57 protein-coding genes (1 of these 57 running past the window's edge) are annotated in these 57,671 nt (G+C 37.0%); 24 read left to right on the forward strand and 33 right to left on the reverse strand.

The window, feature by feature from the left end:
• Window positions 1-155: 155 nt before the first annotated feature.
• The 9 genes from AC59HC_RS18070 to AC59HC_RS18110 form a co-directional block, all read right to left on the reverse strand.
• Window positions 156-602 (reverse strand): KTSC domain-containing protein, encoded by a 447-nt coding sequence (locus tag AC59HC_RS18070; protein ID WP_089692357.1) that lies wholly within the window; start codon window positions 600-602, stop codon window positions 156-158.
• Window positions 603-854: 252 nt separating this feature from the next.
• Entirely contained in the window at window positions 855-1,619 is a 765-nt protein-coding gene (locus tag AC59HC_RS18075) for a hypothetical protein (protein WP_110010946.1), read from the reverse strand.
• 548 nt (window positions 1,620-2,167) lie between these two features.
• Complete coding sequence (locus AC59HC_RS18080; RefSeq protein WP_343640562.1) at window positions 2,168-2,851, reverse strand: DUF2306 domain-containing protein; 684 nt, start codon at window positions 2,849-2,851, stop codon at window positions 2,168-2,170.
• 104 nt (window positions 2,852-2,955) lie between these two features.
• Window positions 2,956-3,537 (reverse strand): GDP-mannose pyrophosphatase NudK, encoded by a 582-nt coding sequence (nudK, locus tag AC59HC_RS18085; protein WP_343640560.1) that lies wholly within the window; start codon window positions 3,535-3,537, stop codon window positions 2,956-2,958.
• On the reverse strand, window positions 3,524-3,883 hold the full coding sequence (locus tag AC59HC_RS18090) for a DUF4406 domain-containing protein (protein ID WP_202840771.1): 360 nt from the start codon (window positions 3,881-3,883) through the stop codon (window positions 3,524-3,526). The genes nudK and AC59HC_RS18090 overlap by 14 nt, the downstream gene beginning before the upstream one ends.
• A gap of 51 nt (window positions 3,884-3,934) precedes the next feature.
• The gene (locus AC59HC_RS18095) at window positions 3,935-4,525 is read right to left on the reverse strand and encodes a Crp/Fnr family transcriptional regulator (protein ID WP_343640558.1); all 591 of its coding nucleotides are present in this window, start codon (window positions 4,523-4,525) and stop codon (window positions 3,935-3,937) included.
• 4 nt (window positions 4,526-4,529) lie between these two features.
• Window positions 4,530-5,438 carry a TIGR01777 family oxidoreductase gene (locus AC59HC_RS18100; protein WP_496559110.1) on the reverse strand — a complete coding sequence of 303 codons (909 nt, stop codon included), beginning with the start codon at window positions 5,436-5,438 and terminating at the stop codon, window positions 4,530-4,532.
• Between the two features lie 25 nt (window positions 5,439-5,463).
• A complete protein-coding gene (locus AC59HC_RS18105) occupies window positions 5,464-5,808 on the reverse strand; it encodes a hypothetical protein (RefSeq protein ID WP_110010942.1) in 345 nt (114 codons plus the stop codon).
• A gap of 5 nt (window positions 5,809-5,813) precedes the next feature.
• On the reverse strand, window positions 5,814-6,407 hold the full coding sequence (locus tag AC59HC_RS18110) for an HPP family protein (RefSeq protein WP_227943751.1): 594 nt from the start codon (window positions 6,405-6,407) through the stop codon (window positions 5,814-5,816).
• A 461-nt stretch (window positions 6,408-6,868) separates the two neighbouring features.
• On the opposite strand from AC59HC_RS18110, the gene AC59HC_RS18115 reads away from it, so the two are divergent.
• Together AC59HC_RS18115 and AC59HC_RS18120 are read left to right on the forward strand one after the other, a co-directional pair.
• The gene (locus AC59HC_RS18115; RefSeq protein WP_343640551.1) at window positions 6,869-7,660 is read left to right on the forward strand and encodes a phage tail-like protein; all 792 of its coding nucleotides are present in this window, start codon (window positions 6,869-6,871) and stop codon (window positions 7,658-7,660) included.
• Window positions 7,661-7,775: 115 nt separating this feature from the next.
• Window positions 7,776-8,801, forward strand: coding sequence for a methyltransferase (locus AC59HC_RS18120; RefSeq protein WP_202840759.1), 1,026 nt, complete (start codon window positions 7,776-7,778; stop codon window positions 8,799-8,801).
• Window positions 8,802-8,997: 196 nt separating this feature from the next.
• On the opposite strand, the gene AC59HC_RS18125 is transcribed toward AC59HC_RS18120, so the two are convergent.
• Window positions 8,998-9,360, reverse strand: a complete 363-nt coding sequence (locus tag AC59HC_RS18125) for a helix-turn-helix domain-containing protein (RefSeq protein ID WP_496559111.1) — start codon at window positions 9,358-9,360, stop codon at window positions 8,998-9,000.
• Between the two features lie 348 nt (window positions 9,361-9,708).
• Between AC59HC_RS18125 and AC59HC_RS18130 the strand changes: the two genes are divergently transcribed.
• From AC59HC_RS18130 to AC59HC_RS18160, 7 genes are all read left to right on the forward strand, one after another.
• Entirely contained in the window at window positions 9,709-10,041 is a 333-nt protein-coding gene (locus AC59HC_RS18130) for a single-stranded DNA-binding protein (RefSeq protein WP_395973807.1), read from the forward strand.
• 14 nt (window positions 10,042-10,055) lie between these two features.
• Window positions 10,056-10,511, forward strand: a complete 456-nt coding sequence (locus AC59HC_RS18135; RefSeq protein ID WP_228436683.1) for an HRDC domain-containing protein — start codon at window positions 10,056-10,058, stop codon at window positions 10,509-10,511.
• 122 nt (window positions 10,512-10,633) lie between these two features.
• Window positions 10,634-12,004 carry a histidine--tRNA ligase gene (gene hisS, locus AC59HC_RS18140; RefSeq protein ID WP_496559112.1) on the forward strand — a complete coding sequence of 457 codons (1,371 nt, stop codon included), beginning with the start codon at window positions 10,634-10,636 and terminating at the stop codon, window positions 12,002-12,004.
• Window positions 12,005-12,107: 103 nt separating this feature from the next.
• Complete coding sequence (locus tag AC59HC_RS18145; protein ID WP_496559113.1) at window positions 12,108-12,956, forward strand: PH domain-containing protein; 849 nt, start codon at window positions 12,108-12,110, stop codon at window positions 12,954-12,956.
• A gap of 17 nt (window positions 12,957-12,973) precedes the next feature.
• Window positions 12,974-13,621, forward strand: coding sequence for a GNAT family N-acetyltransferase (locus tag AC59HC_RS18150; protein ID WP_496559114.1), 648 nt, complete (start codon window positions 12,974-12,976; stop codon window positions 13,619-13,621).
• Window positions 13,622-13,673: 52 nt separating this feature from the next.
• Window positions 13,674-14,210 (forward strand): PH domain-containing protein, encoded by a 537-nt coding sequence (locus AC59HC_RS18155; RefSeq protein WP_202840749.1) that lies wholly within the window; start codon window positions 13,674-13,676, stop codon window positions 14,208-14,210.
• A 60-nt stretch (window positions 14,211-14,270) separates the two neighbouring features.
• Window positions 14,271-15,062 carry a class I SAM-dependent methyltransferase gene (locus AC59HC_RS18160; RefSeq protein WP_202840747.1) on the forward strand — a complete coding sequence of 264 codons (792 nt, stop codon included), beginning with the start codon at window positions 14,271-14,273 and terminating at the stop codon, window positions 15,060-15,062.
• Between the two features lie 93 nt (window positions 15,063-15,155).
• Here the strand turns inward: AC59HC_RS18160 and AC59HC_RS18165 are convergent, their stop codons facing one another.
• The 3 genes from AC59HC_RS18165 to AC59HC_RS18175 form a co-directional block, all read right to left on the reverse strand.
• Window positions 15,156-15,392: a YtxH domain-containing protein gene (locus AC59HC_RS18165; protein WP_110010931.1), complete on the reverse strand. Its 237-nt coding sequence runs from the start codon at window positions 15,390-15,392 to the stop codon at window positions 15,156-15,158.
• A 99-nt stretch (window positions 15,393-15,491) separates the two neighbouring features.
• A complete protein-coding gene (locus AC59HC_RS18170; RefSeq protein WP_202840745.1) occupies window positions 15,492-16,334 on the reverse strand; it encodes an isoaspartyl peptidase/L-asparaginase in 843 nt (280 codons plus the stop codon).
• Window positions 16,335-16,611: 277 nt separating this feature from the next.
• Window positions 16,612-17,499, reverse strand: coding sequence for a cyanophycinase (locus AC59HC_RS18175; RefSeq protein ID WP_002979057.1), 888 nt, complete (start codon window positions 17,497-17,499; stop codon window positions 16,612-16,614).
• 200 nt (window positions 17,500-17,699) lie between these two features.
• On the opposite strand from AC59HC_RS18175, the gene cphA reads away from it, so the two are divergent.
• The 3 genes from cphA to AC59HC_RS18190 all read left to right on the forward strand — a co-directional run bounded on the left by cphA (window position 17,700) and on the right by AC59HC_RS18190 (window position 21,346).
• Complete coding sequence (cphA, locus tag AC59HC_RS18180; RefSeq protein WP_496559115.1) at window positions 17,700-20,330, forward strand: cyanophycin synthetase; 2,631 nt, start codon at window positions 17,700-17,702, stop codon at window positions 20,328-20,330.
• Between the two features lie 173 nt (window positions 20,331-20,503).
• Window positions 20,504-20,653, forward strand: coding sequence for a bacteriocin-like protein (locus tag AC59HC_RS18185; RefSeq protein ID WP_181397966.1), 150 nt, complete (start codon window positions 20,504-20,506; stop codon window positions 20,651-20,653).
• Window positions 20,654-20,926: 273 nt separating this feature from the next.
• A complete protein-coding gene (locus AC59HC_RS18190; RefSeq protein ID WP_496559116.1) occupies window positions 20,927-21,346 on the forward strand; it encodes an N-acetylmuramoyl-L-alanine amidase in 420 nt (139 codons plus the stop codon).
• 188 nt (window positions 21,347-21,534) lie between these two features.
• Here AC59HC_RS18190 and AC59HC_RS18195 read toward each other — a convergent pair whose 3' ends face one another.
• From AC59HC_RS18195 to AC59HC_RS18235, 9 genes are all read right to left on the reverse strand, one after another.
• A complete protein-coding gene (locus tag AC59HC_RS18195) occupies window positions 21,535-21,993 on the reverse strand; it encodes a hypothetical protein (RefSeq protein WP_496559117.1) in 459 nt (152 codons plus the stop codon).
• Window positions 21,994-22,016: 23 nt separating this feature from the next.
• Complete coding sequence (locus tag AC59HC_RS18200; RefSeq protein WP_202840738.1) at window positions 22,017-23,195, reverse strand: hypothetical protein; 1,179 nt, start codon at window positions 23,193-23,195, stop codon at window positions 22,017-22,019.
• A gap of 224 nt (window positions 23,196-23,419) precedes the next feature.
• Window positions 23,420-24,253, reverse strand: coding sequence for a type 1 glutamine amidotransferase (locus tag AC59HC_RS18205; RefSeq protein WP_496559118.1), 834 nt, complete (start codon window positions 24,251-24,253; stop codon window positions 23,420-23,422).
• 32 nt (window positions 24,254-24,285) lie between these two features.
• Window positions 24,286-25,407 carry a carboxylate-amine ligase gene (locus AC59HC_RS18210; protein WP_202840733.1) on the reverse strand — a complete coding sequence of 374 codons (1,122 nt, stop codon included), beginning with the start codon at window positions 25,405-25,407 and terminating at the stop codon, window positions 24,286-24,288.
• A gap of 32 nt (window positions 25,408-25,439) precedes the next feature.
• Window positions 25,440-26,393, reverse strand: coding sequence for an ATP-grasp domain-containing protein (locus AC59HC_RS18215; RefSeq protein ID WP_496559119.1), 954 nt, complete (start codon window positions 26,391-26,393; stop codon window positions 25,440-25,442).
• Between the two features lie 53 nt (window positions 26,394-26,446).
• Complete coding sequence (locus tag AC59HC_RS18220; protein ID WP_120231385.1) at window positions 26,447-27,160, reverse strand: alpha/beta hydrolase-fold protein; 714 nt, start codon at window positions 27,158-27,160, stop codon at window positions 26,447-26,449.
• A 110-nt stretch (window positions 27,161-27,270) separates the two neighbouring features.
• Entirely contained in the window at window positions 27,271-28,485 is a 1,215-nt protein-coding gene (locus tag AC59HC_RS18225) for an ATP-grasp domain-containing protein (protein WP_496559120.1), read from the reverse strand.
• 141 nt (window positions 28,486-28,626) lie between these two features.
• Window positions 28,627-30,042 carry a M17 family metallopeptidase gene (locus AC59HC_RS18230; RefSeq protein WP_202840729.1) on the reverse strand — a complete coding sequence of 472 codons (1,416 nt, stop codon included), beginning with the start codon at window positions 30,040-30,042 and terminating at the stop codon, window positions 28,627-28,629.
• A 91-nt stretch (window positions 30,043-30,133) separates the two neighbouring features.
• On the reverse strand, window positions 30,134-31,255 hold the full coding sequence (locus tag AC59HC_RS18235; protein ID WP_429817354.1) for an alpha/beta hydrolase: 1,122 nt from the start codon (window positions 31,253-31,255) through the stop codon (window positions 30,134-30,136).
• Between the two features lie 199 nt (window positions 31,256-31,454).
• Between AC59HC_RS18235 and glgB the strand changes: the two genes are divergently transcribed.
• The 8 genes from glgB to apaG all read left to right on the forward strand — a co-directional run bounded on the left by glgB (window position 31,455) and on the right by apaG (window position 42,624).
• A complete protein-coding gene (gene glgB / locus AC59HC_RS18240; protein WP_496559121.1) occupies window positions 31,455-33,401 on the forward strand; it encodes a 1,4-alpha-glucan branching protein GlgB in 1,947 nt (648 codons plus the stop codon).
• A gap of 3 nt (window positions 33,402-33,404) precedes the next feature.
• Window positions 33,405-34,811 carry a glycogen synthase gene (locus AC59HC_RS18245; protein WP_227944333.1) on the forward strand — a complete coding sequence of 469 codons (1,407 nt, stop codon included), beginning with the start codon at window positions 33,405-33,407 and terminating at the stop codon, window positions 34,809-34,811.
• Between the two features lie 4 nt (window positions 34,812-34,815).
• The gene (locus tag AC59HC_RS18250) at window positions 34,816-35,352 is read left to right on the forward strand and encodes an FEKKY domain-containing protein (protein ID WP_202840724.1); all 537 of its coding nucleotides are present in this window, start codon (window positions 34,816-34,818) and stop codon (window positions 35,350-35,352) included.
• A gap of 14 nt (window positions 35,353-35,366) precedes the next feature.
• Entirely contained in the window at window positions 35,367-36,635 is a 1,269-nt protein-coding gene (locus AC59HC_RS18255; protein WP_110010295.1) for a glucose-1-phosphate adenylyltransferase, read from the forward strand.
• Between the two features lie 244 nt (window positions 36,636-36,879).
• The gene (locus AC59HC_RS18260; RefSeq protein ID WP_343640496.1) at window positions 36,880-37,920 is read left to right on the forward strand and encodes an SRPBCC domain-containing protein; all 1,041 of its coding nucleotides are present in this window, start codon (window positions 36,880-36,882) and stop codon (window positions 37,918-37,920) included.
• Between the two features lie 125 nt (window positions 37,921-38,045).
• Entirely contained in the window at window positions 38,046-40,862 is a 2,817-nt protein-coding gene (locus AC59HC_RS18265) for a 2-oxoglutarate dehydrogenase E1 component (protein WP_137905963.1), read from the forward strand.
• A 39-nt stretch (window positions 40,863-40,901) separates the two neighbouring features.
• Window positions 40,902-42,155: a 2-oxoglutarate dehydrogenase complex dihydrolipoyllysine-residue succinyltransferase gene (odhB, locus tag AC59HC_RS18270; protein ID WP_110010291.1), complete on the forward strand. Its 1,254-nt coding sequence runs from the start codon at window positions 40,902-40,904 to the stop codon at window positions 42,153-42,155.
• Window positions 42,156-42,234: 79 nt separating this feature from the next.
• Complete coding sequence (gene apaG / locus AC59HC_RS18275) at window positions 42,235-42,624, forward strand: Co2+/Mg2+ efflux facilitator ApaG/CorD (RefSeq protein WP_062675055.1); 390 nt, start codon at window positions 42,235-42,237, stop codon at window positions 42,622-42,624.
• Between the two features lie 66 nt (window positions 42,625-42,690).
• On the opposite strand, the gene AC59HC_RS18280 is transcribed toward apaG, so the two are convergent.
• From AC59HC_RS18280 to AC59HC_RS18290, 3 genes are all read right to left on the reverse strand, one after another.
• The gene (locus AC59HC_RS18280) at window positions 42,691-43,245 is read right to left on the reverse strand and encodes a 3'-5' exonuclease (protein ID WP_202840719.1); all 555 of its coding nucleotides are present in this window, start codon (window positions 43,243-43,245) and stop codon (window positions 42,691-42,693) included.
• Window positions 43,246-43,440: 195 nt separating this feature from the next.
• A complete protein-coding gene (locus AC59HC_RS18285; protein ID WP_496559122.1) occupies window positions 43,441-44,418 on the reverse strand; it encodes a glycosyltransferase family 2 protein in 978 nt (325 codons plus the stop codon).
• 6 nt (window positions 44,419-44,424) lie between these two features.
• A complete protein-coding gene (locus tag AC59HC_RS18290) occupies window positions 44,425-45,309 on the reverse strand; it encodes a lysophospholipid acyltransferase family protein (protein ID WP_202840717.1) in 885 nt (294 codons plus the stop codon).
• 81 nt (window positions 45,310-45,390) lie between these two features.
• On the opposite strand from AC59HC_RS18290, the gene AC59HC_RS18295 reads away from it, so the two are divergent.
• Window positions 45,391-45,963, forward strand: a complete 573-nt coding sequence (locus AC59HC_RS18295; protein ID WP_202840716.1) for a thioredoxin family protein — start codon at window positions 45,391-45,393, stop codon at window positions 45,961-45,963.
• A gap of 106 nt (window positions 45,964-46,069) precedes the next feature.
• Here AC59HC_RS18295 and AC59HC_RS18300 read toward each other — a convergent pair whose 3' ends face one another.
• Window positions 46,070-47,431 carry an aldehyde dehydrogenase gene (locus AC59HC_RS18300; protein WP_343643508.1) on the reverse strand — a complete coding sequence of 454 codons (1,362 nt, stop codon included), beginning with the start codon at window positions 47,429-47,431 and terminating at the stop codon, window positions 46,070-46,072.
• A gap of 190 nt (window positions 47,432-47,621) precedes the next feature.
• On the opposite strand from AC59HC_RS18300, the gene AC59HC_RS18305 reads away from it, so the two are divergent.
• Window positions 47,622-49,301 carry a phage tail-like protein gene (locus AC59HC_RS18305; protein ID WP_343643509.1) on the forward strand — a complete coding sequence of 560 codons (1,680 nt, stop codon included), beginning with the start codon at window positions 47,622-47,624 and terminating at the stop codon, window positions 49,299-49,301.
• 17 nt (window positions 49,302-49,318) lie between these two features.
• Window positions 49,319-49,828 carry a phage tail-like protein gene (locus AC59HC_RS18310; RefSeq protein WP_496559123.1) on the forward strand — a complete coding sequence of 170 codons (510 nt, stop codon included), beginning with the start codon at window positions 49,319-49,321 and terminating at the stop codon, window positions 49,826-49,828.
• 2 nt (window positions 49,829-49,830) lie between these two features.
• Here AC59HC_RS18310 and AC59HC_RS18315 read toward each other — a convergent pair whose 3' ends face one another.
• The 3 genes from AC59HC_RS18315 to AC59HC_RS18325 all read right to left on the reverse strand — a co-directional run bounded on the left by AC59HC_RS18315 (window position 49,831) and on the right by AC59HC_RS18325 (window position 54,061).
• Window positions 49,831-51,393: an MFS transporter gene (locus tag AC59HC_RS18315; protein WP_496559124.1), complete on the reverse strand. Its 1,563-nt coding sequence runs from the start codon at window positions 51,391-51,393 to the stop codon at window positions 49,831-49,833.
• 281 nt (window positions 51,394-51,674) lie between these two features.
• On the reverse strand, window positions 51,675-52,721 hold the full coding sequence (locus AC59HC_RS18320; protein WP_343643514.1) for an HlyD family secretion protein: 1,047 nt from the start codon (window positions 52,719-52,721) through the stop codon (window positions 51,675-51,677).
• A 5-nt stretch (window positions 52,722-52,726) separates the two neighbouring features.
• Complete coding sequence (locus AC59HC_RS18325) at window positions 52,727-54,061, reverse strand: TolC family protein (RefSeq protein WP_496559125.1); 1,335 nt, start codon at window positions 54,059-54,061, stop codon at window positions 52,727-52,729.
• A 136-nt stretch (window positions 54,062-54,197) separates the two neighbouring features.
• On the opposite strand from AC59HC_RS18325, the gene AC59HC_RS18330 reads away from it, so the two are divergent.
• Complete coding sequence (locus tag AC59HC_RS18330) at window positions 54,198-55,001, forward strand: helix-turn-helix domain-containing protein (protein WP_202840707.1); 804 nt, start codon at window positions 54,198-54,200, stop codon at window positions 54,999-55,001.
• 267 nt (window positions 55,002-55,268) lie between these two features.
• Here the strand turns inward: AC59HC_RS18330 and rplI are convergent, their stop codons facing one another.
• From rplI to AC59HC_RS18350, 4 genes are all read right to left on the reverse strand, one after another.
• Entirely contained in the window at window positions 55,269-55,766 is a 498-nt protein-coding gene (gene rplI / locus AC59HC_RS18335; RefSeq protein WP_047429787.1) for a 50S ribosomal protein L9, read from the reverse strand.
• A 111-nt stretch (window positions 55,767-55,877) separates the two neighbouring features.
• Complete coding sequence (gene rpsR / locus AC59HC_RS18340; protein WP_002979091.1) at window positions 55,878-56,180, reverse strand: 30S ribosomal protein S18; 303 nt, start codon at window positions 56,178-56,180, stop codon at window positions 55,878-55,880.
• 32 nt (window positions 56,181-56,212) lie between these two features.
• Window positions 56,213-56,554 (reverse strand): 30S ribosomal protein S6, encoded by a 342-nt coding sequence (rpsF, locus tag AC59HC_RS18345; RefSeq protein ID WP_034695444.1) that lies wholly within the window; start codon window positions 56,552-56,554, stop codon window positions 56,213-56,215.
• A 102-nt stretch (window positions 56,555-56,656) separates the two neighbouring features.
• Window positions 56,657-57,671, reverse strand: the 3' portion of a protein-coding gene (locus AC59HC_RS18350; protein ID WP_411413086.1) for a chloride channel protein. It continues 371 nt past the right edge of the window; 1,015 of the gene's 1,386 nt are visible here — the last part of the coding sequence; the start codon falls outside the window, past its right edge — the gene reads right to left on this strand; its stop codon occupies window positions 56,657-56,659.

A 57,671-nucleotide genomic window follows, 5' to 3' on the forward strand; every position in this document is an offset into this window, starting at 1 on the left:
TGAGTTATTTAGCCAAAACTGTTCTCTCACCCCTTTTGCTTTGTATGTAAATTTATTCTTTTGCAAACATAGGAGCCAAAACATAAAGCCATGTTTTGGCAACAAAAAAAACTCCCAGCAAAACTGGAAGCTTTGTATATTATAATAGGAAAAGATTAATCTGCCATAGCCTCTCCAGACTTTCTGTAAACGAAGTTTCCGTAGATGTGTCTTCTTGCAAAACGGCTTGGTGAATCAGCATTGATCATTTTGATATACGTATTTTTTGGAACGCCCATATATTCATACATATTCCCGTTCAGATGCTGAACCGTTAAAATTGATTTCTCCAAATAAAAATCCTGAATATTGGATTTTGTAATGGTTTCAGTATATTCTTCCTTATATTTTTCCTGCGTTTCCGGATTGATACTTACCAAAAAGTGGTAGGCTTCAATCACAGATTTGCTCTTTTCTTCAGCTTCCTGCTTTCCTGCTTCATCATTAATGAATTTATCAGGATGGGTATCTTTCATCACATTTCTGTAAATCGTCTTTAATTCTTTTAAAGTAACATTTTTATCGACTCCAAGAAGTGTTCTGTGCTCACCAATTTTTTTCATATTTCTAATCCTTATTTTCGGGGTGCAAAATTACGGATTTAAATCTGATAAACCATAACTTATTCATTATTAATTTATTTAGCTGTTTTTAAAGCATTAAATTAGGATGATTAAGTGCTGTAGAATGTATATAGTTAACTTTCACAGCCGATTAAACTCTGATCATAATTTTTATTCAATCTGGGAATACATAAAAAAACAGCACCCAATCTGAGTGCTGCTATATTTAATCTTTCAGGTTTTACATCAATCCTAAGGTTCATCACAAGTTCTTTTCAGCTTGGTGAAAATCTTATCAAAATCCTTGTAAGAACTCTCTTCATTATCACGCTTTTGTCTGAAACTGCTGTTGGCACAGTTATGAAAACCTAAACCAATCATATCGATTAAAGCATAATCTTCTTTTTGAGGATCATTCATTTTGGCCTCAAATCTTGCCATTACACCTTTTGGGTCAGCATTATTTTTGCTTTTAAGTTCAGTATACGCTCGCCATGCGGCAAACATCTTTTCTCTGTCGGGAGAGGAGATGGCGTCAATCTGTTCTCTACAGGTATTGTAATATTTACTGTTTCTCAATGTGGTAGGATCAGAATAGGCAAGGATTTCTTCTTTATTAAGCTGGTATTCATTTTCAAAAGAATCAATTGTTTCTTCCATTAATTTTTTCCATTTCGGAAGATCAATTACTTTAAGGCTGTACAATTCTTTTTTCTTTTCTTCATACTGTTTTTCCAGTTCCTGTAAATACGTTTCTCTGTTTTTACGGATTTCTTCAAGCTGGGCAATTTTAAAAACAGGCTGGGTATCAAATACAACCCCATTGAACTGATACAAAAGTTTATTGACACCGTCTATTTCTTCCTTTTTATATTTAGCCGGGTCAAAATACCCTTTATTGTCACAGTTAAAGGTCTGATAGCTGTAAGGGGTCAGACTGTTTGCTTTTGCAGGAGTTTTTTGCCCCCAAATAGTAATGGATAAGGCCAAAGCAAGCCCGATCATCATTTTTTTCATGTACATAACCTGTTGAAAGAATCCGAATTTTCTGAATTTCAGTGCAAAATTAAAGCTTTAAATTCAAAATATAAAGGATTAAATAGATTTTCTCAATTGATTTTGCAAATTTTATATGGATTTTATACTTGCGTTTTTGTATTTTCAGAATTCAGGTGTTTTAAATTCTGAAAAATAGACGGTTATAAACTGATACAGAGGTGTTTTTGTTAATGATAATTGCTTACTCCAATAAGACTGTAATCCGGTTACGAAAATAAAAAGGATTAGATTTTTCCTACAGATCCGTTTATAATTTTAACCTTGCTGGAATTATGAATTTTGTCTCAAATAAAGTTAGTTGGGATCAGTTCTCCAGTTTGGTTGTTTTTCTAAATTTAAAATAATAGATTTACATCAATTAACACAAAACCATGATCTATTATTTTTTTCTTCTTTTTATTATCGCTGTTTTTGGAGGCATTTCTTACCTCATCATGCGTTTTTTCGGTAAATGGACCAGGCAAAGCAAATATGAACTTATTTTTAACACCTTCATATTTATTGCTTCATTTTTTCTGGTGTCGTTTCTCAGTCTGTATATTTTCTTTTCTACCCTTGATTTCTCCCGTTAACCAAGAGTTTTTTCTAAGAATTAAATAAGCAAGGAAAAGGTTGATAAAAAGGGAAGCCCAGACATTCAGACCATAAAAAAGCCCGTAGTCATGATAAGCTTCGTTATAAAACAGATTTTTAACAATTCTGAAAGTAATCGCTGTAGTGGTGACGGCATAGCTGAAGACCATATACATTCTGTGTCTGTTCACATTTCCTTTTTTGATAGAAAATACGGCAGCAAAAGTGAAATAAGCCCAAAGTACGTCCTGTACCAGAAAACCTGTAATTCCGATAAGCCCTCCATTTGAAAAAAGTCCCAGTACAAAACACGCGGGAACATTGATGATCAGAATATTGTACACATATATTTTTCCGATAAGCTTGTGAAGGTTTCTGTTTTCTGCTAAAAACCAGTTCGAAAACTGTGTCAAGCCAGCGAGCAGACAAAGTGTTATTGAAAAAATATGAATGTAGAAAAAAGTCATCCAGTACGGATTATCAACTACCTGTTGTTTGAAAGCCAGAAATCCGGTGTTTTTATCCAAAGAAGTATATTGGGAAATCACTTTCAGCATCAGGATACTGAAAAGGAGGACTAAAAATAAAGCACTAACTTTAATTATCTGTATTCCCAAAGACTTCATATCATATAAACTACCGGAGTTAATTTATTGCTTTTATTCAAATAGACGTTTTTTTGTATCAATCATCATTAATCAATCATCACTCATATTCTATTTTACAAGATTCCTTTGATCCTCAGATGCTGCAAAAGCATAATGGTTTTTGCATCTTTGATTTCTCCTGTTTCGATCATTTTCAGGCTTTCTTCAAAAGATAATTCAAGAACTTCTATATTTTCACCTTCTTCTTCCAGTCCGCCTCCATCATTGATTTTCATTTCATGAGAATATTCTGCAATGAAGAAATAAATAATCTCCGTCACAGATCCGGGTGACATATAGGCTTCAAAAACCTTTTCAACCCTGGAAATTTTATATCCGGTTTCTTCTTCGGTTTCCCTTTTTATACAGTCTTCAGGATTATCATTATCCAGAAGTCCGGCACAGGCTTCTATGAGCATTCCTGTAGCATTTCCGTTGATATAGGTCGGTAATCTGAATTGTCTTGTGAGAATAACGGTGTTGGAGACTTTATTGTAAAGAAGGATTACGGCTCCGTTTCCGCGGTCATAAGCTTCTCTGCTCTGGGTTTCTGTAGTTCCGTCCTTTTTTAAAACAGAGTAGGTGACTTTGTTTAAAGTATACCAGTTATCTGAAAGGATTTCTGTCTGAAGGATAGTTATATCAGGATTTTGCATAAGGAATATCTTCTAGGTTATAATAAATGGTAAGACCTCTTTCTTTAGCTATTCTTACATCTTCATCAGCTCCCTTTGATGCTCCTTCTATACGCAGCACGGCATCACATTTTTCAAGTAGGGCATGGGCTACTGGATACTGTATTTCCTGCCATGCTTCATCACCTATTTGAGCAGAACCGGCAAGGTTGATCAAGGGTAATGCAACCCATTCTCCGATAATTGGGATATGTCCCTTTCTGAAAATAGGAAGAGCGACAGATTCAAGATTGTGAAGATTCTGCTGAATAAGCAGCGGATCATCATTTGTTCCACTGCGATAAGGGCCTGCAATAAGTATAAACATAATTTTTTGAGTAAAATAACAGAACTTTCAGAATAAAAAAAATAATATAGCTTAAGAGAAACTGTTTTTTTGTTTGGATTTTATAAGGCTTAAAAATTCAGGAGTAATACCTAAATAAGAAGCAATTTGTTTTTGCCTGATCCGTTTTACCGCTTCAGGATATTTCTGTAGAAAATTATAATAGCGTACCTCTGCCGGTAGAGAAAGATTTTCAATCGTTCTGAGCTGTTCTCTGATGTAAGCATTCTGCATCATGATCCGGAAAAAGCGTTCAAATTTTGGGACTTTGTGATAAAGCGCATCCAGATGATCTTTTTGAAGCTGCAAAATACAACTTTCTTCTAATGCTTCAATATTCAGCATGGCGGGTTTCTGATTGATGAAACAATACATATCAGTGATCCACCAGTCGGAAACAGCAAACATGATGGTGGATTCTTTTCCTGTGGTATCCATATGAAAAGCTCTCAAAATTCCTGTCTGAACAAAATTGATCTCTTTACACACTTGTTGCTGCTGTAAAATCAATTCTTTTTTGGCAACCTTTTTTTCTTTTAATAGAGAGATAAAATAAGATTTCTCCTGATTGGTAAGTGAAATATGCCTGGAAATGTTTTTTAGGATTAAAAGTTCTTCCTCCATTCTGTTATTGTTTTTGTAAGAGATTTTCCAAAGCCTTATTCAAGTCCGGAAATTTAAAATGGAAACCTGCATCCTGAAGTTTCTTTGAAGAAGCTCTGGAACCTTCCAGAATAGCATTTGCCAGTTCTCCGAATAGCAGTTTCAGAACAAATCCGGGAATATTGGGCATCAATAAAGGTCTTCCAAGTACTTTGGCAATTTTTTTTGTCAGATCTTTATTGGTGGCATGTTGTGGAGAAACAGCATTATATGCACCATCCATTGTTGGATTTTTTAATGCAAATTCATAAATAGAACAGATATCCTCAATATGAATCCATGGCATATATTGTTGGCCGCTTCCCAGTGGAGAACCGATATAGTACTGAATAGGAGGGGTCATTTTCTTTAAAGCTCCATCTTTTTCAGAAAGAACTACGGCAGTTCTTATTTTGACAACCCTTTCTGCCAGATCCTGTTCCTTGAAATCGTCAGCAGCTCTTTCCCATAAAACTACCACTTCACTTAGAAAATCATTACCCGGAGGATCGTTTTCTGTGTAAATCTTTTCTGAGGTTTTTGTACCGTAAAAATTAATTCCTGAAGCTGAAATAAAAGACTTTAGCTTAATCCTGTTTTTTCTTAAAGTGGTTCGAAGTAATTTTGCGGAATCTACACGGCTGGAAATCAATTCTCTTTTCCTTTCCGGGGTCCACCGCTTTTCTGAAATATTAGCACCTGCCAGGTGAATGATGTGTGAAACATTGTTAAAGGCTGTTTCATCTATACTTCCTTTTTTGATGTCCCATTCATACTCATCATCATGTTTTTTTTTCCGGGTCAGAAATCTGATCTCGTATTCGCTCCCTATTTTTTTTGCCAGTTCTTTAGCGATCATGCCGCTGGCGCCGGTGATCAGGACAACTTCTTTCATAATTCTATATTTGTGGTGGGTGGGTTTATGCCTGATTTTTTACAATCAGTACAAAATCATCTTCCAGAAGTTTATAACCGTAATCATAAATGAACTTGTATTCAGAACCATTTTTATAAACTTTCAGATTGGTAAAATAATCGAAATCAAAACCCAAGCCATCCAGTCTGGATCTGGGGACTTTTGTTTTACCATCGGTATTGATTTCCATCAGAATACGGTAATTTTTACGGAGTTTGTTATTAACATTCCGCATCAGATTGTTAGAATCTTTATTCTGCTTATTATTATAGGCGTTCCGGCAGGCATCGTTGCAGAATTTTTTATCAGACCTTCCGATGATTTTCTCGCCGCATTCCAGACAATTCATAATCTTTATTTTAAGTGATGGTGGTGTCTTTTTTTCAACAGCTTTTTGAACATGCTGTGAGCAGGATAACTTCTGTTGGGTGTAATATTATTAAAAAACAGAGCAACAATCAAAAGAATAATGCATCCGGATAGAACAGGGGAGAGAACATACCAATATCCCAATTCAGGAATTTTTCCTGTAGAACTTACCGCGATCAGCGCTGTAGCGCCACCTGGTGGATGTAATGTTTTCGTATACTGCATCAATACAATGGAAAATGCTACTGCCAAAGGTGCCGAAAGCCAGATGATATCCGGAACAAACTGATATACAGTTACCCCTACCAATGCCGAAAGCACATGTCCGCCTATAAGGTTTCGGGGTTGGGCCAAAGGACTCTGGATAGCACCATAAATAAGGACACTGGATGCTCCAAAAGAACCGATCAGGAATATATTCTCAGTTTCTGCCAGTGAATGGGACTGAATAAATGCAATAATGCCGATTCCAAAAAATGCACCTAAAAATGACCAGAAATGCTCTTTATAATCAACAAGCGTTTCCTTATAGATTACGTACTTTGAAACTCTGAATGTTCTTTTTATGCTCTTCTTCATTTACTCTTCGGTATTTTTTTATCTTCCTTTTAGTATGCCTCAATTGAGAGGAAACTCAAAAATATTGATATTCCTTTTCATAAAAGACTTTTCACAAAGATACAGAAATATCCGTTTGTAAATGGATAACTGTCAGATTGCTAATTATTATAGTGAAATGCACTTCTCTGTAGAACGGAGTGAATTTTAATAACTGAAAAACAATGGTTTATATATGATATGTCATTACGTTTGAGAAAAATCTAAATTTATTTAGACTAATTTTTTTTTGAATATAGACATGTGTTTTGTGTAATTCACTTTATTTTGAAAAATTTAGTATTTATCGATATTTAGAATGGATTTTTAATTAATAAATATTTATTGTTATGTATAACAGTCTAGTTTTCAATAAAAAAAATGAATTTTTATTTCACTGTATTGTGTTTTTTTGTAATTTTAATGCATCAAAAAAACAAACCATGAAAAAATCCAATTTATTACTCAGTATTCTGTGTTCTTCACTTATTTTTGGACAGGTAGGGATTAATACTACATCTCCACAAGGAGTTCTGGATGTTACTTCTGCAAATTCTGCAGTCATACTTTCCAGAAATGCCAATCCTCCGGCCAATGTGACAACACCCACAGCAGGAATGATTATCTACGATACCACCAATAAAACCTTGAGGTATTATAATGGAACCCAGTGGAGTACTGTAATTTCTTCAGTAACATTAACAACAGCCAATGAAGGAGTTGTTAAGTTAAATAGCGGGGCAGGAGTGAAACCTTCATTTGCATTCAGAGCTTCCGGAGGAGTTCCCTTAATGACGTATCAAAACATTGTTTATCAAACTCCTATGAATATTGTGACAGATTTTGCATCATCTCCAACAACCACATGGCCGGAAAATATTATCAACCCGGTACCCGGAGATATATATGATCCGGCAACAGGACGGTTTTTGGAAAATCCTATTGCCGGACAGGTTCATATGTGGAGGGTTATTGTAAGTTATGCCAACAAGAATAATGGTTCTGTAGCCTTCGTGACAGTAAACCTTTCCAATCCTGTTCCGCCTTCAACATTCTCCATAGATCAGACCGCTGTTGCTCCCAATGGGGTAACCTCCGGAGATCTTGTTTTTTACCTGGTGAGTGTTGCCGATCCTTTGTCTATAGGCAGCGGATATCTTATTAAAATAAAATCTGATACCGCATTGGATGCTACTATCAGTAGTGTAACAAGAGTTTCTCAGGCAAAAGATTAATCTCATTATTAAAACTTAATTTCAAATTTGACACATGTCAGACAAGAACAAACTAATCAGTTGGTTCTTGTTTTCAGACTCAATATATAATGATATTAATCAATTAAATAATACTATGGAAAAACAACCCATTAAGCCGGAGTTTACTTTTAAAATGTTCGAAATACTAGGTGGTTTATGGCTAACCGGATGTGTAAAAACAGCTGCTGAGCTCAATATTGCAGATTTACTGACCTCTGGTCCTCAAACTATTTCTTTCCTTGCAGAAGAAACACAATCGCATGAAGCCCAACTGTACCGGGTAATGAGAGCGTTGTGTGGTGCAGGAATCTTTGAAGAATTAGAAAACAAAACGTTTGCTTTGAATGATTTCGGAGCTGCCCTGCAAACCGATGTTCCCGGAACAGCAAAAAATTTTGTTCTGACCATTATGAATGAACATTTCCCGTGCTATGGAGAACTAACATATGCCGTTCAGACAGGAAAAGTTCCTTTTGAACACATTCATGGGAAAGATCTTTGGGGATTTTATAAAGAATTTCCTGAAACAGGTGAAAACTTTGGAAAGGGAATGACGGGAATGTCCGGTATGGAGCTGAAAGGAATTATAGAGAACTATGATTTTAAACCTTATAAAAAAATTGTTGATATAGGAGGAGGCAATGGGGTTATGATCCATACTATTCTGAAAAATGCTCCGCAAAGCTCCGGAATTATCTTTGATGAAGCCAATGTAATTGAAAAAACTATCAAAATGATTCCTGAAAATCTTAGTGAAAGGTGTTCTGTAGCTATAGGAAGCTTTTTTAATGAAGTTCCGCAGGGTGCGGATTTATATACCATGAAATGGATTCTGCATGACTGGAATGATGATAAATGTATACAGATTCTTAAAAACTGCTATGGTGCAATGCCTAAAGGAGCCAAACTGTTGATTATAGACGCAGTTATCCCGGACGATTCTTTAAATAAGCCCCATATCGCCAAACTGCTGGACATTGTTATGCTGGCCTGCCTTACGGGAAAAGAAAGAACTTTAAACGAATTTAAATTGATCATTGAAAAAGCAGGATTACAATTTACTCAGATTATTCACATCGGAACAGATGCAAAAAGCATTATTGAATGTGAAAAAATATAAGTTTCAATTTTATTTTTAGTTGCATGATTAAGTAGGAGGCGCTCAACAATTTTGTTGAGCGCTTTTTTAATTTGTTTACTTGTAAAAAAGAAAAATTAAAAATTTGTGGTTGATATTGTTAAAAAAAACTATCGCTGAAAAAATATAAATTTATTTTTTTAGCGATAGCCCCTATTCGTAATTAATATTTGTATTGTTACTTTTTCAATCTGTTGATTTCTTCTTTCAGCAGACCAATATATTCCTGCATCGTCTTGATGATTTCTATGCTTAATTCATTGCTAATATTTGCTGTAGCATTATTATTACCTACATTGACTCCATTATTATCATTAAAAACAGGATTTTCAATAACAATTTTAGCTTCCTCTTCTTCGTAAATCTCTTCGATAGGAACTTCTAAAAACTGGGCAAGTTTGTTCCACTCTGTCTGTGTTATAGATACAGTACCGTTTTCTTTTCTGCTATAGTTGGAGACGTCGGTAGGGATCACTTCAGCCATTTGCTGTTGAGTGAAACCTTTCATCTTTCTTACTGTACGGAGTTTTTCTTTTTGCATATCAGACATTTTTACAAATTTGCAAAAAAAAATTAAATTAAAAAGAAAAAAAATCCTTGTCATACATCTATTTTTCAATGTTTTTTAAAGAAGAATTTTATTTTAGGATAAGGCTTTCATTGTTTAATTTTTACTTTAAAAGTGAAGATTATTGTTTTTAAGCTTGATAAATATTGTTTTATAAAGAATTCTATTTAGTTTCCTATCCGTTTACAAACGACTACAAACGGATTTAAATAGTTTATAACCGACTGTCTTACCGGAACATCGCAATCTTTGCAACAGAGATTTGAGAAAAACAGTGAACGTCTCTTATCTGAATTTATTAATCTTTAAAATCTAAAAGTTATGTCACTAAGAAACAAAGTAACATTAATTGGTTACACAGGTAAAGAAGTTGAAATGGTAAACTTCGACAATGGAAACGTAAAAGCAAGTGTATCTTTAGCTACCAGCGATCATTACACGAATGCGAAAGGAGAAAAAGTAGAAGAAACACAATGGCACAATCTGATTGCCTTTGGGAAAACAGCAGAAATCTTTGAAAAGTATGTATCGAAAGGAAAAGAAATTGCCATAGAAGGCAAAATCATCTACAGATCCTATGATGATAAAGATGGGGTTAAACGGTATATCACAGAAATTCGGGTAGACGAGATTCTTTTATTAGGAGGTAAATAATTCTAAAAACACAAATGATGAAAGTAAAAGTTTTTAAAATCAGGCTTCCGGAAGAATTTCTCTACAAAGATCAGAAAATGCTGGATGATTTCCTGGACGCCAATGAGATTATGAAAGTAGAAACAGCTTTTGTGAACGAAGAACGTTATTGGTCTGTCATATTGTATTTTGAGGAATTAAAGCCCATAAAAAGTACAGTAAAAGAACCAAAGGCAGTAAAATATTCTGCAGATACTGATCTTTTGAATATCGATGAAGAAAAAATTCTGGATGCTCTGAAATTCTGGAGATCGGAAAAAGCCAGAGAACAGAACCTGCCCACTTACTTCATCGCGAGCAATAAAGAACTGATATCTGTAGCCAAGTATAAGCCTGCTAAGAAAGAAGAATTGCTCGAGATCAAAGGGTTTGGAAAGCATAAGATTGAAAACTATGGTGAAGAGATCCTTGAGATTCTTGAAAGCGTATGATTTTTTTGAATAATTGATGCTGCAATAAGAAAAGCTGAAGAGAGACTTTCTTCAGCTTTTTATACTATGTAAAATTCCTTTCAATTCCTTACTTTTGCATTTATCAAAATGACATACAACAAATGAAGCCAAGTTTAGCAAAAGGGACGAGAGATTTTACGGCACAGGAAGTTTCCAGAAGAAAATATATCATCAATATTTTACAGAATAATTTTGAATTATTCGGGTTTCAGCCTTTGGAAACACCTAGTTTTGAAAATCTTTCTACTTTGACAGGAAAATACGGAGAAGAAGGTGACCGCTTGATTTTTAAAATTTTAAATTCAAGCATCAACGAAGCGAAAGAAGAGAAAAAAACTCAGATGCTTCATGACTTTCAAAAAGCATTGGAAAAACCATTCAGTGCAGAGAGCCTTACAGATAAAGCTCTTCGTTATGACCTTACCGTACCTTTTGCAAGATTCGTAGCGATGAATCATGGTAAACTGACGTTTCCGTTCAAACGTTATCAGATCCAGCCGGTTTGGAGAGCAGACAGACCTCAGAAAGGAAGATTCAGAGAATTTTATCAGTGTGATGCCGATGTGGTAGGAAGCGAAAGTCTGCTGCAGGAAGTGGAGCTGATTCAGTTGTATCTGAAATCTTTTGCCGATCTTAAAGTTCCTGTAACCATTCATATGAACAACAGGAAGATTCTGTCCGGATTGGCAGAATATGCAGGAATTACAGATAAACTGATTGATTTCACTGTTGCTCTTGATAAACTGGATAAAATCGGAAAAGATGGAGTTGTAAAAGAACTGTTGGAAAGAGAAATTTCTCAGGAATCTATTGATAAGCTGGATTTCCTGTTCAGCCAGTCGGATGATGCTCTGGAAAATCTTCTTCAGTTAAAAGAAAAATTTGCAGGGAACGAAATCGGACTAAAAGGGGTAGAAGAGCTGGAATTTGTTCTTACCCAATCTCTGAACCTTGGTGTGGATATTCAAAACCTGGTCTTCAATATTACCTTGGCAAGAGGACTGGATTATTATACGGGTGCTATTTTCGAAGTGAAAGCAGATGAAGTTGCTATGGGATCCATCGGAGGTGGCGGTAGATATGACAATCTTACTGAAGTTTTTGGCGTTAAAAATATTCCCGGAATAGGAATCTCATTCGGATTAGACAGAATTTATCTTGTCATGGAAGAACTCAACCTTTTCCCTGAAGAAGCATCAGCCAAAATAGAATATCTGTTTGCTAATTTTGGAGGTGAAGGCATCACAGAGGCATTAAAGCTGATCATGAAGCTAAGAGCTAAAGGGATTTCTGCAGAACTATACCCTGAAAATGCAAAGATCAACAAGCAGTTTACCTATGCAGAAAAGAAAGGCATAAAGAATCTGGTTTTCCTGGGTGAAGAAGAAATTAAAAATAATACCGTTACTTTTAAAGATCTTGAAGCCGGAGTACAGAAAACGGTTTCTTTAGAAGAGTTTTTAGGAGAATAATTTTTAATTATATATAAAAAAACAGAACAACTGCAAAATTACTTTTGTGGTTGTTTTTTTTGATGGATGTTGAGAAATTTAAATACTTTTGAATAAAAAAGGAATGACTAATAATTGTGCGTTGTGTAATACAGAATTAACATCCATGGATACGCTTCTGGGAGCGAATTCGCTTTTGGATGGTAATGTTTTATGCAATAAATGTTTGAATAAAGTAAGTGATATCAATGAAGAATTGCTTTACAATCTTAATAAATTCAGCATTAAGGATATCAATAAGATGCTGAGTGCAGAAAAAGCTGAAGACGTTCAGACTGTGATGACTACAGCGCAGAATCTTCCTGCAATAGTACTCTATGATTCTCATCAAATCTCAAAAGAGGTTTATAAGCGAAGACATCAGAAAATAAAGAACGAACTGGAAATGCTTCATGCTAATCTGTCCATGTTTACCAAAGGAGAAATCAAAGAGCTTCCTTATCTGATTTCAGAAGATGAGCAAATCACAGCGATTACTGATGCTCAGTTTGTTAATACATTGGATGCCGGAGTATTGGTAGCAACGCCCAAAAGGATGATTTCTGTATCAAAAGGAATGTTTGGTGCCGCAAAGATCAATATTTATCCTAATGAAAACATACAGTCGGTAAGCTTTGTAACCCATCCGAGATCTCCGATTATTAAACTGCATCTGGAAGAAAGAATAGTGGAGTTTGAATGCTATATGGATAAGGAAGATGCAGAGAAGTTCTATGATACAATAAAAACCATTTATAATAATTCTAAGGATCAATCTCCAAAACAAATGGGTACAGCAGGAAAAAGTATTGCAGTCTCATCAGACGAAATTTTGAATCAGCTTGAAAAACTGGGTAGGCTGAGGGAAAACGGAATTTTAACCGATGCCGAATTTGCGGAACAAAAAAAGAAACTGCTGGAGCAATTACCATAAAAATTTTATACCCAATCATGAAAGATAAAGTATCTGCAAAAATAGTAGAAAGCTGGCTTAAAGGCTGGTGCTTATCAAGAGAAGTACCTTTTGCCGTTCCCTATAAATCCGGATTTCATGTTGTTGTAGGAGATGAAAAACAAAAAGAACGTTTTGTGTTTCCTGAGCTTAATGATGATTTTTTTCAGCTTGCCAATTCAATTACCGAGCCCTGGATTTATCTGAAAGCATCTGTTCCCCCTGATCAAATTACAGATCAAATTCCTGAAAGATGGAAACTGCAGCCGCAGGGATATATGATGACCTGTTTTCATCCAATGGAATTTCCGGACACAAGTCTTGCAGAAGGATACCATCTGGAATTTTCTGAGTACAATACAACCTTTGTTATCACGATTGTGGCGGAGAATGGTGAGCAGGCTTCTATAGGACGTATCTCTCTTATAGATGATGTTGCTGTGTATGACAGGATTATTACTGAAAAAAGTCATCAAAGGAAAGGGCTTGCCCGTTTTTTATTGAAAGAACTGGAGAAGATCGCTTTATCCAAAGGTTTTTACAAGAATATTTTAGTGGCAACAGAAGAAGGAAAGCTGTTGTATGAAACCTTAGGCTGGAAGCTATACTGTTTGCATACTTCCATTGTAATACCATCAGAAGACTAATATTTTCATTTAATTACTTATAAAGAGTAATTTAGACCCAAAAATTAACGCTATGAGTGAAAAATCAAGACTTGACGAAATAAAAGAAGAACTTAAAAAACTGGATATCAGCCCTACCATATTTGCCCGGAAAGAAATTCGTGAATTACCGGATATCCTTTCACTGGACGAACGAATTGTCTATCTCGTAGAAGGCAGAAATAAACTGAACAACCATCATATCATCCTGGTAGCCACAGACAGAAGACTGATTTTTGTAGATAAGGAGTTCATGTACGGATTGAAAGTAGAAGACTTTTCTTACAGCAAAATAAGCTCAATACAATATGAAACAGAATTTTTATTAGCTTCCATAGATATTCAGGTGACTGATGACGTGGTAGAAATTGATGGAGTAGGAAAGTACCATGCTGAACTGTTTTGTGAAAAAGTAAGAGATTTCATGTCCCATCCGGAACAACATTTTCAGAGTAAATCCGAACCTAGTATTTTAGATCAGCTGGAACAATTGGGAAGATTAAAGGAATCCGGAGTTCTAAGTGAGGAGGAATTTCTGGATCAAAAGAAAAAATTAATGGAGAAATTGTAATCATTGTGTTGAATAATGAAATTACTTGATGGGTGGAACTCCCATTTTTAAACTAAAGCAATGGAAAATTATTTAGAAATTAATAAAAAATCATGGAATGCAAAAGTAGAACCTCATCTGAAATCGGATTTTTACTTTGTAGATGAGTTCTTAAAAGGCAGAACTTCGCTGAACTCCATAGAGCTGGAGCTTCTTGGAGATATAAAAGGAAAAAGTATTCTGCATTTGCAGTGCCATTTCGGACAGGATTCTATTTCCCTGTCAAGAATGGGAGCAAAGGTGACCGGCATTGACCTTTCTGACAAAGCGATTGATACCGCCAGAGAACTTGCACAAAAATGCGGTACAGACACAGAATTTATCTGTTCAGATGTATATGAGCTGCCCAATGTTCTGGATCATAAGTTTGACATCGTTTATACAAGTTACGGTACCATTGGCTGGCTTCCTGATCTTGAGAAATGGGCGGAAATTATCAATCATTTTCTGAAGCCGGGAGGGCAGTTTATTATGGCAGAGTTTCATCCTGTTGTCTGGATGTTTGATGACGACTTTACAAAAGTTGCTTATAATTACTTCAATGAAAAACCGATTGTTGAAACCTATGAAGGCACTTATGCAGATCAGTCTGCACCTATTGTACAGGAGTATGTCATGTGGAACCACTCCTTAGCAGAAGTGCTTGACAATTTAATGAAAAAAGGGTTGAAGCTGGAAACTTTTCAGGAATTTGACTGGTCACCTTATCCGTGCTTCAGACATGTAGATGAATTTGAAAAAGGAAAATGGAGAATTCCACAGTTCGGAAATAAAATACCGTTGGTGTTCGCTTTGATTGCAGAGAAAATATAAGATTTATTTTAATCCTAATAAAAAGTCATCGCAATTACTATTACGATGACTTTTTCCTATATATGAATGTTAAAAAAAACTGCTCTGTGTTGGTTAGCTAAGGGAGTCCTCAGCCTTTGTTTTTGCTTCGTCCACTTTATTCTGAACCTGGGAAGCAACATCATTGGCTTTGCTCTTAAGGTCATTTCCCCATTTGTTAAGATTATCTTTAGCTGTATTGATCTTATCTTTTACCGCTTGTTGATCTTCAGGGCTTGAATTCTTATATTTCCAGTAAGCTAATGCACCTAATCCTAGTAAAGCTAATAAGCCTTTTGTCTTGTTTCCCATGATTTCTATTTTTTTAAGTATTAATATTAAAATTTGTTGTTATCAATAATGTAAAATACGTGCCAAAAAAATAAATGGACTTATAAATAAATGTTAAATTTAGGAAAAGACTTCAAGTTTTTTACCATCAAAACTGGCGAAAACCATAGTAGGATACGAATCCTGATGATGTACATTTCCATCTTTATCAATGGCGATGGCGCCTGCAAACCCATCAATGGTTTTAAGCTCCTCAAATGTTTTATCGAAAGCCTGCTGAAGGCTCATTCCATCCGTAACTCTTGTTACAATTTTTGCAGCCGTAGCATTGCTGACAATATCTTCACCAACCCCGGTACAACTTACCGCACAGAAAGCATTGGCATAATTTCCGGCCACTGTGGCAGAATCTGAAATTCTTCCGGGAATCTCGAAACCTTTACCTCCGGTAGATGTGGCAACAGCCAGTTTTCCTTCATGATCAATTGCAACACAGCCTACAGTTCCTTTTCCTCCATTGGCTAGTTTAGCTTCATATTCTTTTCTTCTCTGGGGAATTTCTGTAGAAAAATTTTCAAAACCATTTTCCGTAGCATAAATTTTGGCACCATTTCCTCCTAATACTCTGTCATCTTCACCTATAAGATCTTTAGCAACAAAAATCGGGTTTTGTACATTCTCAATGTTAATTACGCCGCTTAGCTTCTGGGTATTTCCGTTCATAATGGCAGCACTCATACGAATAACACCATCACTCTGGATTTGAGAACCTGTTCCTGCATTGTATAACGGATCATCTTCCAGCAAGGAAACAGCATAAGCAACCGTATCAAAAGCCGAATGGGTCTTAAGATAATCGAATGCCTTTTGAGCAATTTGTTTTAATGACTCCTGTTTTGCTGTTTTTACTTCATGGCTTTGATCGCTTTCAGAGAAAAAACCGCCGTGGATAATTACTTTCATAAAATTATAGATGATGGTTGATAAATGATTTCTTTTACGAAGTTAATTAATAAAAGATAAAAGATAAAAGATAAAAGATAAAAGATAATGTTTTTAAGCGACTATTATACATCTGGATATCAACATCAATAGAGGTGGGCTATAATTCTGAGCGGAGACGAAGAAAGCCCGCCTTATAATAAATATTTTAAATCCAATGGCTTTAGCCAACTTAAAATGTGTATGCTAAATAAAAAAACGGAACCGAGGTTCCGTTTGTATAGCTGTATTTGTTGTTCTATTTATCCTGTGGAATAGGATTAAACTGCGAATTCTCAATCGTCAGCGTTTTTGTCGTAAGATCATAATGATCATTCATAGACATTACATGTACTGTTAAATTATCAATAGAAATCGGCTCTCCAAGGTTGATATTGGTAAGGTTGGTATCTTTGATAAACCTTCCGTCTACCAGAATAACAAGACCTGAACCTACAGCAGTCATTACATCATTATGAATGAAAAGTCCTGTATCTTCACCCAATCCGATTCCCAGCGTTCTAGGATTGTTCACTACCGCCTGGAAAAGGCGCCCGATTCTTCCCCGCTGTACAAAATGAGTGTCGATAATGACATTATCGATTAGCCCCAATCCCTGAGTGGTTTTGATTTCTCCTTTCAATAAAGCTTCAGAACTGCTTCCCTGATAGATCATATTTTCAGAAGCTGCTGCAGCACCTGCAGAAGTTCCGGAATAAATAAAATCCTGTTCCTGGTATTTTAATAAAACCGTATCATGAAATCTTGTTCCTCCAAGAATAGAGGTCAGTCTCAGCTGATCTCCTCCGGTGAACATCATTACATCGGCAGCGTTGGCTCTTGCGACCATTGCATCAGAATTGGCTTCCTCACGGTTGTGGATGTCCAGCACATTTACATTTTTAGCTCCAAGAAATTCGAATGCTTTTTTGTACTCGGAACCTACGATCTGAGGGATTTGAGAGGCAGTGGTAACAATTTCAATGACAGAATTTTCCTTTAGTTTTGATTCGTTGATGATCTTTCGCAGGATCCCACGCTCAAAAAAATTAAGATTCTTCTCTATATTCTGATCATAATCGGTTTCAGCAAAACTTCCTTTGTTTACAGCGCCTCCGATAACTATTAATTTTCCAACAGGTTTCATCATTGTGCAAAATTAAAAAATAATTCACATTCTTTGGCCAATTTCATGCCATCTTTAGTTGATTTTTAATGTTTTAGGAATGTTAATTAAAATTAATTTTTTTTAATGAATCTTTAAATGTGGTATAGTTTCGTTTAGGGTTTTACATTATCTTTGGCTATGAAAGGAGTTATTGTTAACTGTTAAAATGCCAATAGACTATGAAAATCGAAAAGATTCAGGCACTAAGAGGTCCTAACATCTGGAGCATCAGAAGAAAGAAGCTGATACAGATGAGGTTGGATTTAGAAGAAATGGAGAATTATCCTACCAACAAAATTGAGGGATTCCGGGAAAGGATTGAAAAATTAATCCCATCATTGATGACGCACCGATGCTCGGAAGGAGTGGAGGGAGGTTTTTTCCATAGAGTGGAAACAGGAACCTGGATGGGACATGTCATTGAGCATATCGCTTTGGAAATACAGACCCTGGCAGGAATGGATGTGGGGTTTGGAAGAACCCGTGAAACAAAAACTCCGGGAGTATATAATGTAGTATTCAATTATATCGAAGAAAATGCAGGGATCTTTGCTGCAGAAGAATCTGTAAAAATTGCAGAAGCACTGATTGAAGGCAAAGACTATGATTTGAATGCTTGTATCCATAGATTAAAAGAAATCAGGGAGCGCGTCCGTTTAGGACCTTCCACAGGAAGTATTGTAGAAGAAGCGGCATCCAGAAGAATTCCATGGATCAGACTGGGGACAAACTCACTGGTACAGCTTGGTTATGGCGTGAACCAGCAAAGATTTCAGGCTACCATTACCGGGAACACAAGTTCTATTGCTGTTGATATCGCCTGTAATAAAGAATTAACAAAGAGAATGCTTCATGATGCAGCTATTCCCGTACCGATTGGAGATTTGGTAACAGATGAAGAAGATTTAAATGCAGTCATCAGAAAAATTGGGTATCCCATTGTTTTAAAACCTTTGGATGGAAACCATGGAAAAGGCTCTTCCATTAATGTCAACGATTGGGATGCTGCTAAAATAGGCCTTGAACATGCTCAGAAATATTCAAGAAAAGTAATTGTTGAGAAATATATCACAGGCTACGACTTCCGTATACTGGTGATCAATAATAAAATGGTGGCTGCAGCCAGAAGAGTTCCAGCCCATGTTGTGGGAGACGGAGAACTGAATCTTCAGCAGCTTATTGAAAAAGAAAATAAAGACCCTAGAAGAGGCTATGGCCATGAAAATGTCCTTACCGAAATTGAAGTTGATAAAGACACTTTAGAATTACTTGATAAACTTCAATATACTTTGGAAACAATTCCTCAAAGAGGAGAAGTGGTTTATCTTAAATCAACGGCCAATCTTTCAACCGGAGGAACTTCCATTGATGTAACAGATATGGTGCATCCGGAAAATATCACAATGGCTGAAAGAATTTCTAAAATTATCGGATTGGATGTTTGCGGTATTGATGTGATGGCAGAGAACCTTACCCAGCCTTTAAAGGAAAGTGGCGGAGCAATTATTGAAGTTAATGCTGCACCAGGGTTCAGAATGCATCTTGCTCCAAGTGAAGGACTGCCAAGAAACGTTGCTGCGCCAGTGGTTGACATGCTCTATCCTCAGGGGAAACCATTTACCATTCCCATCATTGCAGTAACAGGAACCAATGGAAAAACAACAACGACAAGACTTATTTCCCATATTGTAAAAAGCAATGGGTACAGAGTAGGATTTACGACTTCGGATGGAATTTATATTCAAAATACCATGCTGTCAAAAGGAGATACAACTGGACCACTTTCCGCAGAGTTTATCTTAAAAGACCCTACCGTAGAATTTGCCGTTCTGGAGACAGCCAGAGGAGGAATTTTACGTTCCGGACTTGGTTTTTCTCAATGCGATATCGGGGTTCTGACCAATATTGAAGAAGATCATTTGGGAATGAATGATATTCACAGTCTGAAGGATCTTACCAAAGTAAAGCGTGTAGTACTGGATAGCGTGAAAAAGAGCGGCTGGAGTGTTTTGAATGCCGACAATGAATATTCCATGAAGATTGTGAGTGATCTCGATTCTAATGTGGCTATTTTCAGTATGGATGAAAACAATCCTCATATTGTAAAATTTGCTAAAGAAGGAAAGATAACCTGTGTATATGAAGAAGGTTTTGTAACCATCAAAAAAGGAGACTGGAAAATCAGAATAGGAAAAGCCAAAGACTTCCCGATAACGATGGAAGGGAAAGCCAGATTTATGATTGAAAACGTATTGGCAGCCAGTTTGGCGAGTTACCTTTACGGATTCGGGATTGAGGATATTTCCAATTCTTTGAGAACCTTTATTCCAAGTGCCCAGCTGACACCGGGAAGACTGAATGTTTTTAAATTCAAAAACTTTAAAGTTCTGATCGACTTTGCCCATAATCCTTCAGGATACGAAGCCATTGAAGATTATCTGAAAAACGTAGAATCTACAAAGAAAATCGGTATTATATCCGGTGTCGGAGACCGAAGAGACAATGATATCAGAGAATGTGGAAAAATTGCCGGAAGAATGTTTGATTATATTATCATCCGAAATGAGAAACATCTTCGTGGAAGAACCGAAGATGAAATCAACGGATTGATTATCGATGGTATTAATTCTGCAGGAAGAGATGTCAGTTATGAGATCATTCCTAAAGAAATTGAAGCCTTAAAACATGCGATAGGAATGGCAGAAGAAGGAACATTTATCACAGCTTTAAGTGATGTGATTTCCAATGCTATTGATCTGGTTCAGGAATATCAGGCCAAGGAGCTTTTGGAAGACGATAAAAACATATAAATACACCCTTATAAAACTTATTACAATTGCAATACGAAATGGAAAACGTATTGCAATTTTTTTATCTATTGTTATTTTTTTGCTTACAGGAATCAATAACGATTATTTTTTTATGTTAAATCTCTTATTGGAGAATAATTTTTATATTTGATTTCTAAACTTAAATCAAAACCATGAAAAATTTAAAGAAAATCTCTAAAGAGAAATTAAGAAGTATCAACGGAAAAGGAGGATGCCCTCCAGGCTTTCATGATTGTCCGGTGCCATGGAATGAAAAGGTATGTATTCCCCATGACAATCAGATGGCATGTCCGGATTTATAAAAATTATCCCTCACTATGAGGGATTTTTTGTTACTGTATTTCAGGCTTTTTGAGTTTTCTTTTCACAATTATACTTTTTAATATAAAAGATCAATTCATAGAATATAACACAAGAATAAAAAAACAAACCTCCGAAGAAATGTCGGAGGTTTGTTTTTTTATTTTATAAACGTTTAAAAAGGTATTGATCACAACAATGTAAATAGGGTGTTTTTCCTTCACTATTTTGGGAGTTACAAGTTTAATTTTGCTCAAAATAATAAAATGAAATCCATGAGAACAATCAATTACATCGTTATACATTGTACAGCCACACAACCAGATGTTACAATAGAGAGCATTAAAAGGTATTGGAAGGAAAACCTGAAATGGAAAAATCCAGGATATCACTATATGATAAAAGCTGATGGAAAAATAGTCAACACGTTGCCCATTGATCAGGTATCCAATGGCGTTGCAGGGTGGAATTCCCAAATAATCAATATATCATACATTGGCGGCATTGATAAAAGCAACCATCCAAAAGATACAAGAACGGAAGAGCAAAAAAAATCTATTGTAAAGCTGTTAAGAGAATTAAAATCAAAATTTCCTAAAGCTAGAATTCAGGGACATAGAGATTTTCCAAATGTTCATAAAGCCTGCCCTAGTTTTGATGCTAAGAAAGAGTATTCTGGGTTATTAATAAGTTGAAGAATTAAAAGTCAATCATTACGGTTTCCTGTAGACTATGCCAACAACATATCCGTATATTTACAATGTTTGTAAAAAACACAGCGTACATGTCAATTTTTTTATCCTCCTTTGCTGGGGGATTTTTTATGATGGGAGAGGTCTTCGGGAATAAAAAATAAAACCTCCGAAATTTCGGAGGTTTGTTTCTATAAGTTTTCCCAGGTTGTCTTTATACTCTGCATTTTTTTAAGATAAAAATACAAAGGAATAAGTTCTAATCTGAGGGTAAAGCTGATTGATGGGTACATAAACGGAATAATGGCCATCATAATAAGGCAAACAGCAATCCCGATAATGGCATCAACTATGGCAGCCTGTGGTGCCCATTTTTGTTCAAACCAAAGTCCGTAGGCTACAATGCCTTTGAACAGGAACAAAGAACAGATCAAAAGTCCTGTCATTGAATACGGATGATTGGCATTCATCCCGTATAATGATAAAGAGACATGAGTCATCAGAGAGCCTGCCAATAAAAAGATAGCAGCCAGTGCTCCTCCGATTAAAAAGATCCATAAGAAAATTTTAATCCAGACAGGTAATAAATCTCTTCTCCGTGTTAAAGTGTGGTTTTCAAATTCTGCAAAAGCGGTTGGCTTTTCTTCCATGTTGTATTAGTTTTATCAGTTTTTTATCCGAAAAAAGCATTCGAACTTCCGATCCAGATGGCATCTTTTTTATTGAAGTCTACATTCACCATGGCGGCTTTAGTCATTCTTCCCAGATTTTCCAATAGGATAGGGCGTTCGTCATTTTCCCGCCAAATATACAACAAACGGATCTCTGCTTTTGAAAAATCTCCGTTGATATCTTCAAAAATGGGTTCATAATAGACTTTTCTCTGCAAAATATAGTTTTCCTTATCCTGAATAGAGTCTGTAACTTCTTTTGTCGGATTCAGATTAACTCCACTTCCGGCGAACGAAAATAATGGTTTCAATACAAAATCATCCAGATTTTCATTTTCCGGAAATTCATGCAGAAAATAACTTTTCGGAACAAACTGATGTTGTAATAAAGGCAAAAGGAATTTTGAAATTTTAAAGAACCAGTTTGGGTGGGTAATCCATTTTACATCCACTTCCTCGCGGAAATCAAATTCTGTATGCAGATCCGGAATATTGTCCAGTTCATCAAATATAACCCGGTTGTAGATTCTCTTAATTTCGGTAAGCTTACCATTATTTTCATAATACAGTTTTCGACCCTGTTTTTTTACTTTTGTCAGGCATACTGTTTTGATGCCTAGCAGTTTCTCGGTCAGAGCAAAATCAATAGCCGTTTTTTGTTTTTCCGGAAAGATTTCAAGCAGAATTACATTTTCAGGATGTTCATCACTTACAATCAGTTCCTTCAAATAGTTTTTAAAGGTTTCATGGGGCATAGGATTTCTGATCTCCGAAAGAAAAGGGTAGACTTCACAATACGTTTCCTCATATACTTTCTGGAAAGCATACAAAGAAGGAAATGCCTGAAGTTCTATCAGCTGAGGTTCTATTGCTCCGTCTTCGCTTTTGCAGACTCCAAAATCTATGGTGAAAAAATGAGGCTGTTGGGTGTCATTGGGAACCCTGCAGTTTTCAGGAATGGCTTTTTGAAGGAGTTCTGCCGGCATTGCTTGAATCTGGCTGATGATACTTTCACTGGCGTCTATGAGTTTTTTCTCAAATTCTTTAGTCAGAAAAATAGGACTTTCTGAAACTCTGAAACCAGGTGCTGTTCCTCCTTTTTCAGTCAGTATATTTTTGAGTTGATGGTATTTTTCATCTGAAAACTCCTGATTGAACTGTTTTCTGTATTCTGGGATCATATTTTTTTTCTTTTGTGGTGTTAAAAAACCGGACGTTTATGCCCGATTTGATTTTACCACAAAAGGCACAAAAGTTTTAGAATATAAAAGTTTAATACACTTTTATAAAAATACCTATTTAATTGGGAAATCTTTGATTTTCAAGAAAGCTTATGTGTTCTTCTCAACAGCTTTTATGATTGTAATACCCAAATCCCTTTTGTGACTTTTGTGGTTTGTATTGATTAAGCCAAAGATTCAGCTTCTTTCAAAATGTTTTTTTTTGCAAACTGCAGGAATCTCGGAAGGATCTGATGTCTGGTCAGAACGATTTTATCTTCATCGTCTATTCTGTCTATCGTTTCAAGATATTTTTCCATCCCGAAATTTTCGATCATGGCTTCTCTGTTTTTTTCATCTTTCAGATTTTCGATCAGAGATTCAGGATTGGCTTCAGGGTGAAACTGTGTTCCGAATATCTCCTCCGAAAAACGAACGGCCATTACCGCTCTTTCCAGGTTGATATGAGGACGGAATTTTTCAATGGCCATGATGGTCATACCCAGTTCTTCAAAACGCTCATGATCCGGTTCAATAAACTGGTAGGCCCTCGAATCTACCGCATAAAAAGGATCCTGAAGATTTTTGAATAAGAATTCTTCTTTACCTTCCTCTGTTTTATGAACAGGCATTACCCCGAAGGAATAAGACCTTCTTTTGCAGATATTCCCCAGATTCCAGTGGATACTTGCCAGCTGGAATGAATGGCAGATCAGGAAAAGGTACTTTTTATCTTCATGGTATTGATTATGCTCGAAAACAGCATCTAGGAAATGGGCAAATCTGTCTTCCCAGGCCAGACCTTCACGATGTGGATTGCCAGGCCCGCCTGAAGAAATGAAAATATCAAAGTCACCTATTTCAGGCATTTCATCTTTATATCTTACATCAAACGTTTTGATCACCACATTTTCTTCAGAGTTCTGCTGAAAAGTTTCGGAAATTTCTTTAATATTTCTAAAACCTTGATTCACATGATTGTTGTTCATGTCCAGCAGAGCAATTCGAATATCTTTCATTACATCATATTTTTTGCAAAGTTACCAAAATATTATGAAGCAGGTTCACCATGGGTGATGCCATACTCCGTTTCAGAGATCATATAATCAACTACTTTCGTCAGATCACCCGTTTCCTTGAAGATCTGAAGCTGCCGGTCTGCACCGGTTCCGTTTTCAAGGATTTTCCAGGCATATTCCACTTCCTGGCGGCATCCCAGATCATCTACCACATCATCAATAAACTCTAAAAGTTCTTTCAACAAATGAGGATAAGGAACAGATTCTTCTTTTCCAAAATCTATGAGATGGGCTTCAATACCACTTTTCGAGGCACGCCATTTATTTTCGTTCAGCAGTAATCTTCTATAGCTTCTGAAGCTGAGATTTTGCTGGTGCAGTTTATATATTTTGGCAACAAGACTTTGCATTATGGCAGCAAGACAAACGGTTTCGTCAATTCTTAACGGCATGTCACAGATTCTGAATTCGATAGTTGGATAAAACGGATGTACCCGTAAATCCCACCAGATTTTCTTGGCATTGTCGATGGTTCCTGTTTTTACAAGAAGATCCACATAACTGTCGAATTCTGCCAGAGAGTTGAAATAACTTGGAATCCCGGTTCTTGGGAATTTCACGAAAATTTCCTGTCTGTACGATTTAAAACCTGTATATCTTCCAATCCAGAAAGGTGAATTGGTAGAAAGGGCGTATACGTGAGGAAGGAAATATCTCATCACATTCTGAATTCTTACGCCTTCTTCACGATTAGGAATTCCAATATGAACATGCAGTCCGAAAATAAGATTTTCACGGGCTACATCTCCCATATCATCAACAATTTTAATGTATCTTTCTCCCTGAGTGATATTGTTTTCAGACCAGTGAGAGAATGGGTGAGTGCCACCTCCGGAAACACGAAGTCCCTGTTCATGGGCGATATTGATAAGATGACGCCTTAAATTCGTTAATTCAGCTCTGGCTTCCTGAATATTCTGGCAGATTCCCGTTTCCATTTCAATCATGGATTCGTGCATTTCGTGCTTTAAGTTTTCACTTAAAACCGCTTTGCCGCCTTCAATGATTTTTGAAACGTGAGAAACCAGATCTCTGCTTTCCACATCGATGATCTGATATTCTTCTTCAATCCCAATAGTAAACTGATGATGCATTTATTTTGTGTTTTTTAATTTCTTTTTCAATGTTATTTAATGGAATCCTTCACGAATGTTCCCCAGGCAATGTTAGGTTTCCCCGGAACATATTCTTTAGCTTTTTCAATAGCCAGTTTGGTAGCATGTTCTATGATCCATGCAAAGTTTTCTTCTCCTACAGAATTGCGGTCTGCATCAGGAGCCGGGTTGCAGAAATCAATCGCATAAGGAATACCGTCTCTTACAGCAAATTCCACGGTGTTGAAATCATATCCCAACGCTTGATTCATTTTAATCGTGTAATCATGAATGGTTTTCAATAGCTTTTCAAGTTCTTCACCTTGGGTCTGATGAGTGGTGGCATATCTTAAATGAGGCGCATTTCTCGGCTCATAAGGCATAATGTGGACATATTTTTGGCCCAGACAGTACACTCTGTAATAATCGTCAAAGATAATTTCTTCCTGTACCATCATCACCAGCTGCTCGGTTTCTCCCAGTTTGTTCCAAAGATCATCCGGGTTTTCCACTCTGTATACATTTTTCCAGCCGCCGCCATCATGAGGCTTCATATAGGCAGGAAACCCTACATAATTGAAGATATATTCCCAGTCATGAGGAAATTTCAGGTTTCTGAATGAAGTTTCTGAAGTATTGTCCGGTCTTTCGTGTGATGGAAGCAAAACCGTTTTAGGAAGTGGAATTCCCAGTTTTGACATCAGGGCATTGTTGAAAAACTTCTCATCAGCACTCCACCAGAATGGATTGTTGATGACATAAGTGCCGTTAAGGGCAGCATTTTTTAAATAAGCTCTGTAAAAGGGAACGTCCTGTGAAATTCTGTCGATGATCACTGCATAACCATAATCTGCACCCTGTTCCAGTTTATCAATAGTAACGGGTTCAGCGATGATATCGCCACCTCCCATTTCATTTACTTTTTCTATAAATGCCCAGGGAAACGTGTCTTCCATACCGAAAAGAATTCCTACTTTTTTTGTCATAATTTTTGTTTTTAAGGTGGGTATATTTTTTCTATTTGTCTTTTTTATTGTTTTTAAGAGAAAAATGCTCCTATGAAGGTAGGGAAGACCATTCTCCATAGCGGCCAGTCGTGGCCTATCCATTTTCTTTCATCGTACCAGAAATCTATGCCTTTTATCCTGAGGATTTCAGCCATTTCAACATTTTTATCCCTGCAGATATCCTGATCGGAAGTGCTCAGTACAATATGCATGTGTTTATATTTCCAGGCTTCATCATTTCTTACAAACTCTCTCGGACAGTTGAAGTATACCAGATCATCAGAGTAGCCATCCATAAAATTCCTTATACTGAAGGCGCCGGAAAGACAAAACAGATGAGAAACCAAATCCGGAAATCTGAAAGCAAAATTAGCGGCATGATAGCCCCCGAAACTTGCTCCTGCAACGGCAACGCGGTGGGTTTTGTGAAGTTTTTGGATATAAGGAACGAATTCCTGGACCAGAAACTGTACATACCGTTCATAATTTCTTATTCTTTGCTGAGGCGAGATTTTTTCATCATAAAAACTCCAGCTGTCGATGGTCTGTACATTGTAAAGCTTTACCTTTCCCTGTTCTATAAACCAGTTGATACTTCCGTTAAGATGAAAATCATGATTCTGGGTATATTGTCCCTGGGAAGTTGGGAACATAATGATAGGATGGCCGTAATGCCCGGTCACTTCTACTTTGAGACTTGTTCCCAATATATTTGAATAATACTCTGTATGTTCTATGTGAGGCATTTTCCTTGTTTGGTTTTATCTTTCTAAATTACATTTTAGCAGAGAATCTTGGAGCAGATTGTATATTATGAATTCGATAACATTTTGAATATCAATGTCAAGTTTCATTGTTAAGAACTCAATTTATTACCTTTCGGAGGCAGAATGTTCAGCATATCCGCATGAATCATTTCAGCAGCAGAATCCAGCCTGTCCTGTACAACAGAGGCGTCTCCGGATTTATATACAATTCCGACATGATAGTCTATCGGAAGAAATTTGACAACCTCTTCACATTCAAAGCTGCTGTAATCCGGTTCTTTATCTTTAATCAGAGCTACAATCAGGCCTGAATAATAGCCTGTAGGCAGAGAAACGCTGTAATCATGACCTCTCAGAAGAGCATCTTCAATTTTAGCCCATTCTCTCCAGATATTGATGCCGCTTGATGCTTCAACCAGATCCGGAATATGAGCGCCGCCAACCCTGGATGAGGTTTCAAGGAAGTACCATTTTCCGTCTTCTTTTCCACGGATAAATTCTGTATGGGTGGCTCCGTTGACAAGTCCGAAGTTGGAAAGAACTCTGGCATTTATATCTTCCAGTGCCTTAAACTCTTCGGAATACCTTCCTAATGTTTTGGATCTGAAAACCCCACCTTCGTGAGAAACCTGCATGGGAGGAGCAAGATATTTTGAGGCAGAAGTGAATATTGTTTTTTTGTTAAAAGTAAGACTGTCCACATGGTAAACATCTCCAGGTTTAAAACTTTCCAGTAAAAAAAGATGACGTTCTTCTCCCAGTATTTCCAGGGCTTCAAGAAGCTGTTCTTTGGAGGTTATTTTCTTAATGCCCGATGCGGATGCTTCAGACCTTGGTTTCAATACCCATGGAGCAGGAACGCGGTCTGTAAATTCATCCACTTCGTTATCATTGAACACAGCGGTGAATTCAGGAACGCTGATCCCGGAATCCTTTGCTTTTTGCCTCATGGCAAGTTTATCTCTGAAATACCGGTGGGTTGTCTGTCCCATACCGGGAATACGGAATGTTTCTCTGATTAACGCTGCTTTTTCAACATCATAATCATCCAAAGCCACCACAGCATCTACTTTTCTGGTCTTCATCAGGTGGGAAAATCCCTGAATTAAATGTTCCAGATTCCATACGGAAGGCTTGAGCTCGGGCATATAGAATGTTTCATCAATCGCGTGCCAGGGCCAGTTTTTTTCTTTGAGGTTTTCGGAGGTTACAAGGATGATTTTATTGCTGAGCTTCTTCATTTCGTCCATAAAATCGTAGCCTTTGTAATAGCACGAAATACACACAATAGTTTTCTTCTCCATATAATGTTTTTTAAGATTTAGTGAATTTTCAAAAATAAAAGCATTTATATATTATTTTATTAATATCAAAAAATAAAATATTGTGCGTTTTTGAAAATCCACTAATCAATTATACAGAGTTTTTTTGTAAAAAACTAATTTTTAGTGATAATTTTCAATTAAATTCACCAGGAGCTGAACACCAAAACCTGTTGCTGCTTTTTCTTTTGCATAGCCCACACTTCCAAAGGCTACTCCTGCAATGTCTAAGTGCGCCCATTTAGGATGGTTCTCAATGAATTGCTCTAAAAATTTTGCAGCAATAATACAGTCTCCCACAGGCTTTAGAGAGATGTTTTTCATATCGGCCACATCAGACTGGATATCATCTTTCCAAACATCCCATAAAGGAAGATTCCAAACCCTCTGATTGGTCTGGTCACCGGTTTTGATTAAGTTGTTTTTCAGTTCCTCGTTATTGGAGAACATAGCAGCACAGGTATCTCCGAACATTCTCACTGAGCTTCCCGTTAAGGTAGCCAGGTCAATAAGGAAATCAGTTTTGTAGTTTTTAGAAAGATAAGACAAACCATCTGCAAGAATTAATCTGCCTTCTGCATCAGTATCAAGTACTTCAATTGTTTTTCCGTTGTAGGCTGTAATCACATCACTTGGAAGCAGGGCCTTTTCAGAGACCGCATTATCAGTAATAGGGAGAACAGCGACGATGTTTACAGGAAGCTGCATTTCTGCGGCATAGATTAACGTTCCCAAAACAGCCGTTGCTCCGCCCATATCGGACTTCATATAATGCAGATTGGCAGAGCTTTTTATTGATATTCCTCCTGTGTCAAAGAGAATACATTTTCCTACCAGACCGAAAGTCTTGGCGTTTTTTGCTGTCGTTTTATATTCTAAAATAGTGAAAGCGGCATCGTAAGCACTTCCTTGATTCACAGAAAGATAAGCGCCTAATCCAAGTTCTTCACATTTCTTTCTGTTAAAAGCAGTGTATTTTAAGTCATATTTTTTAGCCAGATTTTTAAGGTATGCGCTTAAGATATCCGGTTTTTTAAGATTGGCTGGTTTGTTAAGCCAGTCCTGGCAGGCAGTTTGCCCGTTAACCAATGCTTCTGCTTTCTGGCTGATATGATCTAATTTTTTCTGGCTTAAATTTTCAAAGTGCAATTCAAATTTCGTATTCCAGAAAGCGTGTTTTTTATCAAAAGGGTAGTTGTAAGTTCCTGTTAAAAGTCCTTTTACAAACTCCTCGAACTGCTTTTCATTCAGGAAGTCAGCAAGGGCTAATGTAGGTACGGCCAGCAGTTTTTCTTTCTGTGTCTGTGAAAATTTAGCCGCCACCTGCTGGATCTCGAAATTTTGTAAGGCGGATTTTCCTAATCCAATGAAATACGTAATTCCTTCTTCATGAGCATTGACAAAAACTTCATATTTCTTTCCGGTGAAAAAATTGGAAATGTTTTTGTTGAAATTTTTACTGGTTTTCGTCCATTCTTCCTCCGTAAACAGTTGGAAAACCTGAGTGTAATTTTTGTTTTTTTTATTGATTAGTTTCATAAATAGATGTTATAATTTCTAAATTCATAAAGAGTGCCGCCTTCATTTTGTCCCTGTCCGGCTTACATTTTCTGCAGCAGTTTTTATGCATTTAGTTTCTGATGCTTTTTTGTTGTGGTTTTACTTCTACAGGATTTTCTGTGTTGTCATAGAACAGCCATTCTATAGCCCTTGGGAACTCCTGAGACCAGTAAAACTCATTGTGGGTGCCTTCAGGATTGATATTGGTTTTGAATTCAAAATCAAAAAGCTTTTTCTCTTCCCATCTTTTCAGATATTCTTCAAAAATATGAATTCTTTTGACCATTTTAGAACCTTCCTGGCCGCCGCCGTAGAGATAGATCTTCGTTTTAAATGGAACCCGGAAATTCATCATCGGAAAGTTGTTATTGGGTTCTACCCATAGAGAAGGCGAGAATATCAGTAGTTTGGAGTACACTTCAGGATAAAGAAATCCGCTGTATATACTGATCAATGCTCCCAATGAACTGCCTCCGATTCCGGTATTGTCTCGGTCTTTTTTAGTTCTGTAATTTTCGTCCACAAAAGGCTTTAAAGTATCGGCAATAAAGCGGATGTACTTTTTTCCTTCAGAACCGTTGGCTACATGATCATTATCAAAAATATATTCTTTGATTCTTTCCTCACTGCCATGTTCTATCGCAATGATGATAAGATCGCCGCGCCCGTATTCAGCAAGGATGGATAATTTTTTGTCGATTTCCCAATTCCCGAAACCGCTTCCTTCATTGAAAAGATTTTGTGCGTCCTGAAGGTATAAAACTGGATATTGTTTATCCGTTGTATGATAATCATAAGGAAGCAGTGCCCAAACCTTGCGGTAACGGTCAAGCTGCGGGATATAAAAATTTTCAGAAATAACTTCTGCTATAGGATAATATTCTTCTTTAAACGGTCCCCAGTTCAATCTCCATTTTTCTACAGAGTCGGACGTTTTACCGGCAGATTTTTTCGCTTTCCGGTTGGGAGTGATATTTCCATATTGATCCAGCTCTACGTTTTCCCAGCCTCCTTTTGTGAACTTGTATTCAATATCATCAGGAAGAAGCTGATCTTCGATTTCTATAAAATAACCGGAAGGATCAATTTGTTTAAGCTGGAAATTATAATCTTTGGGATTCCAGCTATTGAAATTTCCGGTAATAAATACCGGCCTGTCATCTATTTCTGCTGTATAAAGTTCAAACCTCATCATAGGTGTTTAATAATATTGATGTTAAATTTATAAAAAAAGATTGTTTTGAAATCATAAAAAATGTGAGTTAAAAAATGATATATTTGATAAATAGACAAAACATGAAATGATGTTGATAATTATTTGATGAATAATTCATCGCTATTGTCAGTATTTTTCGTAGTTTCAGGGAAAATATAAATATAAACTGATCTTGATGAATTCTGTTAAGACCTACACGCTTTTCACCGATCATGATGTGTATCTTTTTAAAGAAGGTAGGCACTATAAGCTGTATGGTAAATTTGGAGCACATTCTGCAGAAAAAGAGGGCGTAAAAGGCGTATATTTTTCCGTTTGGGCTCCTAACGCAAAGAAAGTTTCCGTGATCGGAAATTTTAACAACTGGAATCATAAAGATCATATTTTGTTTCCACGATGGGATGAATCCGGGATTTGGGAAGGATTTATAGAAGGATTAATCTGGGGAACATTATATAAATATGCTATTGAAACGCAAGGAGGCGAAATTCTTGAAAAAAGTGATCCTTATGCATTGAGCTGGGAACAGAATATTCAGGCAGCTTCTCTGGTTTCTACAACCTGGTACGAATGGAATGATCAGGAGTGGATGAATAACCGCTGGAAAAAAAACAGACTGGAAGCTCCGCTATCGGTATATGAATTACATCTGGGTTCCTGGGTAAGGGAAGAAGATCAGCCTCAACGTTTTTTAAACTATAGGGATATTGCGAAAAAGCTGGTTCCTTATATCAAAGAAATGGGGTTTACCCATGTGGAATTCATGCCCGTGATGGAATATCCTTACGAGCCGAGCTGGGGATACCAGATTACCGGTTTTTATGCAGCAACTTCACGCTTTGGTTCACCACAGGATCTGATGTTTCTTATTGATGAACTTCATAATAATGACATAGGCGTTATTCTGGATTGGGTTCCGTCCCATTTTCCGGGAGATGCCAATGGGCTTCACCGATTCGACGGTTCTTATCTGTATGAACATGAAGATCCGAGAAAAGGGTTTCATCCGGATTGGAAATCACATATTTTCAATTACGGAAGAAATGAAGTGAAATCCTTCCTGATTTCAAATGCCATGTTCTGGCTGGATCGTTATCATGCAGACGGATTGCGTGTGGATGCCGTGACTTCAATGCTTCATCTGGATTATTCAAGAAATGAAGGCGAATGGGAACCTAATATATATGGAACCAATGTGAACCTGGAAGCGAAAGCCTTTCTCCAGGAATTTAATACAGCTGTCTACAAAGAATTTGGGAATAATATCATCACCATTGCGGAAGAAAGTTCAGATTTTCCCATGCTTACAAAACCTGTTCATGACGGCGGTGTAGGATTCGGAATGAAATGGATGATGGGATGGATGCATGATACGCTGGATTATTTCAAGGAAGATTTTATTAACCGTAAATTTCATCATCATAAACTGACCTTCGCTTCCATGTATATGTATAATGAAAATTATATGATGCCTTTGTCACACGATGAAGTCGTACACGGAAAAGCAAGTCTTATTTATAAAATGAAAGGGGATGAATGGCAGAAATTTGCCAATCTCCGTACCCTATATGTATATATGTATACCCATCCCGGAGCTAAGCTGCTTTTTATGGGCGATGAATTCGGGCAGACCAATGAATGGAATTTTACAAGAAGCCTCGACTGGCATTTGCTGAAATATCCTGTTCATAAAGGAATGCAGGAAATAGTGAAGGAACTGAACCACTTGTACCGATCAGAAACTGCCTTTTATGAAAATCAGTTTGATAGAAATGGTTTTGAATGGGTGGAAGCAGATGATCTGGAAAACTCGGTGTATGTCTACCTCAGAAAAGGAAAAAAGAAAGATGATGTACTGATGGTGGCTTTAAACCTGGCACCCAACGTATTGGATTATAAAATTGGGATTCCTGCCGGCACCCACTGGGAAGTTGTTTTGAATTCAGATGATGAAAAGTACAGTGGAAGTGGAGTGGAGCCTGAAATCCTGGAAGAGAAGTATGAAGAATGGAGAGGATACACCAAAACAATGACCGTGAAGCTGCCGCCGTTGGCTGGAATAGTTTTACGTCAGAAGAAAGATAAAAAATATAAATTACACAGAATTAAACATAAGAGATAAAGAATGGTTATTTATCATTTAAGTACAGAATGTTATCCCGTAGCAAAAGTAGGCGGTCTGGCAGATGTGGTGGGAGCGTTACCAAAATATCAGAATAAAATAGCAGGAGTAGAAGCCAGAGTGGTAATGCCGTGGTACAACAAATCCTTTGTATATGATCATGAATTTGATCTGGTTTTTGACGGATTTATTCATCAGGCAGCCAATATGCTGCAGGTTCAGGTATTGAAAGAGAAGACCAATGTTCTGGGATTTGAGCTGTATATGGTAAGAATTCCGGGATTATTGGACAGGGACAACCCTTATGGATACCAGGATGAAAACTTCCAGTTTCTGGCTTTCCAGCATGGCGTTTTGCATTGGCTTTCTGCGATGAAAATCCGTCCTGATGTACTGCATTGCCATGATTATCATACCGGTCTGGTTCCTTTTATGGTAGAAAACTGTTATGAATTTGAATTCTTAAAAGGAGTAAAAACAATAGGAACTATTCATAATGGCGAATATCAGGGCATGATGAGCTGGACTATGGCACAATATATGCCTTCTTTCGATGCATACAAATGGGGACTGATGGATTGGAACGGATTGATGAATCCTCTGGCCAGCATGATTAAATGTGCTGATGCTTTTACCACTGTTTCGGAAGGATATCTTGAAGAACTCTTTATCAGCTTCCGCGGACTGGAAAGCCTAGTTCGTCAGGAATTCGGAAAGGCATATGGAATCATCAATGGTATTGACACAGAAGTCTGGAATCCTGAAACCGATCCGATGCTTGATTTTAATTTTAACAGTACCAATGCAGTCGCTCAAAAGAAAAAAAATAAAGAAAATCTCTGTAAAGAATATGGATTGAAACCCGAACTTCCTTTATTCGCATTTATCGGAAGATTCGCAACAGAGAAAGGAGCAGATCTGCTGCCGGATGTTGTATGGAGAAGCATTAAGCAGAGTTATGGCGCTTTAAATATTATGATTCTCGGATCAGGGAACACCTATATAGAAAATAAACTGAAAGAATACGATTATACGTACACCAATTTTGCATTGGATCTCGGATATAAAGAGCATCTTTCCCATAAGATATATGCCTCGGCAGATTTTCTTCTGATGCCTTCAAGAGTAGAGCCATGCGGACTGAACCAGATGTATTCCATGAGATATGGCACCGTTCCTGTGGTAAGATATACAGGAGGGCTCAGAGATACGGTAGAAGATATTTCAACAGGTGGAGCAGGACTGAACTTTACTTATCCGGGTGTAGATGATGTTGTACATGCCATGAACAGGGCATTGGCGATTTATAATCAAAAAGGGGTTATGGAAGATCTTATCCATGCCAATATGAATTTTGATTTTGCATGGGAGAAATCTGCAGAAAAATACATAGCTTTATATAATAGCTGATAGAGTGAAGATTTTCGGATTTCTTTCTGTGATAATGTTTATGCTGTTTTCATGTAAAGAAGACAGAGGAAGCTATCATGGAGGTTATTATTGGATCTATGGCTATGGTCTTCCGGCAACGGAAAGGTATGAAGCGATGGCTGCTATTTCCGAAAAATGGAAAATAAAGCATTACTCTGTAGGTGAATGTCTGGTAGAACCTGAAGAGATGAAGAGAATAGATGCTCTTAATAAAAGGACTTATAATGCCATAGAAAGAAAATATGGGAAAGGCTGGAGAGAAAAGTATCGTAAAGATGTCGACGGCTTTGTAATGAAGAGTGCTGATGTGATGGATGTACTTATTACAAATCCGTTCTTCAGCAATGAACTTAAAAAATATAATATTGAGATCTATAACCTGGATAAAGAGGTTTTAGTATTGAATGATAAAGATGAGTTTCGGGTGACTGTTTATAAAAACGAACTCCAATATGAAAACAAAGAATGCTTTAAAGTAGCAGTAAACACTAAGAACAGAACAGTAAACTTAATAAAATAAAACGCAAGATATTTATGAATCGAAATGTAATCTCTATTGTTTTAGGAGGAGGCAGAGGAACAAGATTATTCCCGTTAACGTATACGAGATCTAAACCGGCTGTTCCTATTGCAGGAAAATACAGACTGGTAGATATTCCTATCTCAAACTGTCTGAACTCAGGATTGAATAAAATTCTGGTGTTAACGCAGTTTAATTCTGCTTCTCTCAATTCACATATTAAAAATTCTTATCACTTTGACATCTTCAGCAAAGGCTTTGTCGATATTCTGGCAGCCGAGCAGAATGTGGAAAATGATAGCTGGTACCAGGGAACTGCAGATGCTGTCCGCCAGTCGATGAAGCATCTTGAAAAATATGATTACGACTATATCCTGATTCTTTCAGGAGACCAGTTGTATCAGATGGATTTCAGGGAAATGCTGGACTTCCATATTGAAAACGGAGGTGATCTCACTATCGCTACCATTCCGGTCAATGCAAAAGATGCCACCGGTTTTGGAATTTTAAAATCCGATGACGAAGGGAATATCACTTCTTTCCATGAAAAACCGGATTTTGATATGCTGGCAGGCATGAAATCTGAAGTTTCAGAAGAAAATAAACGCACCGGAAAAGAGTTTCTGGCTTCCATGGGGATCTATATTTTCACAAAGAATATCCTTAAAAAGATGTTTGATGAAGGGGCAGGTGATGATTTCGGAAAAGATATTATTCCAAGTTCCATTGGAAAATATAAGACATTAAGCTATCAGTATGAAGGCTACTGGACGGATATCGGAACGATTGAATCTTTCTACGAAGCCAATCTTGACCTCTGCCTTGATCTGCCGCAATTTAACCTTTTTTCTTCATCTCCGATCTACACCAGAGCAAGGATGCTTCCGCCGTCAAAAATCAATGGTTCCTATGTAAGCAAAGCTGTTTTTGGAGATGGATGTATCATCATGGCAGATAAAATTGAAAATTCGGTGATTGGAAACAGAACCAGAATTGACAAAGGAAGTACCATCGTAAACTCCTACGTTATGGGAGCTGATTTCTACCAGAATACGACAGAAATCGTCATCAATGACAGAGGAGGACGTCCGAATATGGGAATCGGAAAATACTGCTATATAGAAAAAGCAATCCTGGATAAAAACTGTTATATTGGTGACAATGTGAAGATTATCGGTGGAAAACATATTCCGGACGGAGATTATGGAACCTATTCTGTTCAGGATGGGATTGTGGTAGTAAAGAAAGGGGCTGTTATTGCACCGGGAACACATATTGGATAGGAGAATGGAAGTAAGAAGATGGAAGCTGGAAGTTATGAATGTCGGAATAGAAATGTTAGTTTTTCATAAGAAATCCTGACCTATTTTATTTGTTTGAAGAATTTTTCAATCAAAAATCGGGTAGCAATATCTGTCAAATAATAACTTCCCGCTTCCCGCTTATAACAAGGTTAATTATTGTTAAACATATAATCAGAGTGATCAGCATATTGTTCACTCTTTTTATTTGTATTATTTTTGTGCGATGCGTATTTTTAAAATCTTAGCGGTAATCATTATTCTTTTGGGAGGAGCGTATGCTGCTTCCATGTATTATTTTGTAGATGAAAGTAAAAACTTTACGATTGAAAAAGAGATCGATTATCCTGTGGATAAGGTTTTTGCTCAGTTTAACAACCTTCAGAATTTTACAAGATGGAATAACTTTTTTACCAGTTCACCCTCTATAGATATTGATTATTATACGCCTTACGAAGGACAGGGAAGTGCCATCAGCTATGCGGATCCTAAAAATGATACTGATGGAGAAATGTTCATCAGATATGAGAACCTCAATAAAACGTTGAAATACCAGCTTTTTGAAGATAAAAACGAAAATCCGACATTGGTTGATGTTAAATTCAAACCAGTTTCTGCAGAAAAAACAAAAATTATCTGGTATGTTCACACCCCCAAATTAGCGGTCTGGAGAAGAGTGCAAAACTTCTGGACTGAAGACCGTTTTGCTGAAAATATCAACAAAAGTATGGTGAATCTTAAAAATTCTTTAGGAAATAAAGTAGAAAAAGATAACCAGATGGCGGCTATCAAATATGATAGTCTTATGGTGGAAAATGAAGAAGACAAACTTTTGTTGGGAATTAATGTAAGTACTTCAAACAAGAAAGATGCTCTTTACAAAAATATTGTCATGAATTATAATAAAGTCTATAATTTTGTGACGATGGATCTCGGGAAAAGAGACGATGAATTCGGGTACCCGATCCTGATTACTGACGCCGATAATTACAAAGACAAAGAGGTTTCTTATTTCCTCGGAATTCCACTTTCCAAGAAAATCGGAGTGTCTGATAATAATTTCAATTTCAGGTCCGTAAATCCGTCTCAAAATTATGTAATTTACTACAAAGGGAGCTACGAGGGGCGAATTCGGGCCATTCAGCAGCTCATTCAGAAAGCCAAAAAAGACGAGATGCGCTTCGGAGATATCCGTCAGACCTTTATTGAACGTCCTATGGAAGGTCAGGAGGTGAATGTTAAGCTCTCATTATCAGTGTATAAGTGATTTTTTTTTAATTTATTTTTTCTTAAGTTTTTTTAACGGTTTCAGACTGTTCTAACTCGGTTTTTTTTATTAAATTTGAAGATTAATTCTACAAATAAATTTTAATAAATAGATAAACTGTAATAATGGACAGATTTTCATTCCTAAACGCAGCTCATTCTCAATTAATTGAGGATTTATACCAACAGTACTTAAAATTCCCGGACTCTCTTGAACCATCATGGAAAGCTTTCTTTCAAGGCTTCGATTTTGCTTTGGAGAACTACGGAGATGACGATAACACTCAATTTATTCAGGCTTCAGCCAATGCTGCCCCGGCAGTTCAACAACAGATTTCTCAGGCAGTATCCAACGGAGAAGTTCCTGAGCATATCAAGAAAGAATTTAAAGTAGTAAACCTTATTGAGGCTTACAGAACGAGAGGACACCTTTTTACAAAGACTAACCCGGTTAGAGAAAGAAGACACTATACCCCTACTTTAGACATTGAAAACTTTGGACTTTCTAAAGAAGATTTAAATACAAAATTCAACTGTGCGGTTGAAACCGGAATGAAAGAGCCTGCTACGCTGGCAGACCTTATCAAGCACCTTGAAAACATCTACTGTGATTCTATCGGAGTAGAATACATGCACATCAACAACGTTGAGGAAAAAGATTTCATCAAAAGATGGCTTCAGGTAAATGAAAACCACCCAAGTCTTTCTGCCAACGAAAAAACAGAAATCTTATTAAAATTAAATCAGGCGGTAGCTTTTGAAAACTACCTTCACACAAAATTTGTAGGACAAAAAAGATTCTCGTTAGAAGGAGGTGAAACATTAATCCCTGCTTTAGATCAGCTGATCTCAAGATCTTCTCAGTTAGGAGTAGATGAAGTAGTATTAGGAATGGCTCACAGAGGTAGACTGAATGTTTTGACTAACATTTTCGGAAAATCTTACAAGCAGATTTTCTCAGAATTTGAAGGAAAAGAATTTGAAGAAGATGTATTCTCAGGTGACGTTAAATATCACTTAGGATCATCTAAAAAGATCAAAACAGCTTCCGGAGAAGAAGTGTCCATCAACCTTACTCCGAACCCGTCTCACCTTGAAACAGTAGCTGCTTTGGTAGAAGGTATCTGCCGTGCAAAAGTAGATGACAAATACAAAGACTATTCTAAAGTATTGCCAATCATCATCCACGGTGATGGAGCTATTGCCGGACAGGGTATTGCTTACGAAGTGGCTCAGATGATGACTTTGGAAGGATACAGAACTGGAGGAACAGTTCATATCGTTGTGAATAACCAGGTTTCATTTACAACGAACTATATGGATGCAAGATCTTCAACATATTGTACAGACATCGCAAAAGTTACAGAATCTCCGGTAATGCACGTAAATGCTGACGATGCTGAAGCGGTTGTTCATGCTATCCACTTTGCTGCTGACTTCAGAGCGAAATTCGGAAAAGACGTTTATATCGACCTTTTAGGATACAGAAAATATGGCCACAACGAAGGTGATGAGCCAAGATTCACTCAGCCTAACTTATATAAAACCATCTCAAAACACCCGAATCCAAGAGAAATTTATAAAGATAAATTGCTTAAGGACAGCATTACTTCCAACGATGTAATCGCTAAAATGGAAACGGAATTTAAAGCGCTTCTAGATAAAGATTTTGATGCTTCAAAAGAGATTGAGAAAAACGTTATGGATGTGTTCATGGCTGAAGATTGGGTAAATTATCCAATTGGTAAGAGAGGAGCGGTTCAGTCACCGGTAGATACAAAATATGATCTGGCGAAACTGAAAGAACTGGCACTTAAAATGTCTACACTTCCGGCAGATAAAAAGTTCATCAATAAAATTACAAGACTTTTTGAAAACCGTATCAAAGCTATTGAGGCAAACTCATTAGACTGGGCGTTAGGAGAGTGGTTAGCCTATGCAACACTTCTTGTAGAAGGTCACAATGTAAGAATCTCCGGAGAAGATGTGGAAAGAGGTACATTCTCTCACAGACATGCTGTAGTAAAAACAGAAGATACAGAAGAAGAATACATCCCGTTAAGACACGTTTCTGAAAACAGATTTGATGTATTCAACTCTCACCTTTCAGAATATGGTGTACTTGGTTTCGACTACGGATATGCAATGGCTTCTCCAAATACATTAACCATCTGGGAAGCTCAGTTCGGAGATTTCGTGAACGGTGCTCAGATTATTGTTGACCAGTATTTAGCAGCTGCAGAAGAAAAATGGAAAATCCAGGACGGATTGGTGATGTTATTGCCTCACGGTTCAGAAGGACAGGGAGCAGAGCACTCTTCGGCAAGATTGGAGAGATTCCTTACCCTTTGTGCTAATGAAAACATGGTAGTAGCCAATATTACTTCACCTGCCAACTATTTCCACTTATTGAGAAGACAGTTGAAATGGGCGTTCAGAAAACCATTGATCGTAATGAGCCCTAAATCTCTGTTGAGACACCCTAAAGTGGTTTCTCCGCTTGAAGATTTTGCAAACGGTGCATTCCAGCCGGTATTAGATGATCCTGCTGCAGATCCTAAAAAAGTAGAGAAATTAGTTCTTTGTTCAGGTAAACTGTACTTCGAATTATTAGCGAAGAAAGAAGAACTGAACTGTGAAAACATTGCTTTGGTAAGATTCGAGCAGTTATATCCGCTTCAGACAGATGCTATTGAAGCGATCTTCAACAAATATGAAAACAGAAAACAACTGGTGTGGGCTCAGGAAGAACCTGAAAACATGGGGGCATGGTCTTATATCCTGAGAAACTTCAGAGATACAGGAATTCAGGTAGTTGCTCCGGTACCAAGCGGTGCTCCGGCTCCAGGTAGCCACAAAATGTTTGAGAAAAACCAGAATGCAGTGATCAACAGAGTTTTCGACAGAGATGATGCTCCTGCAAAAAGACCCGTTACAGCTTAATTTAAATAATAATCAATTAAAAAATAAAAAATACTCGATATGTCAGTTTTAGAAATGAAAGTTCCTTCACCGGGCGAATCAATTACAGAAGTTGAAATTGCAACTTGGCTTGTAAAAGATGGTGATTATGTAGAAAAAGATCAACCTATCGCCGAAGTGGATTCAGATAAAGCAACTCTTGAATTGCCTGCAGAACAAAGTGGTGTTATCACTTTAAAAGCAGAAGAAGGTGATGTGGTACAAGTAGGTCAGGTAGTTTGTTTAATTGATATGGATGCTAAAAAGCCGGAAGGTGCTGCACCTGCTGCTGAAGCTCCAAAACAGGAAGAAGCTCCGAAAGCTGCTGAACCTGCTAAACAGGAAGCTCCAAAACCTGCTGCTCCGGTAGCTGCGCCACAAACTTATGCAACAGGAGCTCCATCTCCGGCTGCTAAGAAAATCCTTGACGAAAAAGGAATGGATGCTGCTCAGGTTTCAGGAACAGGAAGAGACGGAAGAATTACTAAAACTGATGCTGAATTAGCAGCAGTGCCTGCATTAGGAGGAAGCCCTCTTACTGCAACAGGTTCAAGATCTACTACAACTACTAAACTTTCAGTTTTAAGAAGAAAAATTGCTCAGAGATTAGTTTCTGTGAAGAATGAGACAGCGATGTTAACTACTTTCAACGAAGTTGACATGTCTGAAATCTTCAGATTAAGAAAACTATATAAAGAAGAATTTGCTCAGAAACACGGAGTTGGACTTGGTTTCATGTCTTTCTTCACAAAGGCCGTTACAAGAGCATTGCAAATGTATCCTGATGTAAACGCATCTATCGATGGTGATTTCAAAGTAAACTATGATTTCTGCGATATTTCAATTGCGGTTTCAGGTCCTAAAGGATTAATGGTTCCTGTATTGAGAAATGCAGAAAACATGTCTTTTAGCGCTGTTGAAGCAAACATCAAAGATCTTGCTACTAAAGTAAGAGATGGTAAAATTACAGTTGACGAAATGACTGGTGGTACTTTCACCATTACAAACGGTGGTACTTTCGGATCTATGATGTCTACACCAATCATCAACCCTCCGCAATCTGCAATCTTAGGAATGCACAACATCATCCAGAGACCGGTTGCTGTTGACGGACAGGTAGTAATCAGACCAATGATGTATGTAGCTATGTCTTATGACCACAGAATTATCGATGGTAAAGAATCTGTAGGATTCCTTGTAGCGGTAAAAGAAGGTATCGACAACCCTGTTGAAATTCTAATGGGTGGTGACGAAAGAAAAGGCCTTGGATTATAGTTTTTAATAAAATTATAACATAATATATGATCTCGCCTTAAAAAAGGCGAGATTTTTGTATTTATTAAGAAAATACTACATGATGTTTTCAAAAATGACTTCCAATATCAAAGTTTCAGTAATACCTGAATATGATAGTAAAAACAGTTATCCTTCCGAAAACCGTTACGTTTTTAAATACAATATCACGATAGAAAATGACGGAAGCTTTCCTATCAAAGTATTGAAAAGAAAATGGTTGATTTTTGATGTCGGATTCGGGTACACAGAAATTATAGGCGACGGAGTGATCGGATTGACTCCCGAGATAGGAACCAATGAAAATTTTGCTTATTTTTCCAATGTGATGCTTCGTTCCGGAGTAGGGAATATGAGCGGGAAATACCTGGTTAAAAACATGGAGACACAGGAAACTTTTGAAATTGATATTCCAAAATTCAATCTGTTGTCTGAAGTGTTGAGTAATTAATAACAGATGTCCTGTCAGAAAGTACAAGTTTTTACAAAGAAGCCGGGTTCTATTGTTTGTAGATAACTAAAGCTTTTTAATTTTTGCTTTCATATACTCATTTACTTCATCATTACTGGTGAGGAAGAGTTTTTCAAATGCCAGTAAAGATATTTTGGCACATACCTCCGCATCAGCTCCTGCTCTGTGATGGGTAAAATCAATTTGATGATATTCTGCTAATGGCTTCAGCCCATATTTCGGAAGATAATTCCATGATTTTTTTGCAAGCTGAATACTGCAAAGATAGTTCAAGTTGGGAGTAAACATTCCGTAATGCTGCAGGCATCCCCTTAAAACAGAGGCGTCAAACCCTGCATTATGAGCAATCATAAGACTTCCGTACATCATATCCTGAGCTTCATACCATATTTCATCAAAGGTAGGGGCGTCTTTTACATCCTCCGGCTGAATTCCATGCACCGCAACGTTGAATTTACTGAAATAGGGAAAACTCGGAGGTTTTATCAGCCAGGTCTTTGTTTCTACAATTTTAGAATCCTGTACGATACAAATTCCCATCTCACACGCTGAACTTTTCTCGTGTGTTGCCGTTTCAAAATCTATTGCACAGAAATCCATTGTCTTAAAATTATAATTAGTTGTGGGATTGCGAGTTGTTTTTTGTTGTTGGTTCTCTGGTTTAAGGTTTTGAACTTAAGATTGATTAAAGTTATAAATTTTTACTCTAATAAATCCTTAGTTCACAATAGGTAAGAAAGTCGTAATTTTCAATCAATCCCTAATCCCTAATCCCTATTTGCAACCTATAACCTCTCATCTGCCACCTAAAAAATGCTTAAAAATCAGCCATTTTGATTGATAAAAAACCTTCTTCTGATGGCTTTGACGAAGTTTCCAAGTTCCCGGAATGTGACTATAAAACGCAAAGTGTGCTCTCAATACAGCCCACATATGGGAAATGCCATACTTAATTCCAAAATATACTCCGGCAATACCATCTAAACATAATCTGAAAAAAATCACCCAGATTACCTGTGAAAAGGGAAGATTTTTAAGCAGCATAGAAAGATTGTTTCTCATATTTAAATAAGTCTTCTGTGCACTCTGCTTGTTGAGTGTTCCACCACCTACATGATAAACTTTGGATTTTCCTGTATAATAAATCTTTTTCCCCGAATTGATAAGCCTCCAGCAAAGGTCAATTTCTTCCTGATGGGCAAAAAATCTGGCATCAAAACCATTCTGCTCCCAAAAATCTTTTGAACGGATAAAAAAGCAGCATCCTGATGCCCAGAAGATCTCCGTTTCGTCATTATACTGACCTTTATCTTCTTCCAGGTCATCGAAAACCCTTCCCCTGCAATATGGATATCCAAGGTTGTCAATCAATCCGCCGGCAGCTCCGGCAAATTCGAAATAACTTCTGTTATGAAAAGATAAAATTTTGGGCTGTACTGCGGATATAGCTGGATTGTTTTCTAACAATTCCAACACAGGTTCTGTCCAGTTCTCAGTAACTTCTACGTCGGAATTGAGAAGACAGTAATATTCATATCTGATGGATTTCAGTCCTTCATTATAGCCGCCTGCAAACCCATAGTTCTTATCATTTTTAATAATATGTACTGTGGGAAAATTCTTTTGTAGAAACTCAACAGAATCATCCGTAGAAAGATTGTCTATCACATAGATGTCCGCATTCTGAGAAAATTGAACTACACCCGGAAGAAATTTCTCAAGCCAGTTTCTGCCATTCCAGTTTAAGATGGCAATTGCCAGTTTTTTCTGCATGTCAACCTATTTTTTTTCGGAATCAAAATTTTTGATAGAGTCCTGATATTTCCATTTTCTATGTGACCAAAGGTAGTTGTCAGGATGTTTATGTAAAGTGTTTTCCAGTAATTTATGAAATTTTCTCACGACCTCATTTTCTGTAAACTTTTCACCATCCGGATATATTCTGTGATAATTAACCTGATAATAACCCCGTTTTACCTTTTTCATTTCACAATAGATGAACACAAGGTCCATTCTTGTGGCAAGCCTGTCATAGCCTATAAAAGCAGGAGTACGTTGATTTAGAAATTCTAATCCGTAAGTGACATGAGCGTGGTGAGGCGTTTGGTCAGCGACAAACATATACGCTGAGTCACCGTTGTTTTTAGATCTGAAAATATTCAGAATAACCTCATTGGCTTCCAATGCTTCGTTTCCAAATTTGTTCCGGACTTTCTTCATCTGATTTTCCCAGAAATCACTGTTTACTTTTCTGTAAACGGGATGGCAGTGTGCCTGAGGAATAATTCTTGCCAGTGCATTGATCCATTCCCAATTGAAAACATGACCTGCCAAAAGAATAATATTTTTACCTTCTTCTTTAGCTTCGTGAAATAAATGCTGATTGATGTGCTGCATTCTCACTCTGGATTCTGTTTCAGAAATGCTGAAAGATTTAATCGTTTCTACCAGATAATCTGAAAAATTAAGGTAGAATTTCTTTCGGATCTTTTTAATTTCTTCTTCAGATTTATCCGGAAAAGAGTTTCTAAGGTTTTGAGTAATAACCTCTTTTCTGTATCCCACAATATAATAATTCAGGAAGAAGATAACATCCGAAAAAACATAGAGTATTTTCAGCGGAAGCTTTGAGATCAGGAATAATATTTTGATTAGAAAATTCATAAAACACGCAAATTTAGTGATAATAAAATTATGGTTCTATTTTTGCTGAGGGATATATGTTATTTTTTTTACTTTTATATTATGAAAAAATTGATAATATTCGCTTCTCTGGGATTAAGTGCTTTTGCTTTTTCACAAGAAGTAAAGAATTCGCCTGATAACGGAAAACAAAAAACAGCTCTTATAGTGCCTGCAGAACAGGCAAAATTAGAGGCTCAGAAAAAGGCAGCTGAAGAAAAGGCTAAGCTTCCTAAACCTTATGACCCAAAAGCAGATGCTCAGGCTGATATTAATAAACTGGTTGCTCAAGCTAAGAAAGAAGGAAAGAATGTGATGATCCAGGCTGGTGGAAACTGGTGTATCTGGTGTCTTCGTTTTAATAATTACGTACAGACTACTCCTGAACTGAAGGAATTAGTAGATAAGAATTATGTATACTACCATCTGAACTTTTCTCCGGACAATAAGAATGAAAAGGTTTTTGCCCAGTATGGAAATCCGGGTGAAAAATTTGGTTATCCGGTTTTTATCGTTTTGGATAAGGATGGGAAAATGATTAAGGTTCAGCAAAGTGATGTTCTGGAAGAAGGAAAAGGGTACAGTAAAGAAAAAGTAAAAGAATTCTTTACTACCTGGGCCCCAAAGAAAGGATAAAAATATAAAACTGCTTCAGAAATGAGGCAGTTTTTATTTTTGTGCATTGATTTATAGATATGTTATAATACAAATAGTTAAATCTGTACAAATATAACCTTCAGCATTACATTAATTTCTTTATCCAGCTTAATTTTTTCTCTGAATAAGGCGGATATTTGATATTCGGTTCTCCCCAGGTTGCTTTTTCAAGAACTGCTTTTGGGTGTGAAAAGGTTTCGAAACCATATTTTCCATGATAATTCCCAATTCCTGAATTGCCTACGCCTCCAAAAGGAAGATGATCATTACTTAAATGCATCACTGTATCATTGATACAGCCTCCTCCAAACGACAATTTACGGGTGAAGTTTTCTTTTTCTTCCGAATCATTAGTAAAAAGATAAGCGGCCAGCGGTTTTTCAAGTTCTAGAACAGAATTAAGAGCTGCATTGTAATTTTGAAAACTGATGACAGGCAAGAGAGGTCCAAAAATTTCTTCCTGCATAATGTCATCATTCCAGTCTATATGATTCAGAATAGTGGGTTCTATATAGAGTTTTTCTTCATCAAAATTTCCTCCTGAATAGATTTTTTCTTTATCAATAAGACGTACCAGGCGTTGAAAATTCCTTAGGTTAATAATTCTTGTATATTGTTCAGAGCCATGATCATATTTGAATTCTTTAATATATTTTCTGAGCATTTCCAGAAACTGCTCCTGAATGGTTTCTTCCACCAGGAGGTAATCTGGAGCTACACACGTTTGTCCGGCATTGAGGAATTTTCCCCACACAATTCTTTTGGCAGCCATTTCGAGATTGGCATTTTTTGTAACAATAGCCGGAGATTTTCCACCCAGTTCCAGGGTTACAGGGGTTAGATGCTCTGCAGCTGCCTTGTAAACAATCTTTCCGACTTTCGTGCTTCCGGTAAAGAATATTTTATCAAACCTTAGTTTTAAAAGAGCTGTGGTTTCATCAATACCACCTTCATACACATACAGGTATTCAGGCGGAAAGTTTTCATTAATGATTGCTGCCATTGCTTTCATTGTATTCTCTGCTATTTCACTAGGCTTCAGAATACAGCAGTTTCCGGCAGCCATTGCTGCAATAATGGGAGAAAGTGATAGCTGATAAGGATAATTCCAGGCTCCGATGACGAGTACACAGCCAATCGGGTCAGCGTAAATTTTACTGCTTCCCAGTTGGTTGACAAGATTGGTTCTGACTTTTTTAGGCTTTGAAAGGGATTTTAAATTTTTGATATAATAATTAATATCATTCAGAATAAAAGACAATTCTGTGGTGAAGGTGTCAAATTTTGATTTTCCAAAATCCTTGTTAATAGCCTCATACAGCATATTTTCATGAAAAATAATAAGGTTTTTAAGCTTTTCAAGATACATTTTCCGGAAAGCAAGGCTTTTGGTTTGTTGTGTTTTGAAAAAATCTCTTTGCTTCAGTAGAATACTCTCAATTTCCATCGGTGACTTTTATAATATTGAACGTTCTTATTTTCAGGATCGTATAGGTTGGAAATTTATTAATAATAATTAAATATCGATCTAAATAAAATCATTTTATATTATTTTTTAATTAATTTAATGATAAATATTATAAAAATCATTATTTGGTGATAAAAATTTTGTAGTTTTATTTATATTAAATTTAAGGATGAGAAAGTTACTCTATTTATTCCCTTTATTTTTTTATTATTTCAGTTACGCACAATGTACAGGCTGCGGTGTTCAAAACCCTACCGATCCCAATTATCATTTTCCTGATAATACAACAGTCTGCTTTACTTCCGATATGACATTCAATAATCCGACGTTCGGGACAAATGCTAAGATTTGTATTGCTTCCGGTGTTACCTTGCAGTTTCAGAATAGTATAAGCGGAGCGGCAAATGCTCCTGTAAGCCTTGAAGTGCATGGAACACTCAATTTTAATCAGACCATAACGAGTGTTGCTAATCTCAACGTTCATGTTTATAATACCGGGAATATAGCAGTAGGTGGAGGGAATGGAAATCTCACCATAGACGGACAGATCAATGAAATTGTCAATGAAGGACTTATAGAAATGGGAGTTTTGCAATTAGGGGATAATTCCACCAATAAGATTGATAATTTTGGAAATCTGAATATTAACGGCAACCTGAATATGAGCAGCTCTGCTACCACTTTATTCCGGAACGAAGGAGGCGGATTGATATTTATTGGTGGTAATTACGGGAATAACGAACAGAGTGTGTATGTCAATTGTGGAACCATTATCTCTCAGAACGGATTTAATATTAATGGCGGTAAAATTATCAATACTGGAATTTTTACAGTTGGGGGAGATATTAATTTGTCCGGAAGCAGCAGCGAAATTTTTAATTTTGGACTTTTTACCTCTACGGGAAATATGAATAATGCCCCTGCTGATGCTGTAGTTTATAATGAAGGAGAACTGGCGCTGAACCAGTATCAAGGGGGAAATGCTGCCATTCAGGGACCTGCTTCATCCACAAAAAAAGGATATATAGTGTTGCAAAATCCTATTCAGGTGGGAAATGTGGCTGTGGGGCCCAATCTTGATTTCAGAAGAACAACAGGTGTTTCTGACCCAGGCACGGTTTTCATGAACAGTAATCCAAGTTTTCTGACGAATGTTACCTATGATTGCGCTTCTACCAACAGCTGTAGTGCGCCTCTGATCATTAATCCCGGATTTTGTCCCGCCATTAATGGAGATTTTCCTCCAATGGCAGTAGATGATACCTATACTATTGCTGCAGGAGGATCTTCTGTGGGAATTGTACTGGATAACGACTTTGAAACGTATGGCGGAGCACAGGCAACCCTTTCCAATGTTATTTTATCTCAGGTATCCACCTCAAATCCCAATATTTCATTGAATATTACGGATGGACATATTCTGGTAGCTCCGGGAACTCCTCCAGGCAATTATACTTTAGTCTATCAGATCTGTCAGACCGCTTCCCCGTCAAATTGTGACACGGCAACGGTAACTGTTACGATTCAAGGGACTGTACCTTGTTATAAACCTGCAGTTACAGCAGGAACTGTTCTTTCTACGGATTTTGGAATTACTTCATTAAGCAGGGCAGATAAAGGAGGAAACAACTGGCCGGGTGTACGAAAAGGAGCGTGGGCTGTACTGGAATCAAAAAATAAAGGTTTTGTTCTTAACAGACTTACTGATGCTCAGGTAGCAGCCATTCCACAGGCAGATCTTAAAGAAGGAATGATGGTTTACAATACCACACAAAATTGTCTGCAGGTTAATACTGACGGAACAGCTGCAGGCTGGAAATGTTTCAATACCCAAACCTGCCCGGATTAACCAAAAACTGAATAGTTATGAAAAAAATATCCTTAATCATTATAATAACAGCTTCCGGAATTTTGAATGCACAGGTTGCTTTAGGGAAAACTGTTTTAGAATCAGCTTCATCATCTATTGAATTCGGGAGTGAGAACCGCGGGCTTGTTCTTCCCTGGGTAACTAATACCTCAGGCATTCAGAATCCTGAGAATGGTACTCTGGTTTTTGATACTTCTGATATGAAGGTGAAAGTGTATCAGAATAACCTTTGGAAAGATCTTTCCGTAGATACAACAGGTATTGCTGATACAAGTCTGCAGGATAGTCTGGCAGATCAGCCTGATGCAAAAGTTTCCGTAGGAACACCATCTTCCGTTTCAGGAATTCTGGTGCTCGAGGATAATAATAAAGCCATGATTTTACCGAAAGTAGCTTCTCCTCACCTTAATATTATCTCACCTGCTGCCGGTATGATGGTTTATGATACTCAGAAAAAGCAACTGGCTGTTTTCAACGGAACAGTATGGTCTTTTTGGGGAGAGTAATTCTACATAATATTTCGTACTGCTATTTTTACAGGATGATACAATAGTAGCCCAATTGCAGTAATAAGAGCCAGCCAGAACAGGCCCGTGAAAATTTCCATATTGGAAAGTAGAATAGACTGAGCTGTTATTTTAGCTTTAAAAGCGCCTGTTGTCATGGATAAAGAATCATTCACTGGCAGTTTTGAAATATTAGCACCGAAAATCTGGCTCCATTGATTGTAAAAAACAGGATTGGTGTCTGTAAGGTTAGCGCTGAGTGCATCGGAATGTTTTAGTGTTAAAAATAGCATCAGGTTTTGCATCAGAGCATATCCGATAGCTGTTGTCCAGAATCGGGTTGTTGTACCCAACGCAGTAGCATTGGATACATATTCTTCCGGAGTTCCTGAAATCAGAAAGAAAACAAGCGGTGTAAATAAGAATCCCTGAGCAACACCCTGCAGAAATAAGGGAGGACAGATGGTAGAAAGGGTAGTGTCAGAATAAAAAGTATAGGTAAACCATGCACAATCTATGGCCAGTAAAAGAAATCCGGTGAAGAAAACAATCCTTGAGGAAATTCCCCTAACCAGACAGATTCCTGACAACAAAATACCCAGAAGAGTTCCTGCTACATTCCAGTACTGGATGTTCACAATATAATCCCAGGGCCATTTCCATACGGTAGCCATGATGCTGTAGACATTATTCAACCCGGAACGGATCAGATAAAAAATGAAAAACAGGATCATTCCCACAATGACATTTTTGGAACTGAAAACTTCGAAATGGAACAACGGTCTCTTGGAATTTCTTTGTTTCAACATAAATAAGCCTCCGGAAAGAAGAAATATAAACAGACACATGATAATGGTATCAGACTCGAACCACATCAGTCTTTTACCATAAATAATGGCATAGCCGCCAGCCTGCAGGCATACCCAAAGAAGAAACCAGCTTGTAATATCCAATTGATACAAAGGTTTTTTAGGAAAAAACCGGTTTCTGTTGAACAGAGCAATACCGATGATCAATACAAACACATGGAAGTAGACCATCATCAGAACCATATGTTGGAAATCATAATCTTCAATACTTGATTTTAACAGGGAAGTCGTAATAGTTCCTCCGGTCAGCATAATCGTATACATAAAAAGATATGCTAAGACTTTGGCGTGCTTTGTTTTTAATTCTGCGATAATTAAAGGCAGGAAAATGGCACCTTCCAACAAACCGAAAATTCCTTCCAAAAACCGGATCACCAATATAACATGATAATCATTGGTGACTGATAAAATATAAAGAATAATCACGGAAATGGAAGCCGTCAGCAAAACATAGTATTTCACGCTGAAATAGGCCATAAACCTCTGTAATACTAAAAGGGTAACCACAAATGTCCCGTACATCAAAATCATTAAATACTGGATGTCATCTGAATCTACATCCATAAAAGAAGATGTGAAGGCGCTGTTAGAATGTAAAAGCGACAACAACATCAGGTGGGGAAACAATGCCAGTATAAGAAGTGGCAGTTTCAGCCATTGTGGTACCCATTTATGATAAACTGAATTGTGCTGCATAATTTTTAGAAGCATTAAGCTAAAAAACAAAATAGCAAATTGCTATTGAGTTGTGTTTGAAAAACGCGAAAAGACAAGGGCAAAAGGGTGTAAAAGTAAAAGGTAAAACGGCCAATATGCTTGAAGAAAAAATTGGCAGATTTGCTATTTTGCGGTTTGCCTTTTCGCTAAAAAAATAATTTAATTTGAAAATTTGAAATTGGGAGAATTTGAAAATTAAATTAAACCGAATATTTTATACACTAATACTCTAATACTCTCAAACACTCCCACTCTCAAACTTAAATCTTCTTCGCGCTCACCAGAACATTCATTCCGGAAAGCAGCTTTTCATTGTTTTTGTTATTATCCAGAATAATTTTTACAGGAAATCTTTGTTCTATTTTCACAAAATTTCCGGTGGCATTATCCGGTTTTACCAAAGAAAACTGAGAACCTGATGCAGGAGAAACGGAAAGAATTTTCCCTTTAAACTCAACATCGGGATAAGCATCCGCAGTAATAATTACTTCCTTGCTCTGATCAATCTGCCCAAGCTGTGTTTCTTTGTAATTGGCAATGATCCATTTCTCTTTGCTGACAATCTGTACCAAGGCCTGGCCTTCTTTAATCAATTGCCCTTCCTGAATGGTCTTCTTTCCGACCCATCCGTCATAAGGAGCCATAATTACGGTATAAGAAAGATAAAGCTTCGCATTGTTAAGACTGGCAGAACTCTGCTGGATCTGGCTTTTTACAGGGGCAACTTTCGTTTGTTGTTCGTTCGCTCCTGCTTTTACGGCATTTTTTTGCTGTTCCAATGCTAAAAGATTGGCTTTTGATTGTTCATAAGAAGCTTTTACATTCTCAAATTCCTGTTCGGTAGCAGCATCTTCTGCCAAAAGGTTTTTATATCTTTTAAAATCCTGTTCCGTTCTCCAGATATCAATTTTTGCAGAGGCAATTTTAGCATCAATAATCTTTGTATCACTTTCTTTGGTGCTGACACCGCTTTCAATAGTGCTGATGGTTGCTGTATTGGCATGAAGATTCGCTTCAGCTATGTGTACCTGATTCACAAACTCTCTGTTGTCGATGACAATTAAAGTGTCGCCTTTATGTACAAACTGATTTTCGTTAAACCGTATCGTTTTGATGAAACCTGATACCTTGCTGGATACAGGCGTAATATATTGCTCGATCTGTGCATCATTCGTTGTCACATTCTTTCTCGAAAAAAGATAAAAACTGATCATTCCCGTGATTCCGCTGATGATCAGAATCCAGGCCAGTAAAGTAATGGACTTGTTGATTCTTTTTTCCTTTTGTGTCAATTGTTTCTGTGCCATAGTTTTTATAAGTTTCCAATCGTATATTGGAGTTGGTAATATTTAAGTTGTCTGTTGATTTTAACGGAAATAAGATTAGATTCAGCTTCCAGATAAGCATTGTCTGCGTCTATCAGTTCAGTGATGAGACTTAGCTTATTGGCATATTTTGTTCTTACAATGCGGTAGTTTTCCTTAGCCTGGTTAATCGCTTCTTCAGCAATTTTTACCTTCTGGTCTGTCTCTTCAAACTTTTTATAAGCCTCATAAACATTGTGTCTTACATTTTCCTCATTTTCTTCAATCTGAAGTTTGGCAAGATCAATATTTTCCCGTGCTTCCTGCATTCTGTATTTATTTTTGTACAGATTCTCGATAGGATAGGTAAGATTTACCCCCACCATTCCCAACCGATACGCATAAGGTTCCGGAGGGAAAAACATCATGTTCGGATACTTTAGGAAATATTCTCCGCCAGCGGTAATTTTGGGTAAATAATTCGCTTTGGTAATCTTTTGATCCAATTCTTTAAGGGAAAGATTTTTATGGGTGATTTCAACAGACTCATTTTTGTTTAAAGCTGTTTCTGTAAGCTCATCAACATAAGGAATGGCAGCATTGTCTGAAATAAGATCTCCTGTATTGACGTGCATTTCCTGATTTTCCGGAAGCGAAAGAATCGTTTTCAGTTTGTGCTCTGCAATCTGAATATCGTTATCCAGTTCCGTCCAGCTCATTTTATGATTGGAAAGTTGTAAAGAAGTTCTTAAGACTTCATTGACCGTTACAACACCATTAGCTTTCAATGCTTTTACCTGCTTGATATTGACGGAATCTTCCTTCATTTTATCATTAATAAGACTCTGCTGCTCTTTTAAATGATGGATCTGTAGAAAAGCCGTAATGATGGTCATTTTAAGCTGTCTCTCATCGAGATGGGTTTTTAAAGCAGAAATTTCAGTGTCAATAGCCGCTTTCCTTTCTGTATTTTTGATTTTCCCTCCCATATAAACCGGGATCGATGCTGATAATGTAAAATCATACATTCCATTGATTACATCATACTTGGTGGCTTTATTAAATACACCATTCTGATGCTGGAAAAGGTTGGTTGCCTGATTATAGCTTGTATGAAATTCAATGTCCGGGAGTTTCTCCATCTTGAGATCTTTCTCTTTGGTCACGGACATTTCCTGTTTCAGATGACTGATCTGTATGTTTTTGTTGTTTTTCAAACCAATCTCTACAGCTTGCTGTAGGCCGAGATGCTGGTAATCGATCATCTGTGAATGTAAAAAACTGCTCAATAATAAGCACAACGCAATGCACATATACCGGCATGCGTTCAATATGATATTCATAAATTAATTAAAGGATTTTTGCTAAAATGATTTTGATGCAGCAAAGTTACGATGAGATGCTACAGACCCTATTTGTGAAAACAGAAAAATATTTGCTCATTTACGCCAATTTAAAAATTCTTCTTACCTTTAGAGTATGAACGACAGCCATTTTAAAGCGGTAGAAGAAGATGATGCCGAATTTTACATCTATCATGTGCTCACAGGAAATGTTACCACAGAGATTCATTATCACAGTTCAGCACAATTAGTCTATGCAGAAGGCGGTATTGTGCATGTTTTCACGGATCAGAAACACTGGTATCTTCCTGCCAGATGCTTTATGTGGATTCCTGCCGGTACACCGCATTATATTTTTTCAACCAGCCCCAAGGTTGATTTGTATAACTTTTATTTTAAGAAAGAAGAAAATGAAAGTGGCTTTTTTGATGAAATCAATATTTATTCTGTCAATAATCTCCTTCGTGAGATGATTTTCTTTACTAAAGACTGGGATGGGAAAATCACAAAAAATGATACCTCAAAATATTATTTTCTCAAAGCTCTTAAAGGAGTTTTACAGGAAAAGAAACATAAACATCTGGCATTTCCGATACAGCATCCTTTCCCAAAAGATGAAACATTGCTGAAGATTGCAAGATATATTCATGCTAACCTTGAGAAACCCCTCACGATTGAATCTACGGCAAAAGAATTCGGAATGAGTACAAGAACCCTTTCCAGGAAATTTAAAGAGATTCTGGGCATGAATTACGTTCGCTTTCTGAGAGCGTTGAGAATTACCCGTTCCCTTGAGCTGATGCTGGAAGGAAAATACAATATGTATGAGATTGCCATGATGGTTGGGTACAACAGCCTCTCGTCTTTCAGTAATATCTTCAAAAAGGTAATCGGAATGGCACCTACGGAGTATCAACATAAATTGAGAGGGGATAAGTAGTGAGTGGGAGTGTTTGAGAGTTTGAGTTTCGTGATTCGGGTTACGGGGCAGCGGGTTTTATAATGCTGGATAATATCTCTACAGATTTTCTTTTGAGCTAAATAAGGCAAAGAAAAAGCTATTTAGCGAGTAATAACAGTTAAGATTTCCTACATTCCCCTTCTCTGAAGGGTGGATTTTGCAAAGCAGAAAGACGGGGTAGTTCAATAAAAAACCACCTCAATAAATTGAAGTGGTCTTGTATTGTGAGAAATTCTCAGTTGCTTATTAAGCTTCTTCAGTTTTAGCTTCTTCTTTTTTAGGAGCTGCTTCCACTGGAGCATCAGATACGATATCAAACTCGTAGTTGTACTCAACATTTCTGTGAAGTCTGATAAGAGCTGCGAATTTACCAGTTCTCTTGATCGTGTTACCAGGAATCTTGATGTATTTTTTCTCTACAGAAACACCAGCTTTTTCTAAAGCAGCAGATAGATCAGCATTGTTGATAGATCCGAATAATTTGTCACCAGCACCTACTTTTGCAGGGATCGTGATAGAAGTTTTCTTCAATTGCTCAACTACAGCGTTAGCAGCAGCGATTAATTTAGCTTCTTCTTCTTTTCTAGCTTCTAATGTAGCTTCTAAAGCAGCTTTGTTTTTAGGTGTAGCTAAAAGAGCAATTCCTTGAGGAATTAAGAAGTTTCTAGCATAACCTGGCTTTACGTTTACTGTATCAAACTCAAGTCCTAAGTTTTCTACGTCTTTTTTTAGGATAATTTCCATTGTTGTTGTCCTTTTTTAGATTTTAGTTTTATATCTAAAATCAAGTTAGAATTAATGATGTATTCAGCAACAAAAGAAGAGGAAAAACCTCTTCTCTTATTTATTTTTGTCTTATTTCAATAAGTCAGCTACGTATGGTAGTAATGCAAGGTGTCTTGCTCTTTTGATAGCAGCAGAAACTTTTCTTTGGTATTTTAAAGAAGTTCCGGTGTATCTTCTTGGTAAAATTTTACCTTGCTCGTTTACAAACTGTAATAAGAAATCAGCATCTTTGTAATCAACATGCTTAATTCCGTATTTTTTGAATCTACAATATTTCTTTTCAGATTTTGTATTGATATCAAGCGGAGTAAGGAATTTTACTTCTGATTCTCCTCCTGCTGAGGCTTGTTTAGCCATTTCATCTATTGCCATGTCTTGTCTTTTTTAAAAAATAGGGTTAATAATTAAGCTTTAGCTGCTTTTACTTTAGCTCTTCTTGTTACAGCGTACTCTACAGCGTGCTTGTCAAGTTTTGTAGTAAGGTAACGGATTACTCTTTCGTCACGCTTGAATGCTAATTCTAAATCAGCAACTACAGTACCTTCTCCTTTAAATTCGATTAAAGTATAGAACCCATTCTTTTTCAATTGAATCGGGTAAGCTAATTTTTTTAATCCCCAGTTTTCTTTAGCAACGATTTCGCAGTTCTTTTCTTTGATTAGATCTACATACTTGTTCACTGCTTCCTCTACCTGTGCCTCAGATAGAACGGGAGTTAAAATGAAAACAGTTTCGTAATTGTTCATAATGTTAAATGAATTTGTTAATTATTTCGAGGTGCAAAAGTAGAAAATATATTTCTTATATGCAAGAGGAGCGGTGAAATAGTTAATGTTTCGTGAGAATATTTATTCACCTTTGCTATAGGTTCCCGGATTCTGTTCATCCCGGTCTCTTATTTCTGTCAGGAAATTCACCTTCAAAACATCATATAAAGAATGTCTGCTTACCAGGATGGAAGCAATAGAAGAAACCATTCCTGCAAGCATAAGGTGGAATATCAATGAATGTCTGTCTGTCATTTCCAGCACGATAATCGCTGAAGTAAACGGGGCTCTTGTAATTCCGGTAAGGAAAGCAACCATTCCGCCCAGAATCACCACATTGGTTTCGTTGGGTGTTAAATGAATAATTCCTGAAATAACAGAACCTATACTTGCTCCCGCAGTAAGAGCCGGAGCAAAAATTCCGCCGGCACCTCCGGAAGTAAAGGAAAGGGCAGGCCCCAGCATTCTCAGAATGGGAACATACCAGTCTTCATGTTTATCTTTAGTAAAAAGGACACGCTCCATAATTTCTTTTCCTGATCCCAGAACTTCTCTGTTGATGAAATAAGCGATGGAAGCGATAATTAAGGCACAAATGATCAGAAAAACTATATTGGCTTTATCTGTTTTCAGTTTTTTCTTCTTCCAGCTATTGATTTTAAGCATGGTAACAGCTAGCTGGCTAGCCATAATGCCGGCAGCAACAGCAACCAGTATAATAGGAAACATCACCATTAAGGAAACGTCATTGGTTTTTGGATATCCTAAATATAAATAAGATCCTGCCAATGTTTGCGCAGTAAGCCCTGCAATAATTACCGCAGTAAATAAGGCCGTTTTAAAATAATTAATATGAGTTTTTGACAGCTCTTCCACAGCGAAAACAATTCCTCCCAACGGAGTATTGAACGCTGCTGCAAGTCCTGCTGCCGCTCCTGTCATAATCATATTTTTTTTGGAAATCTTTGGCCACCATTCGGGAAGGTATTCATTCACTTTTCTGAAAACAGAGCCGGCAATCTGAATGGTAGGTCCTTCACGTCCTACAGCACCTCCTCCGATGACCAGAATAACGGAGGAAAGGATTTTGAAAAAT

It is taken from the genome of Chryseobacterium sp. DZ-32, from assembly GCF_059587025.1.

Bases quoted from the DNA above. Each gene is read 5' to 3' on its own strand.
- AC59HC_RS18070 (WP_089692357.1), bottom strand. From the start codon at position 602: ATGAAAAAAATTGGTGAGCACAGAACACTTCTTGGAGTCGATAAAAAT.
- AC59HC_RS18075 (WP_110010946.1), bottom strand. From the start codon at position 1,619: ATGAAAAAAATGATGATCGGGCTTGCTTTGGCCTTATCCATTACTATT.
- nudK (WP_343640560.1), bottom strand. From the start codon at position 3,537: ATGCAAAATCCTGATATAACTATCCTTCAGACAGAAATCCTTTCAGAT.
- AC59HC_RS18090 (WP_202840771.1), bottom strand. From the start codon at position 3,883: ATGTTTATACTTATTGCAGGCCCTTATCGCAGTGGAACAAATGATGAT.
- AC59HC_RS18095 (WP_343640558.1), bottom strand. From the start codon at position 4,525: ATGGAGGAAGAACTTTTAATCCTAAAAAACATTTCCAGGCATATTTCA.
- AC59HC_RS18100 (WP_496559110.1), bottom strand. From the start codon at position 5,438: ATGAAAGAAGTTGTCCTGATCACCGGCGCCAGCGGCATGATCGCTAAA.
- AC59HC_RS18105 (WP_110010942.1), bottom strand. From the start codon at position 5,808: ATGAATTGTCTGGAATGCGGCGAGAAAATCATCGGAAGGTCTGATAAA.
- AC59HC_RS18110 (WP_227943751.1), bottom strand. From the start codon at position 6,407: ATGAAGAAGAGCATAAAAAGAACATTCAGAGTTTCAAAGTACGTAATC.
- AC59HC_RS18115 (WP_343640551.1), top strand. From the start codon at position 6,869: ATGAAAAAATCCAATTTATTACTCAGTATTCTGTGTTCTTCACTTATT.
- AC59HC_RS18120 (WP_202840759.1), top strand. From the start codon at position 7,776: ATGGAAAAACAACCCATTAAGCCGGAGTTTACTTTTAAAATGTTCGAA.
- AC59HC_RS18125 (WP_496559111.1), bottom strand. From the start codon at position 9,360: ATGCAAAAAGAAAAACTCCGTACAGTAAGAAAGATGAAAGGTTTCACT.
- AC59HC_RS18130 (WP_395973807.1), top strand. From the start codon at position 9,709: ATGTCACTAAGAAACAAAGTAACATTAATTGGTTACACAGGTAAAGAA.
- AC59HC_RS18135 (WP_228436683.1), top strand. From the start codon at position 10,056: ATGATGAAAGTAAAAGTTTTTAAAATCAGGCTTCCGGAAGAATTTCTC.
- hisS (WP_496559112.1), top strand. From the start codon at position 10,634: ATGAAGCCAAGTTTAGCAAAAGGGACGAGAGATTTTACGGCACAGGAA.
- AC59HC_RS18145 (WP_496559113.1), top strand. From the start codon at position 12,108: ATGACTAATAATTGTGCGTTGTGTAATACAGAATTAACATCCATGGAT.
- AC59HC_RS18150 (WP_496559114.1), top strand. From the start codon at position 12,974: ATGAAAGATAAAGTATCTGCAAAAATAGTAGAAAGCTGGCTTAAAGGC.
- AC59HC_RS18155 (WP_202840749.1), top strand. From the start codon at position 13,674: ATGAGTGAAAAATCAAGACTTGACGAAATAAAAGAAGAACTTAAAAAA.
- AC59HC_RS18160 (WP_202840747.1), top strand. From the start codon at position 14,271: ATGGAAAATTATTTAGAAATTAATAAAAAATCATGGAATGCAAAAGTA.
- AC59HC_RS18165 (WP_110010931.1), bottom strand. From the start codon at position 15,392: ATGGGAAACAAGACAAAAGGCTTATTAGCTTTACTAGGATTAGGTGCA.
- AC59HC_RS18170 (WP_202840745.1), bottom strand. From the start codon at position 16,334: ATGAAAGTAATTATCCACGGCGGTTTTTTCTCTGAAAGCGATCAAAGC.
- AC59HC_RS18175 (WP_002979057.1), bottom strand. From the start codon at position 17,499: ATGAAACCTGTTGGAAAATTAATAGTTATCGGAGGCGCTGTAAACAAA.
- cphA (WP_496559115.1), top strand. From the start codon at position 17,700: ATGAAAATCGAAAAGATTCAGGCACTAAGAGGTCCTAACATCTGGAGC.
- AC59HC_RS18185 (WP_181397966.1), top strand. From the start codon at position 20,504: ATGAAAAATTTAAAGAAAATCTCTAAAGAGAAATTAAGAAGTATCAAC.
- AC59HC_RS18190 (WP_496559116.1), top strand. From the start codon at position 20,927: ATGAGAACAATCAATTACATCGTTATACATTGTACAGCCACACAACCA.
- AC59HC_RS18195 (WP_496559117.1), bottom strand. From the start codon at position 21,993: ATGGAAGAAAAGCCAACCGCTTTTGCAGAATTTGAAAACCACACTTTA.
- AC59HC_RS18200 (WP_202840738.1), bottom strand. From the start codon at position 23,195: ATGATCCCAGAATACAGAAAACAGTTCAATCAGGAGTTTTCAGATGAA.
- AC59HC_RS18205 (WP_496559118.1), bottom strand. From the start codon at position 24,253: ATGAAAGATATTCGAATTGCTCTGCTGGACATGAACAACAATCATGTG.
- AC59HC_RS18210 (WP_202840733.1), bottom strand. From the start codon at position 25,407: ATGCATCATCAGTTTACTATTGGGATTGAAGAAGAATATCAGATCATC.
- AC59HC_RS18215 (WP_496559119.1), bottom strand. From the start codon at position 26,393: ATGACAAAAAAAGTAGGAATTCTTTTCGGTATGGAAGACACGTTTCCC.
- AC59HC_RS18220 (WP_120231385.1), bottom strand. From the start codon at position 27,160: ATGCCTCACATAGAACATACAGAGTATTATTCAAATATATTGGGAACA.
- AC59HC_RS18225 (WP_496559120.1), bottom strand. From the start codon at position 28,485: ATGGAGAAGAAAACTATTGTGTGTATTTCGTGCTATTACAAAGGCTAC.
- AC59HC_RS18230 (WP_202840729.1), bottom strand. From the start codon at position 30,042: ATGAAACTAATCAATAAAAAAAACAAAAATTACACTCAGGTTTTCCAA.
- AC59HC_RS18235 (WP_429817354.1), bottom strand. From the start codon at position 31,255: ATGAGGTTTGAACTTTATACAGCAGAAATAGATGACAGGCCGGTATTT.
- glgB (WP_496559121.1), top strand. From the start codon at position 31,455: ATGAATTCTGTTAAGACCTACACGCTTTTCACCGATCATGATGTGTAT.
- AC59HC_RS18245 (WP_227944333.1), top strand. From the start codon at position 33,405: ATGGTTATTTATCATTTAAGTACAGAATGTTATCCCGTAGCAAAAGTA.
- AC59HC_RS18255 (WP_110010295.1), top strand. From the start codon at position 35,367: ATGAATCGAAATGTAATCTCTATTGTTTTAGGAGGAGGCAGAGGAACA.
- AC59HC_RS18260 (WP_343640496.1), top strand. From the start codon at position 36,880: ATGCGTATTTTTAAAATCTTAGCGGTAATCATTATTCTTTTGGGAGGA.
- AC59HC_RS18265 (WP_137905963.1), top strand. From the start codon at position 38,046: ATGGACAGATTTTCATTCCTAAACGCAGCTCATTCTCAATTAATTGAG.
- odhB (WP_110010291.1), top strand. From the start codon at position 40,902: ATGTCAGTTTTAGAAATGAAAGTTCCTTCACCGGGCGAATCAATTACA.
- apaG (WP_062675055.1), top strand. From the start codon at position 42,235: ATGATGTTTTCAAAAATGACTTCCAATATCAAAGTTTCAGTAATACCT.
- AC59HC_RS18280 (WP_202840719.1), bottom strand. From the start codon at position 43,245: ATGGATTTCTGTGCAATAGATTTTGAAACGGCAACACACGAGAAAAGT.
- AC59HC_RS18285 (WP_496559122.1), bottom strand. From the start codon at position 44,418: ATGCAGAAAAAACTGGCAATTGCCATCTTAAACTGGAATGGCAGAAAC.
- AC59HC_RS18290 (WP_202840717.1), bottom strand. From the start codon at position 45,309: ATGAATTTTCTAATCAAAATATTATTCCTGATCTCAAAGCTTCCGCTG.
- AC59HC_RS18295 (WP_202840716.1), top strand. From the start codon at position 45,391: ATGAAAAAATTGATAATATTCGCTTCTCTGGGATTAAGTGCTTTTGCT.
- AC59HC_RS18300 (WP_343643508.1), bottom strand. From the start codon at position 47,431: ATGGAAATTGAGAGTATTCTACTGAAGCAAAGAGATTTTTTCAAAACA.
- AC59HC_RS18305 (WP_343643509.1), top strand. From the start codon at position 47,622: ATGAGAAAGTTACTCTATTTATTCCCTTTATTTTTTTATTATTTCAGT.
- AC59HC_RS18310 (WP_496559123.1), top strand. From the start codon at position 49,319: ATGAAAAAAATATCCTTAATCATTATAATAACAGCTTCCGGAATTTTG.
- AC59HC_RS18315 (WP_496559124.1), bottom strand. From the start codon at position 51,393: ATGCAGCACAATTCAGTTTATCATAAATGGGTACCACAATGGCTGAAA.
- AC59HC_RS18320 (WP_343643514.1), bottom strand. From the start codon at position 52,721: ATGGCACAGAAACAATTGACACAAAAGGAAAAAAGAATCAACAAGTCC.
- AC59HC_RS18325 (WP_496559125.1), bottom strand. From the start codon at position 54,061: ATGAATATCATATTGAACGCATGCCGGTATATGTGCATTGCGTTGTGC.
- AC59HC_RS18330 (WP_202840707.1), top strand. From the start codon at position 54,198: ATGAACGACAGCCATTTTAAAGCGGTAGAAGAAGATGATGCCGAATTT.
- rplI (WP_047429787.1), bottom strand. From the start codon at position 55,766: ATGGAAATTATCCTAAAAAAAGACGTAGAAAACTTAGGACTTGAGTTT.
- rpsR (WP_002979091.1), bottom strand. From the start codon at position 56,180: ATGGCAATAGATGAAATGGCTAAACAAGCCTCAGCAGGAGGAGAATCA.
- rpsF (WP_034695444.1), bottom strand. From the start codon at position 56,554: ATGAACAATTACGAAACTGTTTTCATTTTAACTCCCGTTCTATCTGAG.